54 protein-coding genes and 1 pseudogene (1 of these 55 running past the window's edge) are annotated in these 57671 nt (G+C 35.3%); 37 read left to right on the forward strand and 18 right to left on the reverse strand.

Annotation, left to right across the window (positions count from 1 at the left end; genetic code table 11):
• A pseudogene (locus BAU23_RS24030) lies at positions 1-275 on the reverse strand (cell wall anchor protein); the annotation flags it as partial.
• Positions 276-482: 207 nt separating this feature from the next.
• On the opposite strand from BAU23_RS24030, the gene BAU23_RS24035 reads away from it, so the two are divergent.
• The 7 genes from BAU23_RS24035 to BAU23_RS24065 all read left to right on the forward strand — a co-directional run bounded on the left by BAU23_RS24035 (position 483) and on the right by BAU23_RS24065 (position 7061).
• Positions 483-1361, forward strand: a complete 879-nt coding sequence (locus BAU23_RS24035) for an ROK family protein (protein WP_000666122.1) — start codon at positions 483-485, stop codon at positions 1359-1361.
• Positions 1362-1489: 128 nt separating this feature from the next.
• On the forward strand, positions 1490-2086 hold the full coding sequence (locus BAU23_RS24040; protein ID WP_001121596.1) for a TerD family protein: 597 nt from the start codon (positions 1490-1492) through the stop codon (positions 2084-2086).
• Positions 2087-2109: 23 nt separating this feature from the next.
• Positions 2110-2694, forward strand: a complete 585-nt coding sequence (locus BAU23_RS24045) for a TerD family protein (protein ID WP_000146733.1) — start codon at positions 2110-2112, stop codon at positions 2692-2694.
• Positions 2695-2774: 80 nt separating this feature from the next.
• Positions 2775-3353 carry a TerD family protein gene (locus BAU23_RS24050; protein WP_000236636.1) on the forward strand — a complete coding sequence of 193 codons (579 nt, stop codon included), beginning with the start codon at positions 2775-2777 and terminating at the stop codon, positions 3351-3353.
• A gap of 73 nt (positions 3354-3426) precedes the next feature.
• Positions 3427-4218: a TerC family protein gene (locus tag BAU23_RS24055; RefSeq protein ID WP_000025693.1), complete on the forward strand. Its 792-nt coding sequence runs from the start codon at positions 3427-3429 to the stop codon at positions 4216-4218.
• Between the two features lie 110 nt (positions 4219-4328).
• Entirely contained in the window at positions 4329-5960 is a 1632-nt protein-coding gene (locus BAU23_RS24060) for a YceG family protein (RefSeq protein ID WP_000492837.1), read from the forward strand.
• Positions 5961-5978: 18 nt separating this feature from the next.
• Positions 5979-7061 carry a toxic anion resistance protein gene (locus tag BAU23_RS24065; RefSeq protein ID WP_001064419.1) on the forward strand — a complete coding sequence of 361 codons (1083 nt, stop codon included), beginning with the start codon at positions 5979-5981 and terminating at the stop codon, positions 7059-7061.
• Between the two features lie 35 nt (positions 7062-7096).
• Here BAU23_RS24065 and BAU23_RS24070 read toward each other — a convergent pair whose 3' ends face one another.
• Both BAU23_RS24070 and BAU23_RS24075 read right to left on the reverse strand, forming a co-directional pair.
• On the reverse strand, positions 7097-9763 hold the full coding sequence (locus BAU23_RS24070) for a cation-translocating P-type ATPase (RefSeq protein ID WP_071735280.1): 2667 nt from the start codon (positions 9761-9763) through the stop codon (positions 7097-7099).
• A gap of 192 nt (positions 9764-9955) precedes the next feature.
• On the reverse strand, positions 9956-10180 hold the full coding sequence (locus BAU23_RS24075; protein ID WP_000366197.1) for a DUF1128 domain-containing protein: 225 nt from the start codon (positions 10178-10180) through the stop codon (positions 9956-9958).
• Positions 10181-10354: 174 nt separating this feature from the next.
• Here BAU23_RS24075 and BAU23_RS24080 point away from each other — a divergent pair, with 174 nt between their 5' ends.
• The 3 genes from BAU23_RS24080 to BAU23_RS24090 are packed head-to-tail and all read left to right on the forward strand — an operon-like array spanning position 10355 to position 12264.
• Entirely contained in the window at positions 10355-10819 is a 465-nt protein-coding gene (locus BAU23_RS24080) for a low molecular weight protein-tyrosine-phosphatase (protein WP_071735282.1), read from the forward strand.
• A gap of 53 nt (positions 10820-10872) precedes the next feature.
• Positions 10873-11388 carry a DUF4075 domain-containing protein gene (locus tag BAU23_RS24085; protein ID WP_001085400.1) on the forward strand — a complete coding sequence of 172 codons (516 nt, stop codon included), beginning with the start codon at positions 10873-10875 and terminating at the stop codon, positions 11386-11388.
• 6 nt (positions 11389-11394) lie between these two features.
• Positions 11395-12264, forward strand: coding sequence for a YihY/virulence factor BrkB family protein (locus BAU23_RS24090; RefSeq protein ID WP_001224543.1), 870 nt, complete (start codon positions 11395-11397; stop codon positions 12262-12264).
• 184 nt (positions 12265-12448) lie between these two features.
• Here the strand turns inward: BAU23_RS24090 and BAU23_RS24095 are convergent, their stop codons facing one another.
• A complete protein-coding gene (locus BAU23_RS24095) occupies positions 12449-14374 on the reverse strand; it encodes a heavy metal translocating P-type ATPase (RefSeq protein ID WP_000990897.1) in 1926 nt (641 codons plus the stop codon).
• 426 nt (positions 14375-14800) lie between these two features.
• On the opposite strand from BAU23_RS24095, the gene BAU23_RS24100 reads away from it, so the two are divergent.
• The 3 genes from BAU23_RS24100 to lepB all read left to right on the forward strand — a co-directional run bounded on the left by BAU23_RS24100 (position 14801) and on the right by lepB (position 17367).
• Positions 14801-15751: a DMT family transporter gene (locus BAU23_RS24100; protein WP_071735283.1), complete on the forward strand. Its 951-nt coding sequence runs from the start codon at positions 14801-14803 to the stop codon at positions 15749-15751.
• Between the two features lie 123 nt (positions 15752-15874).
• Complete coding sequence (locus BAU23_RS24105) at positions 15875-16555, forward strand: lysoplasmalogenase (protein WP_001102003.1); 681 nt, start codon at positions 15875-15877, stop codon at positions 16553-16555.
• Positions 16556-16830: 275 nt separating this feature from the next.
• Positions 16831-17367 (forward strand): signal peptidase I, encoded by a 537-nt coding sequence (gene lepB / locus BAU23_RS24110; RefSeq protein ID WP_000983287.1) that lies wholly within the window; start codon positions 16831-16833, stop codon positions 17365-17367.
• A gap of 211 nt (positions 17368-17578) precedes the next feature.
• Here the strand turns inward: lepB and BAU23_RS24115 are convergent, their stop codons facing one another.
• Positions 17579-20335 carry a hypothetical protein gene (locus tag BAU23_RS24115; RefSeq protein ID WP_016128281.1) on the reverse strand — a complete coding sequence of 919 codons (2757 nt, stop codon included), beginning with the start codon at positions 20333-20335 and terminating at the stop codon, positions 17579-17581.
• A 477-nt stretch (positions 20336-20812) separates the two neighbouring features.
• Here BAU23_RS24115 and BAU23_RS24120 point away from each other — a divergent pair, with 477 nt between their 5' ends.
• Entirely contained in the window at positions 20813-21406 is a 594-nt protein-coding gene (locus BAU23_RS24120; RefSeq protein ID WP_000434851.1) for a DedA family protein, read from the forward strand.
• Positions 21407-21419: 13 nt separating this feature from the next.
• On the opposite strand, the gene BAU23_RS24125 is transcribed toward BAU23_RS24120, so the two are convergent.
• From BAU23_RS24125 to BAU23_RS24135, 3 genes are all read right to left on the reverse strand, one after another.
• On the reverse strand, positions 21420-21848 hold the full coding sequence (locus BAU23_RS24125; RefSeq protein ID WP_000100300.1) for an EamA family transporter: 429 nt from the start codon (positions 21846-21848) through the stop codon (positions 21420-21422).
• 105 nt (positions 21849-21953) lie between these two features.
• Positions 21954-22100 (reverse strand): BH0509 family protein, encoded by a 147-nt coding sequence (locus BAU23_RS24130; protein ID WP_000817786.1) that lies wholly within the window; start codon positions 22098-22100, stop codon positions 21954-21956.
• 153 nt (positions 22101-22253) lie between these two features.
• On the reverse strand, positions 22254-22670 hold the full coding sequence (locus BAU23_RS24135) for a pyridoxamine 5'-phosphate oxidase family protein (protein WP_000550216.1): 417 nt from the start codon (positions 22668-22670) through the stop codon (positions 22254-22256).
• A 178-nt stretch (positions 22671-22848) separates the two neighbouring features.
• Between BAU23_RS24135 and cax the strand changes: the two genes are divergently transcribed.
• Both cax and BAU23_RS24145 read left to right on the forward strand, forming a co-directional pair.
• Positions 22849-23904 (forward strand): calcium/proton exchanger, encoded by a 1056-nt coding sequence (gene cax / locus BAU23_RS24140; protein WP_002094747.1) that lies wholly within the window; start codon positions 22849-22851, stop codon positions 23902-23904.
• An 81-nt stretch (positions 23905-23985) separates the two neighbouring features.
• Positions 23986-24783, forward strand: coding sequence for a YfkD famly protein (locus BAU23_RS24145; RefSeq protein ID WP_002094746.1), 798 nt, complete (start codon positions 23986-23988; stop codon positions 24781-24783).
• Between the two features lie 36 nt (positions 24784-24819).
• Here the strand turns inward: BAU23_RS24145 and yfkAB are convergent, their stop codons facing one another.
• Positions 24820-25947, reverse strand: coding sequence for a radical SAM/CxCxxxxC motif protein YfkAB (yfkAB, locus tag BAU23_RS24150; protein WP_000156001.1), 1128 nt, complete (start codon positions 25945-25947; stop codon positions 24820-24822).
• A gap of 213 nt (positions 25948-26160) precedes the next feature.
• On the opposite strand from yfkAB, the gene BAU23_RS24155 reads away from it, so the two are divergent.
• The 6 genes from BAU23_RS24155 to truA all read left to right on the forward strand — a co-directional run bounded on the left by BAU23_RS24155 (position 26161) and on the right by truA (position 32087).
• Positions 26161-26343: an SE1561 family protein gene (locus tag BAU23_RS24155; RefSeq protein ID WP_000513558.1), complete on the forward strand. Its 183-nt coding sequence runs from the start codon at positions 26161-26163 to the stop codon at positions 26341-26343.
• Positions 26344-26547: 204 nt separating this feature from the next.
• Positions 26548-28071 carry a class I fumarate hydratase gene (fumA, locus tag BAU23_RS24160; protein ID WP_000413543.1) on the forward strand — a complete coding sequence of 508 codons (1524 nt, stop codon included), beginning with the start codon at positions 26548-26550 and terminating at the stop codon, positions 28069-28071.
• A gap of 126 nt (positions 28072-28197) precedes the next feature.
• Positions 28198-28980 carry a delta-lactam-biosynthetic de-N-acetylase gene (pdaA, locus tag BAU23_RS24165; RefSeq protein ID WP_000875963.1) on the forward strand — a complete coding sequence of 261 codons (783 nt, stop codon included), beginning with the start codon at positions 28198-28200 and terminating at the stop codon, positions 28978-28980.
• Between the two features lie 59 nt (positions 28981-29039).
• Complete coding sequence (locus tag BAU23_RS24170; protein ID WP_000269429.1) at positions 29040-29903, forward strand: DNA-3-methyladenine glycosylase family protein; 864 nt, start codon at positions 29040-29042, stop codon at positions 29901-29903.
• A gap of 10 nt (positions 29904-29913) precedes the next feature.
• Positions 29914-31293, forward strand: a complete 1380-nt coding sequence (gene rlmD / locus BAU23_RS24175) for a 23S rRNA (uracil(1939)-C(5))-methyltransferase RlmD (RefSeq protein WP_000615190.1) — start codon at positions 29914-29916, stop codon at positions 31291-31293.
• 56 nt (positions 31294-31349) lie between these two features.
• Positions 31350-32087 carry a tRNA pseudouridine(38-40) synthase TruA gene (gene truA / locus BAU23_RS24180; protein ID WP_016128283.1) on the forward strand — a complete coding sequence of 246 codons (738 nt, stop codon included), beginning with the start codon at positions 31350-31352 and terminating at the stop codon, positions 32085-32087.
• 52 nt (positions 32088-32139) lie between these two features.
• Here the strand turns inward: truA and BAU23_RS24185 are convergent, their stop codons facing one another.
• Together BAU23_RS24185 and BAU23_RS24190 are read right to left on the reverse strand one after the other, a co-directional pair.
• Positions 32140-32343 carry a hypothetical protein gene (locus BAU23_RS24185; RefSeq protein WP_000063867.1) on the reverse strand — a complete coding sequence of 68 codons (204 nt, stop codon included), beginning with the start codon at positions 32341-32343 and terminating at the stop codon, positions 32140-32142.
• 80 nt (positions 32344-32423) lie between these two features.
• On the reverse strand, positions 32424-33827 hold the full coding sequence (locus tag BAU23_RS24190) for a sigma-54 interaction domain-containing protein (RefSeq protein ID WP_071735285.1): 1404 nt from the start codon (positions 33825-33827) through the stop codon (positions 32424-32426).
• Positions 33828-34128: 301 nt separating this feature from the next.
• Between BAU23_RS24190 and BAU23_RS24195 the strand changes: the two genes are divergently transcribed.
• From BAU23_RS24195 to BAU23_RS24205, 3 genes are all read left to right on the forward strand, one after another.
• Entirely contained in the window at positions 34129-34383 is a 255-nt protein-coding gene (locus BAU23_RS24195) for a biotin/lipoyl attachment domain-containing protein (protein ID WP_000859494.1), read from the forward strand.
• Between the two features lie 105 nt (positions 34384-34488).
• On the forward strand, positions 34489-35910 hold the full coding sequence (locus tag BAU23_RS24200; RefSeq protein ID WP_000969263.1) for an amino acid permease: 1422 nt from the start codon (positions 34489-34491) through the stop codon (positions 35908-35910).
• Positions 35911-36018: 108 nt separating this feature from the next.
• The gene (locus BAU23_RS24205; protein WP_001071199.1) at positions 36019-37293 is read left to right on the forward strand and encodes an acetylornithine deacetylase; all 1275 of its coding nucleotides are present in this window, start codon (positions 36019-36021) and stop codon (positions 37291-37293) included.
• A gap of 102 nt (positions 37294-37395) precedes the next feature.
• On the opposite strand, the gene BAU23_RS24210 is transcribed toward BAU23_RS24205, so the two are convergent.
• Positions 37396-38049 (reverse strand): helix-turn-helix domain-containing protein, encoded by a 654-nt coding sequence (locus BAU23_RS24210; protein WP_001123729.1) that lies wholly within the window; start codon positions 38047-38049, stop codon positions 37396-37398.
• Positions 38050-38179: 130 nt separating this feature from the next.
• Between BAU23_RS24210 and ytaF the strand changes: the two genes are divergently transcribed.
• On the forward strand, positions 38180-38791 hold the full coding sequence (gene ytaF / locus BAU23_RS24215) for a sporulation membrane protein YtaF (protein WP_071735287.1): 612 nt from the start codon (positions 38180-38182) through the stop codon (positions 38789-38791).
• A 159-nt stretch (positions 38792-38950) separates the two neighbouring features.
• On the opposite strand, the gene BAU23_RS24220 is transcribed toward ytaF, so the two are convergent.
• Positions 38951-39292 (reverse strand): DUF3969 family protein, encoded by a 342-nt coding sequence (locus BAU23_RS24220; protein ID WP_000766602.1) that lies wholly within the window; start codon positions 39290-39292, stop codon positions 38951-38953.
• A gap of 176 nt (positions 39293-39468) precedes the next feature.
• Positions 39469-40398, reverse strand: coding sequence for a glutaminase A (gene glsA / locus BAU23_RS24225; RefSeq protein WP_001149848.1), 930 nt, complete (start codon positions 40396-40398; stop codon positions 39469-39471).
• A 324-nt stretch (positions 40399-40722) separates the two neighbouring features.
• Here glsA and nagE point away from each other — a divergent pair, with 324 nt between their 5' ends.
• From nagE to BAU23_RS24280, 11 genes are all read left to right on the forward strand, one after another.
• On the forward strand, positions 40723-42216 hold the full coding sequence (nagE, locus tag BAU23_RS24230) for an N-acetylglucosamine-specific PTS transporter subunit IIBC (protein WP_000938875.1): 1494 nt from the start codon (positions 40723-40725) through the stop codon (positions 42214-42216).
• A 264-nt stretch (positions 42217-42480) separates the two neighbouring features.
• On the forward strand, positions 42481-43731 hold the full coding sequence (locus tag BAU23_RS24235; protein ID WP_071735288.1) for a serine hydrolase domain-containing protein: 1251 nt from the start codon (positions 42481-42483) through the stop codon (positions 43729-43731).
• A gap of 193 nt (positions 43732-43924) precedes the next feature.
• On the forward strand, positions 43925-44326 hold the full coding sequence (locus tag BAU23_RS24240) for an LSm family protein (protein ID WP_000335535.1): 402 nt from the start codon (positions 43925-43927) through the stop codon (positions 44324-44326).
• A 16-nt stretch (positions 44327-44342) separates the two neighbouring features.
• Positions 44343-44537 carry an LSm family protein gene (locus BAU23_RS24245; RefSeq protein ID WP_000899472.1) on the forward strand — a complete coding sequence of 65 codons (195 nt, stop codon included), beginning with the start codon at positions 44343-44345 and terminating at the stop codon, positions 44535-44537.
• On the forward strand, positions 44488-46098 hold the full coding sequence (locus tag BAU23_RS24250) for a glycosyltransferase family 2 protein (RefSeq protein WP_116733318.1): 1611 nt from the start codon (positions 44488-44490) through the stop codon (positions 46096-46098). The genes BAU23_RS24245 and BAU23_RS24250 overlap by 50 nt, the downstream gene beginning before the upstream one ends.
• Positions 46088-47332 (forward strand): nucleotide sugar dehydrogenase, encoded by a 1245-nt coding sequence (locus BAU23_RS24255; protein WP_016128290.1) that lies wholly within the window; start codon positions 46088-46090, stop codon positions 47330-47332. The genes BAU23_RS24250 and BAU23_RS24255 overlap by 11 nt, the downstream gene beginning before the upstream one ends.
• Positions 47329-48294 (forward strand): NAD-dependent epimerase/dehydratase family protein, encoded by a 966-nt coding sequence (locus tag BAU23_RS24260; protein WP_000037039.1) that lies wholly within the window; start codon positions 47329-47331, stop codon positions 48292-48294. Before BAU23_RS24255 ends, BAU23_RS24260 begins: the two co-directional genes overlap by 4 nt.
• Entirely contained in the window at positions 48287-49834 is a 1548-nt protein-coding gene (locus BAU23_RS24265; protein ID WP_001130019.1) for a glycosyltransferase family 2 protein, read from the forward strand. The genes BAU23_RS24260 and BAU23_RS24265 overlap by 8 nt, the downstream gene beginning before the upstream one ends.
• Before the next feature lie 339 nt (positions 49835-50173).
• A complete protein-coding gene (gene pflB / locus BAU23_RS24270; protein WP_000195494.1) occupies positions 50174-52423 on the forward strand; it encodes a formate C-acetyltransferase in 2250 nt (749 codons plus the stop codon).
• Positions 52424-52492: 69 nt separating this feature from the next.
• Positions 52493-53224: a pyruvate formate-lyase-activating protein gene (gene pflA / locus BAU23_RS24275; RefSeq protein ID WP_000238490.1), complete on the forward strand. Its 732-nt coding sequence runs from the start codon at positions 52493-52495 to the stop codon at positions 53222-53224.
• 462 nt (positions 53225-53686) lie between these two features.
• On the forward strand, positions 53687-54853 hold the full coding sequence (locus tag BAU23_RS24280; protein ID WP_016128292.1) for a diglucosyl diacylglycerol synthase: 1167 nt from the start codon (positions 53687-53689) through the stop codon (positions 54851-54853).
• Positions 54854-55227: 374 nt separating this feature from the next.
• Here the strand turns inward: BAU23_RS24280 and BAU23_RS24285 are convergent, their stop codons facing one another.
• From BAU23_RS24285 to BAU23_RS24300, 4 genes are all read right to left on the reverse strand, one after another.
• Positions 55228-55347 (reverse strand): YfhE family protein, encoded by a 120-nt coding sequence (locus BAU23_RS24285; protein ID WP_000358484.1) that lies wholly within the window; start codon positions 55345-55347, stop codon positions 55228-55230.
• Positions 55348-55457: 110 nt separating this feature from the next.
• Positions 55458-56015, reverse strand: a complete 558-nt coding sequence (locus tag BAU23_RS24290; protein WP_000914737.1) for a GNAT family N-acetyltransferase — start codon at positions 56013-56015, stop codon at positions 55458-55460.
• A 241-nt stretch (positions 56016-56256) separates the two neighbouring features.
• Positions 56257-57387, reverse strand: a complete 1131-nt coding sequence (locus BAU23_RS24295) for an amidohydrolase (protein WP_000698286.1) — start codon at positions 57385-57387, stop codon at positions 56257-56259.
• Between the two features lie 120 nt (positions 57388-57507).
• Positions 57508-57671, reverse strand: the final stretch of a protein-coding gene (locus BAU23_RS24300; RefSeq protein ID WP_000684399.1) for a TIGR01777 family oxidoreductase. The gene runs 742 nt beyond the window's last position; the window shows 164 of its 906 coding nt (coding positions 743-906); its start codon lies off the right edge, out of view — the gene reads right to left on this strand; its stop codon occupies positions 57508-57510.

The following is a 57671-nucleotide window of genomic DNA, read 5'->3' on the forward strand; positions in this document are numbered from 1 at the left end:
CCAGAACCACTGCCGCCAGAACCGTTGCCACCAGAACCGTTGCCACCAGAACCACTGCCGCCAGAACCGTTGCCGTCAGAACCACTATCGTCCTGAGAACCATTGTTTCCTGGAGGTTTATTATTATCTTTTGAATTACCTTCTGCTAAATTATCGTTATTTTGTACAATAGCGTTTGTTATTGGGTGGAAGTTTTCCGTTGCAGCATTACCAATATTTAAGCCGCTAAAAAAGGATAAAGAAAGTGTAGATGCTAAAATGAATATTTTTGTCATTGTTTTCCTCCTGAAGAAAAAATTATTATTCCATCTAAAACACATCCCTTTGTAATATTTCATAGGAAAAAGAGTTTTATGCAAAAAAAACTATATATAGAAAAAGGTGGTGTATTTCTAAAGGGAGAAAAGAGTTAATGTAAATTCCCTACAAATAGTAGATTGATGGAGAATTTACACTCATAACAGTAGAGGAAGTGGCAACGGATGAAAGAATATATTGCATTTGATATTGGTGGTACGCAAATTAAATATGGAATTGTTTCAGAAATAGGGGTAGTACTAATGCATAAAAAGGTCCCAACAGAAATTCACTTGGGCGGGGAACAAATTGTTCAAAAGCTTATATATGTATCAAAAAAAATAATGACTGAACATACTATTTCCGGAATTGGTATTAGTACAGCGGGAATTGTTGATATTAATAAAGGAGTTATAACGGGAGGTGTGGAGCATATTCCGCATTATGCTGATATTCCTATTGTTGAGAGATTACAAGAAATATTAAAAGTTCCTGTATCTATTGAAAATGATGTTAATTGTGCAGCCTTTGGCGAGAAATGGAAGGGGATTGGGAGGGGAGAAAGTGATTTTATTATGCTCACACTTGGAACGGGGATTGGTGGAGCAATTGTTATAAATGGGGAGTTATACCGTGGACATTCGTTTGGTGCTGGAGAATGGGGAAATATGTTAATAGAAGGGAAAACTTTTGAGGAGGTTGCCTCAATTTCGGGATTAATTCATCTTGTACGAAGATATAAAGGTGAAGAAGAGTGGGATGGTAAAACAATTTTTGAATTATATGATAAGGGTGATAGTGGTGTTACTCAAGCCGTGAAGATTTTCTTTAAACATTTGGCGATTGGAATTAGTAACCTTGCTTATATTTTTAATCCGAAAATGATTATAATTGGTGGGGGAATTACTGAAAGAGGAGATGATTTCTTAGATGAAGTGAAGGAAGAGATAGGAACATACTTAAATCAAGAGATTTATAGTAATTGTGAGATTAAACTTGCGCAAAGCGGCAATTGTGCAGGAATGATTGGTTCTATTTACCACTTCTTACATCATCATAAGTAAATTATATGGATGTTTTCATATAATTAAGAATTTATCCTTTTTCTCACTAGATAAATAATGCTACAATATAAGAGAAGAATACAATATTTTCCGATTCGGAAAATGCTTTGTAGAAAGGAAGAAACTTCATGCCTATTATTTTAGAAAAAGGACAAAAGATCGATTTAACGAAAGGACAACCGAGAGTAGCAAAACTGCAGGTTGGCTTGGGCTGGGATCCAATTGGGCAATCAGGTGGTTTTCTGTCTTCTTTATTTGGAAGTAAACCGAATGTAGATTGTGATGCATCTGTTGTTATGTTAGAAGGAGATCGCTTTTTAAACAAAAATGATCTAGTTTATTTTGGCAACAAACTTTCTACTTGTGGTAGTATCATTCATTCAGGAGATAATTTAACAGGTGAAGGTGCTGGTGATGACGAAACAATTTTCGTAGAATTACATAAAGTTCCGAGCCGTATTAATCGTTTAGTATTCGTTGTAAATATCTATGACTGTGTAAATCGTCGTCAAGATTTTGGGATGATTCGCAATGCATATATTCGTATTCAAAACCCACAAACAGGTGAAGAATTAGCGCGTTATAACTTGTCAGATAATTACGCTGGCAAAATGACTTTAATTGCAGGGGAAATGTATCGAGACGGAAACGAATGGAAGTTTTCAGCAGTTGGAGAAGGAACACAAGATAAAAACTTAAGTGAGATTGTATCACGTTACCAATAAAATAAACCAAGGAGGAATTGTATATGGCATCAATTTCATTGAAAAAAGGACAAAAGGTAGACTTAACAAAAACAAATCCAGGTCTTTCGAAAGTTCTTGTAGGACTTGGTTGGGACACGAATCGTTATGACGGACAAAGCGATTTCGATTTAGATGTTAGTATTTTCTTAGTAGGTGCTAACGGTAAAGTTTCAGGAGCAGAGGATTTCGTTTTCTATAATAATCCCAAAGGTGCGAATGGTGCTGTAGAGCATTTAGGAGATAACCGTACAGGTGAAGGTGAAGGCGACGATGAAACAATTAAAATAGACTTAAAAAATGTTCCTGCACATATCGAACGTATTTGCTTCACAATCACAATTTATGATGGAGAAGGCCGTAGCCAAAACTTCGGACAAGTTTCTAACTCTTTCGTACGCATTATGGATGAAGAAAAGAATGCAGAATTAATTCGTTACGATTTAGGAGAAGATTTCTCTATTGAAACTGCAGTAGTAGTAAGTGAATTATACCGTCACGCAGGTGAGTGGAAATTCAATGCAATCGGAAGTGGATTCCAAGGTGGATTAGGTTCTCTATGTAATAACTTTGGTTTAGATGTAGAGTAATAGATTTATATATCCATCAGTGAAATGTATATTTACTGATGGATATATTTCTTGATATTAAAATATAGAGGTGAATATGCATGGTTATTCAATTACAAAAAGGACAGAAAATTGATTTAGCTAAAACAAGCCCAGGTTTATCAAGAGCAGTAATTGGTCTTGGATGGGATATTAAATCTTATGATGGTGGATCTGATTTCGATTTAGATGCATCTGCCTTTTTATTAGATGCGAACGGGAAATGTACGAAGGAAACTGATTTTATTTTCTATAATAATTTACAGTCTCCTTGTGAGTCAGTTTTACATACAGGAGATAACCGTACAGGTGCAGGTGACGGTGATGATGAGCAACTTGTTGTAGATTTGAAAAAGGTTCCAGCAGATGTTCATAAAATTGCTATTACAGTTACAATTTATGATGGTGAAGGCCGTAATCAAAACTTTGGACAGGTTGCAAATGCATTCGTTCGTTTAGCAAATGAAGAAACAAACGAAGAAGTTCTTCGTTTTGATTTAGGGGAAGATTTCTCCATTGAAACAGCAGTTGTCTTTTGTGAATTATACCGTCATAATGGACAGTGGAAGTTTAATGCAGTAGGAAGCGGTTTCCAAGGTGGCTTAGGTGCGCTTGTAAGAGCGTATGGCTTGGATGCATAAGAAGGGAAACGACATTCGTTTCCTTTTTTTGACCTTTCTATAAATCTAGCAAAGAATAGGGGATAAAGGTAAGATGAGTATTTTGCAAGGAATCCTTGATACGTATGCTCAGTTTTTTGACTTGGACATGTGGATTAAAGTGTTGCAGGATCCAGTATCTTGGGGATTAATCGGTACACTTGTTGTACTTGAAGGGTTATTATCTGCTGATAACGCACTTGTATTAGCGGTAATGGTAAAACACCTTCCAGAAGAAAAGCGTAAAAAAGCATTATTCTATGGCCTTATTGGAGCTTATGTATTCCGTTTTATTGCAATTGGAATCGGAATGTTCTTAATTAAATTAGCATGGGTAAAAGTGTTAGGTGCACTTTACTTAGCTTGGCTTTCAATTAAATACTTCATTGATAAGCGAAAAGGTAATGCAGAAGAAGAGGAAGCTCATGGTATGAACCAAAATAGTATTCTCTTCAGAATGTTTGGTGTCTTCTGGGGGACCGTTGCGATGGTTGAATTAATGGATATCGCATTCTCTGTAGATAGCGTACTTGCTGCATTTGGTGTATCGAATGAAGTTTGGATTTTACTATTAGGCGGAATGCTCGGTATTTTAATGATGCGTGGTATCGCTGGCGTATTCTTAAAATTGTTAGAACGTATTCCAGAACTGGAAACGACAGCATATATTTTAATCTTAATTATTGCAGCAAAAATGCTACTGTCTGTCATTCATATTGAAGTAAGCCATACGCTGTTCTTTATTATTTTAGTTGTAGCGTTTGGAGCAACATTTATACTTCACTACATGAAGAATTCTGGACAAGCTAAAGAAGAAGTTGCAGCTACTAAAAATGAACATAAATAATTGAAATGGGTTTGCTCGTTATACGAGCGCCCATTTTTTATAATTAAAAATAGTTTATAATAGAAGAGAGACTTTATAAAAAACGTAAATGTTTTTGGAGGTGAACTGTTGTGTTCTCACGTTTTACACTTCAACCATGTGCATTAAAAGAAGAATCAGATTTAAAGCAATTTGAAGCGCTTTTAGAAAAACGCCCACAATATGAACTGACAGAGAATGAGATGAAATTTAGTTATATAGCAACTCGTATTCTTGGTGTTCCCAATGATGTAGATGAATATTTTAATGAGTTATTTGATTATAGTGAAGCAAAAGGGATCGAGGTTTTGCATGAACAAAATTTAAATAAGGTGATTGATCCCGAAAAACTGCGCCATATTCAAGAAGTTTTTGCATTACATCAAGAAGCACCGAATGGACTTACAGTAAATAGACTTGTAGCCCATTTGTCTGGAAAACAACTATTACCGCAAGTAGACAATCCTGATTTACAGCATTATATACATACGACGTTTATTTCGGTATTAAAATTGTATGAAAAACAACATAATCAATCTTTAAAAACAGAAGGGTTCCGTCGTTTCTTAATTGACATGATTAAATTAAGTGAAAATTACGTAGCGAAGTGGTTCTCTACGATTAATTATAAGAAACAAATGCCGCGTATCGTTTGGTACGGTGATGCGACAGAGAGTCGTATATATTTCTTATACTTTCTTATTATGCTCGGCTGCGATGTGCTTTATTATCACCCAGAAGGAAAAGATGGATTTGAGAGTATAGATGAGGAAGGAAAGACCTTTGTCGTATCTCATTCAGGCCGTATTTCATTGGAACCATTTCCTGATCGGCGTCGTGAACGCGTCGCAACCGTAGCTTATCAAGCTTCAAAAGAAATCGAGCAAGTACTTCACCACGATAATTCACTGCTGTACAAGCCATGGCAATTCCGTTCATATACACCTGTAGCACGTACATTAAAAACAACATACGATGAACTCTTTTTAATTACGAAAGAAAAGGCATTTGTACGCCCAACCTTCTTTGTTGAAAATAAGCATATTTATATCCCTTCTTTATTTGCAAAAATATCAGGTGTGTCAAAGAATGATAAAGAATATTTTCAACGATTAAAGGCTGTTACATCATTTGATAACAGTTTATTAATTAATACATTTCCGTTTACGAAAGAACAAAAAGCGAATTTCCAATATCATTATCGAGATGCATTGGACCGCGGAGGGAAGTTACATCCGGATTTAATTATGAATAGTCATTGGTGGCCGCATAAACGTTTACCAGAAGGTTTACAACATGGTATTGCAGAGGCAATCATTCATACGTGCGAAAGTGAAATGTGTAAACCAATTGCGAAAGAGACGAAACAAGATGTAGCACTGTATGTTTTCGCACAGCTTTCTCAAATCCCACCGAATATTTTAGAGCAACTTGAGAAATTTGATTATTCGCAAGAAGTACCGAAAATTGTTATATTTAATAATGAGAAGAGCGGAGAATTAAGCCGTTCTGATGCTGTTTTATTATTGTTTTTAAATCAAATTGGAGTAGATGTATTCCACTTCAATCCAACGGGGAGAAACGATATTGAACCGTATATTGAAGTAGGAGCATTTGATTCACATTGGCTTGAAGAAGTTAATTTCGATCTTGAGTTTCATGGTTCATCAGCCTATAAAAATTTATCACAAACAATAAAAGGACTATTTCGTCCATTTTTATAAGGAAAGGGAGAATACCATATGAATAACCCAGTCGTACTAGATTCGAAAACAGAATTGAATGAGCAAACGGCACAAGATGTTCGTTTACAACTTAGACAAGATGCGGAAGTGCAACGTATTTATAATGCGGTAGATATTAAAGATCAATTAGAATTAATCGAGCTTGGAAAAGAACCATCTATGGAAATTTCACGTTTCGCTGATCAAATTTTACATACAATGTCTTTATCAAAAATAGAAGACTCTGGTGAATTATTAAAACAGCTTGGTAAAATTATGGACAGATTTGATAGCAAAGACTTTGCGGAAGAGAAAAGTGGCTTCTTCTCACGCATGTTCAAAAAAGCAGATAAAATGATTGAACAAATCTTTAGTAAGTATCAGACAATGGGTCGCGAAATGGATAAAGTATACGTAGAAATTACGAAGTATCAAGATGAAATGAAAAAATCAATTGGTACATTAGATGGCCTGTATGAGCAAAACTTAAAGTATTATTTAGATTTAGAAAAATACGTAGTAGCAGGGGAAATGTTATTAGAGCGTTTAAATACAGAGTTAGTTCCGATGTACGAAGAGCGCGTACGTAATAATGATCAGTTAGCAGGTATTGAATTAGAATCGCTTAAAAACTCTGTTGAAATTTTAGAACAACGTATTGATGACTTAGAAAAAGCACGTATGGTTGCTCTATTAACAGCGCCACAAATTCGTATGGTTCAACGTGGTAACAACAAATTAATCGGTAAAATCAATACAGCATTTATTACAACGATTCCTATCTTTAAAAATGGTATTATTCAAGCGGTAAATGCAAAACGTCAAAAGCTGGTTGCAGATTCTATGGCTGAACTTGATCGTCGTACGAATGAATTGCTTAAGAAAAATGCACAAAATATCGCGACTCAAAGTGTGGAAGTAGCGAGGTTATCAGGTTCTTCTAGTATTAAGATGGAAACACTTGAGGAGACTTGGAACATTATTTCAAGAGGTATGCAAGAAACACAACAAATTGAAGAACAAAATAAACGTGAGCGTGAAGAAAGCCGTAAGCGTATGGCTACATTAACAGAGAACATCAAAAAAGAATTACAAGGCTAAATGAAAAGGCAATGAGGAATATTCCTCATTGCCTTTTAGTTTCTCTTAACTAATTTAATGATTTCATTCACAACAAGCGGAATGATACTTAATAAGAGAACAAATCCCCAATCGCGTAATGTTAATGCATGCACACCAAATATATTGGCAAGAGGAGGGATGGAGATAATACAAACTTGCATAAGAACACCGATAAGAAGTGAGAAGACTAAATATTTATTTGTAAATATCCCAATTGAAAAAATCGATTTCGTTCTTGAACGTAAGTTAAATGAATGAACGAGTTGAGAAAAACTAAGAACGACAAATGCCATCGTTTGAGCATGTAATAGAGCGTCTTCATCAATTTGCTCTGGGAAGAGAGGAAATAAATTTGTATCTCCTGTATAGAGCTTTGCCCCAACGATAAAGGCTGTTAAAGTGAGAAGTCCAATTACAACCCCATTGAAAATAAGAAAAGGAACGCTACCGCTAAATAAGCTTTCTTTCGCATGTCGTGGTTTTTCCTTCATCACATCTGGATCTTCAGGATCAACACCGAGTGACAGTGCAGGCAGTGTATCTGTAATTAAATTTACCCACAAAATGTGAATAGGTCGTAGTGGTGTTGCCCAGCCAAGTAAAATAGCTAAAAATAAAGCGATAATTTCTCCGAAGTTACAAGAGAGTAGGAAGAGAATCGATTTTTTTATATTACGATAAATATTTCTACCTTCTTCAACGGCTTTAACGATAGATGAGAAGTTATCGTCTGTTAAAACGACATCTGCTGCGCCTTTTGCGACATCTGTTCCGGTAATGCCCATTGCTACTCCAACATCTGCTTGTTTTAAAGATGGAGCATCATTTACACCGTCTCCAGTCATGGAAACAATATTTCCTTTAGCGCGTAATGCTTTTACGATCTTTACTTTATGCTCTGGAGAGACTCTGGCGAATACATTTAAGTGATTAATTTTATTTGCTAGTTCTGTATCTGGGATGTTATCTAATTCAGTTCCAATCATAATTTCAGATATTTCTTTGGCAATACCAAGTTCTTTGGCAATTGCAAAGGCGGTATCTTTATGGTCACCAGTAATCATAACTGTGCGAATACCGGCTTTTTTACATTCTGTAATGGAATCTTTTACTTCTGTACGTGGTGGATCAATCATACCGACAAGACCTATAAAGATGAGATTTTCTTCGAGATGATTTATATCCACATAGCTTGAATTGTATTGTTTAAATGCGAATGAAAGTACTCTTAAAGCTTCTTGAGACATTGACTGGGCAGCATCTAATATTTGATTTTTATCAGAATCTGTTAGGACCTCGATTTTGTTATTTATAAAGATATGGGTGCAGTGAGGTAAAAGTTTATCGATAGCACCTTTCGTCATACTATAGTATTTTTCATCGTACGTGTGTACAGTTGACATCATTTTACGATCAGAATCGAAAGGTAGTTCGTTAACGCGTTCATGTATCTTTTCTAAATGATCCTTTTGCATGTTAAAAGTGTTTCCAGCAACGAGAAGCGCAATTTCAGTAGGGTCTCCGGTTTGTGAGTCATTATTGTAAGACGCATCATTACATAGCACCATATTTTCTAACAATAGACGTTGCGCATCATTATTTACATTTAAATTTTCTAAGTGATCGTATGTGTTATCACTATAAAAGTGAGTAACAGTCATTTTATTTTGAGTTAATGTACCCGTTTTATCTGAACAAATAATTGTGACAGAACCGAGGGCTTCAACAGCTGGTAGTTTACGAATGATAACATTTTGTTTAATCATACGCTGAACACCAATTGCAAGAACGATGGAAACGATAGCTGGCAAACCTTCTGGAATGGCTGCAACAGCTAAACTAATCGCAGTCATGAACATTTCTAATGTATCTCGTCCTTGTAAAAAACCGATGAGAAACATAGTAGCACAAATAGCTACAGCGACAAAACCTAAATATTTTCCTACTTGTGCTAAGCTTTTTTGAAGTGGTGTCATATCATCGTCTGCTTCATGTAAAAGGGTAGCGATTTTACCAATCTGTGAGTTCATTCCAGTTTCAACAGCGACACCAACTCCGCGTCCGTATGTTACTAGCGTCGACATAAAGGCCATGTTTTTTTGATCGCCTAATGGCACTTGTTCATCACTTTGCATAGAAGGGTGGTAGATTGCATCTTTATCAACAGGGACAGATTCACCAGTTAGAGCAGATTCTTCAACCTTTAAATTAGCAGTCTCGATAAGCCGTAAATCACATGGGATATATCGTCCGGCATCAAGCATAACGATATCACCTGGAACGACGTGTTCAGATGGGATTTCTTTAAGTTCGCCGTCTCGTTTTACGATAGCTTTAGGTGTCGCCATTTTCTTTAGTGCTTCTAAAGCTTGCTCGGCCTTTGATTCTTGAATGACACCGATAACTGCATTTAAAATCACAACGAGCGCGATAATACTTGCATCGGCCCATTCACCTACAAAGGCGGAAATAAGGGCAGCAATAATAAGGACATATACGAGGACGTCGTTAATTTGGGTGAAAATGCGTTGCCATAAAGTACGTTTTTGTTTTGTAGCTAATTCATTAGAACCATATTGCTTTAAACGTTCATTTACGATTTCATCTGTTAAACCGTGTTGTTCATTTGTTTCTAGGTCGATTAATGTTTGATTTTTCGTCTTACTGTACCAATTGCTCATAAGTAAGCACCTCCAGTAAAAACAGTTAGCAATGGTAGTGTTGCTATTATTTGTGAGTAGTATGTATGGAGAAAAAATCTAAGGTGAGGTTCTACTTTCATTGTACAGTATTTTAAAATGTGATGAGGAAAAGCGTAGAGTTGTCATGAATTTGTTGAAATTAAAAAGAGCCTCTATTTAGGAGGCTCTTTGTTATTTTTTAATTAATGTACCTAACTCTTCTGTAATAGCTTGCATTTCACTAATGCTAAATGTTTCACGTTTCATAACATGCTCATAAATATCACGTAAGTCTTCGTACATTTCTTCGTTAAAGCTAGCTGCTCTCATTGCTCCAGCATTAACCATGCGTAGTTTTTCTTTAATAGCTTCTACCATATATTCAACGTTTTCTTCTGATTTTACGGATAAATCCACCGAAGTGTCCCCCTTTAAAATAACATAAGGCTATCTTAACATTTTTTATCATTTTCGTTAATGAAACTTTTCAATCCTATTAAATTAGTAGGGATTTCCTTTATAATTAATAATTGGTTGTTTATACTATAAGTATATATTAAGAAATGCACCAAGAAGGGAAGAAACAAAAATATGGTCCAAGTATTGTTTGTTTGTCTTGGGAACATTTGCCGTTCTCCAATGGCAGAAGCGATTTTTCGAGATCTTGTCGTAAAAGAGGGACTCGAAGAGAAAATTGTCATTGATTCTGCAGGAACTGGAGATTGGCATATTGGTCATCCACCACATAAGGGAACACAAAAAAATTTAAAAGAAAATGAAGTCGCTTTTGAAGGAATTAAAGCAAGGAAAGTAGAAAAAGAAGACTTAACAAAGTTTGATTATATTATTGCCATGGACAACAAGAATATAGCAGATTTAAAAAGTTTAGGTAAAACTGGAGGCTATATTGGTATGCTGTCCGATTTTGTTCCAGACGGTGGCTGGACAGACGTTCCTGACCCTTACTTTACAGGGAACTTCCAAGAAGTGTATGACCTTGTAACAGAAGGGTGTGCAAAGCTATTAGCTTTCATTCGAAATGAACAAGGAATATGAGGAAGCTTAGAAAGTAATACTTTCTAACATAAGAAATGAAAGGGTGAAGGAATATGGCAAAGAAAAATAATATTGCTCGAAACATTGCGATTGGTGTAGCTGCAGGTGTAGCTGTATCTATGTTAAAGAAAGAAAACCGTGAAAAAGTAAAAAATACAGCGGGAAAAGCAAAAACAAAGATGATTGAAATCGGTGAAAATGCGAAGATAAAAGAAAAAGTGCAAACTGTTACAGATAAAGGACGCGAACTTGCTGATTTTAATGTAGTGAAAGCGAAAGTAGCAGAAATTAAAAAATTAACGCCGTCTGTTGTAGAGACGTTAAAAGAAACGAAAGAAATTTTTAGTAAGAAAAAAGTTGAGCCAGTAGAAAAACCAGAAACGATCGAAATTCAAGCTGTATCTCCGAAAGTAGATGAGCTTAAAGCGGAAGAAGAGCCAGTGGTAGCTGAAGATGGTGGTATGAAAGAAGCGCGTGAATTATTTATGAAAGACTCAAATGCAGAGGAAAAAAAAACTGAAGCATACATTGAGCTAAAGCAAAATAAAGAAGAGAAGAAAAGCGTTTAAAAATATATGAGAAAATTTATAGAAAAAGTAAGAAGACATCGTACTTTTTCGTTCGGAAAAGATTTATATGACCGGACGATGCGCGATGATGTAGCGGGCTTGGCAGCACAGCTCGCTTATTTCTTCTTGCTTGCGATTTTCCCTGGGCTTGTTTTCTTAATTACGCTTCTTGGCTTTATTGACCTTCAAACAGAAAGTGTGCTCAATTTATTAGAACCGTACGTACCAGAAGATGCGATGAATTTAATTGAAGTAAACGTAGATAAAGTTGTAAACGAGCAAAATGGTGGTTTATTATCATTTGGTTTACTATCGATGCTATGGTTTGCTTCAAACGGGGTGAATGCGGTTATGAATGCTTTTAACCGTGCTTATGATGTAACAGAAACCCGTTCCTTTATTAAAACAAGAGCTTTATCTATCGTGTTTACGTTAGCAATAATTTTTATGATTGTGTTTGCACTAATCGTTCCGGTATTTGGACAAGTGATTGGGGCAGCTGTGTTTAAAGCAATTGGTTTATCGGATAGTTTTTCTTACGTTTGGAGTATTACGCGTTTAGTAGCGAGTTTCTTCGTTTTGTTCGCTTTATTTAGCTTTTTATATACGTTTGCTCCTGATCGGAAATTAAAGCGAAGAGAAGTCATATCGGGGGCTTTATTTGCTACTGTAGGATGGATTGTGGTATCGTACTCATTTGCCTATTATGTAGATAAATTTGCAAATTACGCTAATACATATGGTGGTCTCGGTGGTATCATTATTTTAATGTTATGGTTTTACTTAACTGGGTGGGTAATTTTACTTGGCGGTGAAATTAATGGTTTACTCCATCATTATAGAACGGGTGACAATAATTCCCGTAATGAAAAATGAGCTCTTGTTCCATAATAAAAGGGAACAGGGGGGATATTTCATGAGTAACAATAAAAAGAACCACAATAATAAAAGTAACAATAAACAAAAGAGCAGTTCGCATCCAAAGCATAAAACGAGCAGCAGTGCGAACGGTCACAATAGCTACCATTAAAAAAAGCGGGTCCTTTATGAGGGACCCGTTTTATTTGTTTCCTTTTAATAATCGCAAACCATTTAAAATGACAAGAATCGTACTTCCTTCATGTCCAATAACACCGAATGGAAGAGCCAAAAATTGCAAGAAGTTAGAACAAATCAGCATTGCAATTACAGCTAGCGAAAAGATTACATTTTGCTTCACAATACGGTTCATTCGTTTTGATAAACGGATGGCTTGAGAGAGACGAGATAATTCGTTCTTCATGAGAACAACGTCTGCAGTCTCTAATGCCACGTCTGTTCCTTCACCCATTGCAACACCAATACTAGCAGTAGCGAGTGCAGGTGCATCGTTTATACCATCTCCAACCATGGCGACTATGCCGTACTTTTCTTTTAACTGCTTTATCGTTTCAACTTTCGTTTCTGGTAAACATGATGCGTAATATTCTTTTATATTACTTTCATGGGCAATTGCTTTTGCTGTTTCTTCATTATCACCAGTAATCATGATTGCTTCTACACCAATGCTTTGTAAATCATGAATAGCAGCTATTGTTTCTTGACGAAGGGTATCTTTTAAAGCGATTAGTCCAAGAATACCATCCTCATCACTTATATAAACGACAGTTTTTCCCTCTTTTTCAAGTGAGGCAGAAATGCCATTATGAAATGTTTTTGTTTCTTCTCCGATAAAATCAGCTTTACCAATTTTATAAGCGTTGTTTTCTAATATTCCTTTTAATCCAAAACCAGTTACATCTTCAACGTTTTCTGGTTTTTTTATCGTAATGTCGTAAGCATGTTTTGCATATTTAACAATCGCTTCTGCTAAAGGATGTGTAGAGTGACTTTCAATCGCTGCTGTAATAGAAAGTACTTCACTTTCTGCTATGCCTTCTCGAACATATACATCTGTTACAGTAGGTTTTCCTTGTGTTAATGTTCCTGTTTTATCAAAGGCAATCGCCTTTACTGAAGCTAGACGTTCTAAATGAATACCACCTTTAAAGAGAATACCATTTCTCGCTCCGTTTGAAATTGCTGATAAAGTTGCTGGTGTAATGGCTGCAACTAGCGCACAAGGAGAAGCGACTACAAGTAAGATCATAGCGCGATAAAACGTTTCATTCCAACTCCAATCAAGTAAGAAATGAGGAACGAACATCATAAGCGTAACAACGAGTAGTACACCTTTTACGTATGTTCCTTCAAACCTTTCGATGAATAGTTGTGATGGTGATTTTTCGCTTTGTGCACTTTGAACGAGGCGAATAATCTTTTGGAATAATGTTTGATCGCTTGGCTTCGTAATTTTAACTTCGATAGCACCACGTAAATTTACAGTGCCGGCAAATACTTCATCACCGAATTTTTTCTCATTCGGAATAGGTTCTCCTGTAATAGCTGCTTCATCAATATTTGTTTCACCATTATGAATTGTGCCATCAGCAGGAACACGCTCACCTGGCTTAATTAAAATAATATCGTTAATTTGTAATTGTCCAACAGGAATACGTTCCTCAGTTCCGTTTGAAATACGTAATGCTTCTTCCGGTTGTAGATCAAGAAGCGCTGAAATTTCTTTTTGGCTTTTACTTAATGTATAAGATTCCATTGCTCCGCTTAATGCAAAGATGAAGATTAAAATAGCACCTTCTGCCCAGTAACCGATAACTGCGGCACCGATAGCTGCAAAAATCATGAGCATTTCAACATTTAGCTCTTTCTCTTCAATTGTGTCTTCAATACCTTCTTTTGCTTTTGCAAATCCTCCAATTACATAGGCAAGGATATAGAAAGTAATACCTGCGCTTATTGCCTCGTTTTTTGTGAATAACCAGCCAGCTAAAATGAAAATACCAGATGCGATTGCAAATATAAGTTCATAATGTTTCTTTAATGTATCCCATAAAGAGGGATGAGAAATATCTTTTTGTGCTTGTAATGTTTTTACTTCTGCGTTCATTACTACTCGCTCCTTTCGAATTCTTATTGAGAAAAAGAATCAAAATCGAAACCCCTATAAAACGACGAAAGCTGCCATCCATAATGGATAGCAGCATTTCTGTTGAATCTGATTTTAATAGTTATTATGTTGTAATTATTCTATAGTATAGCATATGTTTTTCTTAGATGATATGTTTTTGTTTTAGTATAAAGTAAAACTTTAATTAGTGGGGGTTTTGTTCATCACCCACTGATTATTAGCCCCTACCAATCGGGCTTTTACGGGCAGCAGGGCTCCCACCTAACTTCTTTGCCCCAGCCGAATTTGGAGGTGGAAGTTTTACTGCCTGGCGAATAGCGGGATAAACTGAAAACTTGTGTTTTTGCATTTCCTTTGGTATATATGAATATTGTTCATAAAAAGATCGGAAAGGAAGACATCAAGTTGAAGACAGAGAAATTTTTTACCAATCCGATTGGCGTGTTTATTGCTGCAATAGTAGCAACCTTTTTATGGGGAAGCGCATTTCCCTTTATTAAATTAAGCTATGTTGAACTTGGAATTCAGCCACAAGAAGTCGGAGAACAAATATTATTTGCGGGTTATCGCTTTTTCTTATCTGGTGCAATGCTCTTATTATTTTTTAAAGCGTTAGGAAAAGATATGCAATTCAAAAAAGGAACAGGGAAGCAGTTAGTTCAAATTGGTTTGTTCCAAACTTTTCTTCAATATATATGTTTTTATATTGGAATGAGTTACAGTTCAGGAATTGAAGGAGCGATTATTTCAGGAACATCATCATTCTTTCAAATTTTATTCGCGCACTTTTTATATAAAGATGATGCTCTCAATATGAGAAAAATAATTGGAGTATCTATCGGTTTTTGTGGTGTGATTTTGGTGAATGTACCGAGTGATGGAAGCTTATCATTCCACTTTGGAATAGGTAGCTTATTACTTCTTGGGGCAGCAATGATGTATTCGTATGGAAATATACTAGCAAAAGAAGGAAGTAAAACATTAGATGTTGGGTACATGACAGCATACCAAATGATTTTTGGATCAATTGGATTACTATGTATAGGTGCATTTCAAGTTGGAGTAATACCATTTACATTTAGCCTACATGCAATACTTATGCTTATATATTTATCGTTCTTATCGGCAGCGGGATTTTGTATATGGAATACAATTATGAAGTATAACAAAGTAGGAAAAGTTTCGATGTATATGTTCTTTATACCAGTGTTTGGTGTTTTACTATCCAGTCTAATTTTAGGGGAAGCAATTCATTCCTTTGTACTATTTGGTTTAGCATGTGTTGCAGCGGGAATTATTGTAGTAAATCGCGCTCCGGCTAAACAGAAAATTGAGCAAGAAAAACAGGTAGCATAGAGAACAGAAAAACGATTAAAATGGAAGAACAGCAATGTTCTTCTTTTTTTACATAGAAAAAGGAAAACGTGCCATATGTAACGAAAAAAAGATAGAAAAAGCATTTATTGAGGAGAACATATTATGAATGTACTTTACATTGTGTTAGTCGGACAAATTATTCTTTTTTTAACGGGAGCAATTTATGCGATAGGACAGACGAAAAAAACGAGAAATAATATGCCGTTGCCGTTAGCGGTTCGTCTTATTCTGAGTTTTTCTTTAACTGGTAGTGCAATTTGGATATGGTTACAAGATCCGTCGGTAGAATATAGTACATGGGTTGCACTTGGTATGACTTTATCAACTATAGGAGATTTATTTATGGCAGGATTGATTCCAATTGGTCATCGATTAATTGGAGGAATGGTTACTTTCGCTCTTGCACATTGTTTCTATGTGAAAGCATTTTTACAAACAGGTATTTCATGGAATGGTTTTTGGATTGGTTTACTCGTATACGGACTCTTTCTAATTATAGGATGGTTCTTTTTTATCCGGAATGAAAAACAGGATAAATTGTTTACGATAGGGGCTCTAATTTACGGCTTGTGGGTCGGAGGAATGGCTTGTTTTGCATTCGCCTTATATTACGAGAATACAGGAATATGGTGGGTGCCAGCACTTGGTGGTTTATTGTTCGTGATTTCTGATTTTATTATCGGTGTTACAGATATCGGGGGGCGCAAACTGAAGTATGAACCACTTTGGATTTGGTTTACATATGTCGCAGCGCAGATGTGTATTGTATATGTAGGATTATAAAAAGATACTCTCAAAAATAGTAGATAGGCTATTTTGAGAGTATCTTTTTTTATTGCTATGCTACTATATTTGTTTGTTTTATTTATGCAGCGTATTATATTTAGTAAGCAGGAATTCCATAGAGAAATGCCTATCTAGTAATATATAAGAATAGTAAATGTATGAGGATTATTATTTTTATATTTGTAATATTACAATTTTATAATTCAGAATTTTGTGGAAATTAATCAGTCGGAGTATTTATAATAAAAATAAAAAGATGATGAGATGGTGGAATGATGCAAAAGAAAAAACGTTTGCGTGAGTTCTTTGAAATAATTGCAATAGCATGTTTATTAGTGTTTTTGGCAAAAATCTTTTTGTTTTTTCCTACGACTGTAAAAGGAGCATCGATGAGGCCGACGTTACAAGATGGAGATAAAGTAATCATTAATAAACTTGCCAAGAGATTTGAAAGTTATGAGAGAGAGGATATTATTGTCGTGAAGACAGATAATTTCTACGTGAAGAGAGTTATTGGATTGCCAGGAGATGTAATTGAAATGAAGAATGATCAATTATATGTTAATCATCAAGTGAAAAACGAAGAGTATTTAAATAATAATAAAAAACAGGCAGAAAAATTACTTATCAATTTAACAGAAGACTTTGGACCGATTACAATTCCTAAAAATAAAATTTTTGTGATGGGAGATAATCGTTTAGTTAGTAGGGATAGTAGGAACGGCTTAGGACTCATTGATAGAACAGAAGTATTAGGAAAGCTCATGGCGATATATTACCCATTTGAACATGTGAAAATTGTAAATTAAAAATAAGAAAAACCAAGCGAATTAGTTGCTTGGTTTTTCTTATTTAAACAGTTGGTGTTGTATTTATCCCGCATTAACGGGCAGTAAAACTCCCACCTCAAAATTCAGGTGGAGCAAAGAAGCTAGGTGGGAGATCAACTGCCCGTAAACGCCCGATTGGTGAAGGCTAATAATCAGTGGGGATGAACAAAAACCCCCACTGATTAAAGTTTCACTTTATTGTTTCTTGTGAAGCGATAGTTTCAATATTTAACATGAATTTTTTTTGTAATAATTGCAATTTAAATAGTGTTAAAGGATCATGATAAGTTTCTGGGTTGGTTCTTAGCTTTGTTAATGTTTGCTCATCTTCTTGTATTTCAAGTTGAGCCGCTTCTACAGTTTGTTTCAATATGCTAAGAGGTTCTTTAAAGAACATCATGATATCACGTTCTAGCGCACCTTCAAACACTTCAAATTGAAGGAAGAATTGTTTGGAAATCATCTGAGCAACTTCTGTATAATCTTCTGTTTCAATATATTGTTTATATTTATTTGATAGCATAGACTGGTTTTTTTGCATATTACCGAATAATTTCCCTGCACTTTTCAAGAAAAATTGTGTTGGTGTAAAGCGTAATAAAATATTGATGTTAGCCACTGTAATTCTGTTCGTCATTCTTGCAACATCTCTATCCCAGTCATCTAGTAATTTGAAATCGCACGGAAGTTTAATACGCTCTTCCTCATAGAGTTTATTAAAAGTATCGCCCATTTCATCTAAATAAGCCTGAGCTTGGATGAATTCATTATGAGCAGTTTCAATCCATTCTTGAATAGACCCAGTAAACTTAGGAAGAAGCACTTGCTGTACATGCTTTTGAATTCTTTCATTCATTGCTACATTTAGTTCTTCATGGACTAATTTGAAATCACTATCTTCTTGAACAAGATCAGAGCAACTCTGCAACAATTCAGGGATTTGAGAATGTATATCCTGCGTAATCTCTTCTTTTGTTAAAAGATAAGATTCTGTAATAGAACGAATTTTATCTTTTTGGATAGCAGTAAGATTATTAATAAAACCATCAAGTTTTACTAAAATATGCTTATTCCAGCGGACTGATTTCACTAACGTATTTTCTAATTCCACACGTTCATTTAAAAGGAATGCAATTGTTTTTTGGATAAACCATAATAATTTTTCAATGCGTTCTTTTTCCACGTTACGCTGAGTAAGGTTAGAAAGAATAGAGTCAGTTACATTACCTAGCTGTTCACTACTCTCTTGGGAAGGAGAGTAAGGGAAAAATTGTGCTTCTGGGAAATGTACGAGTATTTTCTTCTTAATGTTGTTCGTGATGTTTTCACTAGTATTTGCATCAATTGTTTGTAAGATGAATTGAATCTGTAAATTTGGTACTTGCTCACGAATATATAGTAATGTATCGAGCTCGTCATTATGTAATGGTGAAGCTGAATTTAGTACATAGATGAGACTATCTGCTGCCTGTAAGTATTCGAAATGAGAGCTGTTTTTGTCAAGTTGTCCATGCATAGTAGGTGTGACAAGGAATGAAAACTTATTTTTTCGTAAAAATCTACTTGGTAATTTAACTTCAATACATTTGTTTTCTAGTTCTAACTGAGAAGGTACCGCTAGTATGTTATGAAGCTCGTCAAAGTTTGGTATATTTCGTATATCTAGCTCTGTAAGCTCAGTTATTGCAGTTTGACTATCATCTTTAAATGTAATTGCAGTTGTTATAGTCTCATTTAATATATTTTCGCCTAGTATAGAGTTAATAAAGGCTGATTTATCATAATCGCTAGCTCCTGCTACTAGAAGTTGTGCAACGTTTAAATCGTATAACTCACGAACAAGTAGTGTGAATTGATGACCTAAATCTACATCATTCTTCTCAGCCCATACAGCAATCGTTTCAAATAATGCTGATACGTCTGCCATATCAACATTTGAATGAGCTGATGTATTTGAAAGTAAGGCACCTGCGCTTTTTACAAGTAATGATTCTAGAGTTGTCGGTGAAACTTCATTCCATGCTAATACTGCTGCGGAGACAAGTAAAGAATCTTCCGTTTTCGTTAAACTAAACCAATTTGTTAATAAATCTGGTACAAGTCCTTGTAATTCGTGCATGAAATGTTGTCCAGTAATCAATTCGAAGTAAGTCTCTTGATAGCGAGTAGAAATTTCATTCCAATCGTCATTAGCATCTACTTCAATATGTAAGAATAAGTGATTTATTGTTTGAATCCAAGGTAGATGGAATGATTCATTTTCATAGCTGTTCCAAAGTGAAATAACAAGCTCTTTAAATTGAACTTGATCGATAGCATATAAGGCTTTTAAAGATTCATAGAAATACTCAGGTTTTATTTTGTTAGTAAAGCCTCTGTTTACATAATTGATTAAAGTATCAAACCAGTGTAATGATTTTGTTCGAATTCCTTCTTGAACCGCTAGTTCAATAGCATTATTCCAATCTTCTTGTTTTTCATAGAACGATCGAGCGATTGCAGTAATATTTGGATAGTCCGGTTGAAACGCAACAGCGTCACTAATCGTCTTAAATGCTAGACCTAAACGATTTTGCTCGATATAAAGAGAAAGAAGTTGTAGGGAAACTTCCATCGTAAGAGTTGTATCTTCTGTTTGGATAGATTTATAAATTTCTTCTGCTTTTGGTAAGAAATCTAATTCGAAATAAGCATCTGCAATATTCTTCATGGCCCAGAGAGCAAGTTCATTATTTACTTTCTCCCATTTGAATATAGCGGCTTCAAAGTCTTTAGTTTGAAAATAAACTTCACCTTGTGCGAAGCGAATATTAGATATATTGGAGAATTCATTTTTTGATTCATTTATATATGCTTCACCGAGTACTTCCGTTACCGGGATGGAAGAGTCTTCTGTTAAAAATGTTTTATAGTAAATCTTTTGGATAAATTGTTTTTCAATGGTCATGTTCGTTCCCCCTGTATAATTTAGAAAAATGATGGTGTATGTAAAAGGGTGCATGTTACTCAAATAGGTAGAAGTTGCATTATATAGACCAAACTATGTTTTTGCTAGATATATCATTTTTCCTGAGAGTTAAACCGTTGCAAAAAGTAACTTTCCTTTATTGTAACAAAAAAATAAGCCTATGAATTTTTATTTTTTAATCTGGCTATTTATAGGCAGGAAGACTCCTACTCCAAAAATTAGCGAATGCAAGGAAGTTAAGTGGCAACCCAGCTGCCCGTAAAATCCCGATTGGTACAGGTTAATAATCGGTGGGGAGGGACAAAAAAACTACGGATTCAATCTCTGTTAAAGGAACGGAATAGAAGTAGAGTTCATTATAAAAACAATGTATAGTGAATATGTATACCATGTTTGGCTTGAAGATAGAACGGGCACAATATGGAATAACGATCGTGCATAGGATGTGTCTTCCGAATGGAGCAACATATTGGCGAGTTAATCGCACATTATGGGTATTTTGGAATTATTATAGCTTTAGCTGGCGGGATTGTTGGGTTACCTATACCGGATGAGTTTTTATTGACTTTTATAGGCTATAACATTTCAAAAGGAGTTATGTCAGGAACAGCTGCTTTTTTAAGTGGAATGGCAGGTGCAATGCTTGGAATTACATTAAGTTACATATTAGGATTAAAACTTGGGCTCCCTGTTTTAAAAAAATATGGCCCGAAAATTAGAATTAAGGAACACCATATTGAAAAAACACATATTTTATTTGAAAAATACGGTCCATTTCTTTTAATGATTGGATACTTTATACCAGGAGTACGTCATTTAACAGCATATTTTGCTGGAGTTTCAAATTTAACATTGTGGCGATTTTGTTTGTATGCCTACGGTGGTGCGCTCATTTGGATAAGTGTTTTTATTGGCTTAGGTTGGAAACTGGGAGAGAAGTGGCGCTTTGTTGAATATAGTTTACATCATTATGGAATATGGATTTTATTAGTTTCGGCAATTGTAGCATTGATTGTGTGGATTTATATAAGGAAAAGAAAAAACCGCTAATAATAGCGGTTTTTTAGCTGAAAGCAATAAATAATACACCAGCTGTAATAAATAATACACCAATACCAGTCATAAAGTTTAACTTTTCACCTAATATAATCATCGCGAGAATAATGGAAAATACTACACTTAATTTATCGATAGGTGCTACTTGTGAGACTTTGCCTGTTTTTAATGCAAGAAAATAAAATAGCCATGACGAAGCACCAGCGATTCCACTTAATGTGATAAATAGCAGTGCTTTTTTATTTAGGAGGACATCACCGATATTTTGAAATTTACCTTGTATAATAATAACCCCTACCATAAATAATGCCATAATAATAGAACGAATCGTTGTTGCAACGTTGGCATCGATTCCATCTAAGCCGATTTTTCCAAAAATAGATACGAGGGCAGCAGCAATTGCTGATAATAGTGCGAATAATAGCCATGAGCTCATAGTAAAATTCCTCCAATCTTACATTATTATACATGAAAATCATTCTCATGTATAAAAACGAAATAATCCCCACCTTATATTTTTAATAAGGTGGGGATTATTATACTACTCTGCAATTTCCTCATATAAAAAGTACGTTACATTATAAATATGCTCTACTTCATCATCAGTCATAAATAATAATTCGTCACGTTCAATCCCTTTTTTCTTTTCGATAAACTCAATCATGTTTTTTCGTTCTTCTCTTTTCATCAATTTTATTTCTCCCCTCAATCTGTTTTAATACAGTTTATTTAAGTTACTGCTATTATATAACAGAATCTTTAGAAAGTTCCACCTATTTTATTATTTTTTTTAGAAGAACTTTTCGACAAAACAAGCCCACTTAAAGGGCTTGTTTTCATTTTAAAGTCGTAAAAACTCGGGCTCGGTCGTACCGGCACTATCGATGTAATAAATTGTGTCAGGATTGATTTTAATTAGTACATAATTAGGATCTTCCGCACCGAGTAACCAGCGTTTTAAGCTATTAGTCCAAAATTTGTTTTTTAATGTTTGATCTTCTTCGATGGAAGCCATACCTTCAACTTCAATGTAATCTTCATCTAATTTCTTTCCCTCTCGTCCGAGCAGTACATGTACATTTGGATTTTTTTCGATATCTGCTATTTTTTTTGAATTTCGATCTGTTGCAACGTATAGTACAAAATCTTCATGGAAAAACATCATAAAAGCGCTATGCGGCTTCTCATTACGTACAGTAGATAACACACCTGTTCTTTGTCCTTGAATAATAGTTGCGATTTTTTCTTTTAAGTGCATGGTTTTAACCTCTTTTCATAATTTGTAATTGTTTCGTCTAAACAAAACAATTTAAATATCTTTCATACTGTTTTCTTCAACCCGATTTTTTAAACGTAATTGTGATGAAATCAGACAAGTTAGGAGAAGAATAATATTAATGATGAGGAGAAATACATACGATGGAAGGATGGAAAGCATGTTTAATAAAATATTTCTTATAGTAGCGCTTATAGGTGTACCACTTTCTGTACTCGGAAAAACAATGCATTGGCCTCAAACAATTATGTTTGCTGTATATTGCATTACGATTATCGCATTAGCGGGGTTTATGGGGAGAGCAACAGAAAGTTTAGCAATCGTTTCTGGGCCCCGGATAGGTGGCTTATTGAATGCAACTTTCGGTAATGCTGTTGAACTTATCATTTCAATTTTTGCACTTCAGGCAGGATTAACAGAAGTTGTTTTAGCTTCCTTAACTGGTTCTGTACTTGGAAACTTATTACTGGTAGGAGGGTTATCTTTCTTTATAGGTGGCCTTAAGTATAAAAGGCAAAGCTTCAATGTTTATGATGCAAGGCATAATTCAGCTTTATTAATATTTGCTGTTGTTGTAGCCTTTGTTATTCCAGAGATTTTTTCAATGAAGATGGATGCTGGAAAGACGTATCAATTAAGTATTGGTGTTTCTATTATCATGATTATTATGTACCTTGCTGCATTGTTATTTAAGTTAGTTACGCACCGTGGTGTATATCAACATAAAAGTGATGAAGTAGCGCATGAGGAAGAGCCAGAGTGGTCCAAAGGTAAAGCGTTACTCATTTTAGCGATAGCAACACTTGCAGTTGCTTATGTGTCAGAGGCTCTCGTACATACTTTTGAAACGGTCGCAAAGTCGTTTGGCTGGTCGGAGTTATTTATCGGGGTTATTATCGTTGCAATTGTTGGTAATGCAGCAGAACATGCATCTGCGATTATTATGGCGTATAAAAATAAAGTGAATATCGCAGTAGAAATTGCAGTAGGTTCTACATTACAAATCGCGATGTTTGTTGCTCCTGTATTAGTACTACTATCTATGTTCTTTGCACAAAGGATGCCTTTAGTATTTACAATACCAGAACTTGTGTCCATGATTACAGCCGTTTTCTTAACGATTGCGATTTCAAATGATGGGGATACAAACTGGTTTGAAGGAGGCACTTTATTAGCGGCGTATGTCATTATGGGAATTGGTTTTTATTTATTATGAAAAATAGGCATAACAATTGTGCCCAGAGAAAACAATAAACAAAGTAGTATATATACCTTTATGTAGGAAGGAGCCAGGCAGGTGAAACGAGTATACAGCATATGTCTTTCAACCATGGTCTCGTTTATTTTATTATTTCCTAACAGTAGTTTTGCAAAGACAACGGTAGAAGTAAAAATGCCTTCATCTGTTTTAAATATTTCAAAAGATAATACATTTCCAAATGACGCACAAGATTTGCCGCGTTTACAGCCAAGTAAGTTTGCGCAAGAACTATTGAAAACAGCAAATATCAAAATTGAAAACCCTGATTTAATTCGAATGTTCAATGAAACAACAATTTCGAATGCACCACTTGCAGTAGGATACCGAGCGAAAATTTATTTAGGTCAATGGGCATTAAATTATGAATCAATAGATACATCGATTAACTGGGAATATAAGCAAGTGAATCGAAATGTATATGACAATCGCGGGGGGGATCGCTTATATCCACTTCGCTACAAACAAGAAACCCAAAAGACAATCGAAGGTGATTTAACAGCAGATATGAAAGATGCTGCAGATGTGAAAAAAATGATGCTTTTAAAAGCGCTTGAAAAAGTACAATTGCCACTTTCATTTAAAACGACCATTGGTTATGGTACAGGACATGAGCGTGTATATAATATTAGTCCGAGTCAACTTGGATATTTATACGCTTATACACCAGCGGTAAATGAAAAAGGAAAAGTAACATTTGGCGAAGTCTACCTTGTGTTAAAAGGGAATCAAAAAAGGCTTGTCGTGAAAAATATTACATCTCAAGGAATTGGAGCGGCTATTCCAATTCATGATCATTTGTTTTTTAAATTTATTTCTTCATCGCATTCGCAATAACATGAAAAACGTCAGCTTATAAGCTGACGTTTCTATTTATAATGTAATATTTGCTGTTTTTGATAAGAAATCTTCTGTCGGATAGTAGCTGTTTTTTACAAGAACATTTGGTCCAAGACATTTTACTGCAGGACAGTGACAGCTTAATGATTTTGCTGTTTTTGAAGCGCTCCATTTTTCATACGCTTCTTGTAATGTGTTTGATTGTATGTTTCCTAGAAGTGGAACATCACCAAAGTCCGTCACAATAATATTTCCATCGAAAATATTTACGTTTAAACGAGAACGGCCATCCGGGTCATTACGAACTGTTACATTTTTGCTTTCTTGTAATTTTTTAAATGTAGCGATGTCTCGCTCATCATCACTGCAAGCATAGAAAGGTAATGTTCCGAATAACATCCATACATTTTCATCGCGAATTTCTAGTAAATGCTCAATTGCATCACGAATTTCAGCTTTCGTTAAAATTTCTAAATTGCTCGCGAAGTCACTTGGATACATCGGATGAACCTCATGACGCTTACATCCCATTTCTTCGACAATTTGACGATGAATATGTTCCATATGTGGTAGAGTTCTTTTGTTTAACATTGTTTCTGCTGATACGAGTACACCTGCATTTGATAGAGCTTTACTATTTGTAATCATTCTTTCGAATAATTTTGCGCGTTGTTCATAAGTAGGTTTACGCTCCATCATTGCAAATCCGCCTTCAACGAAGTCATCAATTGTTCCCCAGTTATGTGAAATATGCAATACATCTAAGTAGGGAATAATTTGTTCGTAACGTGCTAAATCTATAGTTAAGTTTGAGTTGATTTGAGTGCGAACGCCTCGTTCATGGGCATATTTTAAGAGTGGTGTTACATAATTGTCGACGGATTTTTTTGAAAGCATAGGTTCTCCGCCTGTAATACTTAAAGAACGTAAATGAGGAATCTCATCTAATCGTTTTAATAAAAGCTCCATCGGAAGCGGATTTGGATCTTTCGGCTGTAATGTGTAACCAACAGCGCAATGCTCGCAACGCATATTGCATAACGTTGTCGTTGTAAACTCAACGTTTGTTAATAGTAGTTTGCCGTACTCTTCAAGGTCCATATACGCTTCCCATGGATCGTAAGAAGGAGTAATCGGCTTCATTATTTGTGATATCGTCATATGAAATACTCCTTTGACTATTGAAATAACAATTTGTCCATTCTCTATAATAGAAGAATATGTGCTTTTTATAAAGTGAAACTTTTTTGTGGAAAAAGAGAGAGGGCTTACATTAGAATGAATTACTGTTACAAAATCGATGAAATTACATGCCCATAGCAATCATTTTTGCGGTATAATAAAAGCAACTCGAATTAAAAGGAGAGTGCCTTCATGGGAAAAGCAATTCAAGATAAAGATACACAATTAGTATATTTAAAAGAGCGTTTAAATATGTTCATTGAAGTAATTGATACAATTGAACCTGAAGAAGTAGAGTTAGAAGATGTAGATCGTCTTCTTGCGATGTTGGATGAATTAGAATTAAAATGTGAGCAATTTAAAAAAGACGAATAATATATTAAAAAGGCTGCCAATACAAAATTGGTAGCCTTTTTCTGTACGGATAATAGAAGGAATATAGAAAAAAAGGTATAATCAAGTTGTGAAAAATTTCATTTATACTTTAATAGCGTGATAAATAAAAAGCTGAAGAGCATAACAATGGAATTTTCATCTCATAACGTTTTGGTAGCGTTCACAATTGAGGGGGAAGTAACAATGGAAAAGCTTCAAGAAAGCATGTATCAACTAGTTGTTGAAACGTCAACGAACTTACCGAAAGATGTTCGTCGTGCGATTCAACAAGCGAAAGAGCGAGAAAACGCAGGAACTCGTTCAGCGATGGCACTTGGCACAATTACGAATAACATTAAAATGGCAGATGATAATATCTCGCCGATTTGCCAAGATACAGGGATGCCAACGTTTAAAATTTATACACCAGTTGGTGTGAATCAATTAAAACTGAAGGAAGCTATCTATAGTGCGCTTGAGCGGGCGACAAGAGATGGTAAACTTCGTCCTAACTCTGTTGATTCTCTTTTTGGGGATAATAGTGGAAATAATTTAGGACCAGGAACACCAGTTATTAAGTTTGAGCAATGGGAAAAAGATTACATTGATGCACGTTTAATTTTAAAGGGCGGTGGATGTGAGAATAAAAATATTCAATATAGCTTACCGTGTGAATTAGAAGGGCTTGGACGTGCAGGTCGTGATTTAGAAGGAATTCGTAAATGCCTTCTTCATGCTGTATATCAAGCGCAAGGCCAAGGATGTAGTGCAGGTGTAATTGGTGTTGGTATCGGGGGAGACCGAACATCAGGTTACGAATTAGCAAAAAATCAATTATTCCGTACATTAGATGATGTTAATCCAGTACCAGAGTTACAAAAACTTGAAGAGTACGTATTAGAAAATGCGAATAAACTTGGCATTGGTACGATGGGATTCGGCGGAGAAACAACTTTACTTGGGTGTAAAATTGGCGTATATAATCGCTTGCCAGCTAGCTTCTATGTATCTGTTGCGTATAATTGCTGGGCATATCGCCGTCTTGGTGTAAAAATCCATCCTGAAACAGGAGAAATTATGGATTGGTTATACCAAGAAGGTGAAGATACACTTCAGCAAGAGGCTACACAAGAACAATCAGAGCAGCGCGAAATCGTATTACAAGCTCCAATTACAGAAGAGCAAATTCGTGAACTTCGTGTTGGGGATGTTGTTACAATTAACGGCATGATGTATACAGGACGTGATGCAATTCATAAACATTTAATGGATAACGATTGTCCAGTAGATTTAAATGGACAAATTATTTATCACTGTGGTCCAGTTGTAGTGAAAGATGAAAATGATAATTGGCAAATTAAAGCGGCAGGTCCAACGACAAGTATCCGTGAAGAGCCATATCAAGGCGATATTATGAAAAAGTTCGGTATTCGTGCTGTAATTGGTAAGGGTGGTATGGGTGCTAAAACATTAGCTGCTTTAGAAGAACACGGTGGTGTGTACTTAAATGCAATTGGTGGTGCAGCACAATATTATGCTGAATGTATTAAAGAAGTGAAAGATGTTGATTTCTTACAATTCGGTATCCCGGAAGCAATGTGGCATTTACGTATCAATGGTTTTAAAGCAGTTGTAACGATGGATTCTCATGGGAAAAGCCTACATGCTGATGTAGATAAAACATCACTTGAAAAATTGGCGAGCTTTAAAGAACCTGTATTTAAGTAAAGAGAAATACACCTCGAATCATTCGAGGTGTATTTTTTTGGTATATATAGAAAAACATGTTCAGCATGAAAGAAAGAGTGAAAACAGAAACTACAGGTACGATTATATATGGAAAGGAGACTATTTATGAAATATAAATGGTTATATATAGGTCTCATTTTTTCAATTATGATGGCACTTGTTCCAGTTTCAACATTTGCTTATACGAATACACCACATAACTGGGGGATCCCACGCCCTAAAAATGAAACGGTGCCAGATGCAGGGAAATTATATACAGAATTACTACAAAAAAATGGTGGATTTTACTTAGGTGATACGAAGAAAAAAGACATTTATTTAACATTCGATAATGGATACGAGAATGGATATACAGGAAAGATTTTAGATGTACTGAAGGAGAAAAAAGTACCCGCAACTTTCTTTGTGACGGGGCACTATATAAAAACACAAAAAGATTTATTATTAAGAATGAAAAATGAAGGACATATTATTGGTAATCATTCTTGGAGTCACCCTGATTTTACAGCAGTAAACGATGCAAAACTTCGTGAAGAATTAACAAGTGTAACGGAAGAAATTAAAAAAGTGACAGGACAAAAAGAAGTGAAATATGTACGTCCTCCGCGAGGCGTGTTTAGTGAGCGAACGCTAGCTCTTACGAAAGAAATGGGATACTATAATGTGTTTTGGTCGCTTGCATTTCTTGATTGGAAAGTAGATCAGCAAAGAGGTTGGCAATACGCTCATAATAATGTAATGACTATGATTCATCCAGGATCTGTTTTGTTACTTCATGCGATATCAAAAGATAATGCGGAAGCACTTGCGAAAATCATTGATGATTTGCGCGATAAAGGGTATCATTTTAAAAGCCTAGATGATTTAGTAAACAGCAATCAACCGTAAGCATGTATGCTTGCGGTTTTCTCATGCTATAATGATGTGTAAAAAGGATGGGGAAACGTATGTGGAGCGAACATGTTACGTTAGAATATCCGTACCATTTTGAGGAAGTGCTGAAGCGTTTATCTTTCGACCCGTTAAACGTCATTCAATTAGACGAGAAAGTAATTTATATCCCGCTTTTTATAGACGAAGAACAGATTGTTGTTCGTTTGCAAGGGATTGGTACTGTTCAAAATCCACAATTTTGGATCTCTAGTCAGGCAGGAGATCAAGAAAAAGTAATGAAACGAATGAAATCTATTTTTCACTGGAATGAACCGTTTCAAAATATACAAAATCATTTTTTAAACACATCATTACGTCCACTATTTGAAACATATGCTTATACTCCAATTATTTTAGAATTCGATTATTTCGCTTGTCTTCTTCGCTGTATTATTCATCAACAAATAAATTTGAAATTTGCTACTGTGCTAACAGATCAATTTGTAAAAAGATATGGGACAGAGAAGAACGGCGTTTTCTTTTTCCCAACACCAGAAAGAGTAGCGAACATTTCAATAGAAGAATTGAGAGAGCAGAAGTTTAGTCAGCGAAAAGCCGAATATATAGTAGGATTAGCAAAGCATATCGTAGGCGGAAAATTAGATTTAGCAAGGATAGAAAATGAAACAGAAGAAGAAGTATCGGCACAATTGTTACCAATAAGGGGTATTGGAGCATGGACAGTGCAAAACTTTTTAATGTTTGGGCTTGGACGAAAAAATATGTTTCCAAAAGCAGACATTGGAATTCAGCGCGCAGTGCAAGGTGTATTTCAATTAGATGATAAACCTGATGATGCATTTTTAGAAAAAGTGAAACAAGAGTGTGAACCATACTGCAGTTATGCAGCGTTATATTTATGGAAAAGTATAGAGTAGAGGTGTAATAATGATACAAAAGCAACATGAGAGTAAGTTGGAAGTTGGTCAAACGTTCCCTGTGACAATTAAACGTCTTGGGATTAACGGAGAAGGCGTTGGTTATTTTAAGAGACAAGTTGTTTTCATTCCCGGGGCATTACCAGGAGAAGAAGTTGTTGCTGAAGCAACGAAAATTCAGCGTGGCTTCGCTGAAGCGAAAGTGAAAAAAGTTCGTAAATCATCACCACATCGTGTGAAAGCACCATGTTCAGTATATGAGGAGTGTGGTGGCTGTCAGTTACAACATTTAGATTATAAAGAACAATTAAATCAAAAGCGTGATATCGTTGTACAAGCATTCGAGAAGTACATGAATAACAGTCTAGAAGAGAAAATTCGTCCAACGCTTGGCATGGAAAATCCATGGCATTATCGTAATAAAAGTCAATTACAAGTGGGACGTAAAGATGAAAAGGTTATTACAGGGCTATATAAACAAAACTCACATCAGTTAATTGATATTTCTCATTGTATGATTCAACATAAGGCAACGAATGAAGCGACAAAAGTTGTAAGACGTATATTAGAAAAGTTAAATGTTTCTATTTACAATGAGAAAAAACAAAAAGGTTTAGTACGTACAATTGTGACACGTACTGCAGTTCAAACAGGTGAAGTACAAGTCACACTTATTACAACAAAAGAAGAATTGCCAAATAAAGAACAATTTATTGCAGAAGTACAAAAACAGATGCCAGCGGTTAAATCAATTATGCAAAACGTAAACTGGCGTAAAACATCTGTTATTTTTGGTGACAAAACGTTTAAATTAGCTGGAAAAGAAGTAATTCAAGAAACACTTGGTGATTTATCATTTGAATTATCAGCACGTGCATTCTTCCAATTGAATCCAGAGCAAACGGTTGTTTTATACGATGAAGCGAAAAAAGCAGCTGCTTTAACAGGAAATGAGAAAATTGTAGATGCGTATTGTGGTGTTGGTACAATTGGTCTTTGGCTTGCGAATGATGCAGCAGAAGTACGTGGTATGGATGTAATTCCAGAAGCGATTGAAGATGCAAAGAAAAATGCAAAACGCCACGGATTTACAAACACAAAATATGAAGCAGGTAAAGCAGAACAATGGTTACCAAAGTGGGTAAAAGAAGGATGGCGTCCAGATGTAATTGTTGTCGATCCACCGCGTACAGGTTGCGATGATAAATTACTGGAAACGATTTTAAAAGTGAAACCGAAACAAGTTGTTTACGTGTCTTGTAACCCGTCATCGCTAGCACGTGATGTAAATGCATTAATGCAGAGTTATGAAGTGGAATATGTACAACCAGTTGATATGTTCCCACATACAGCTCATGTAGAAAATGTAGTGAAGCTTGTTAGAAAGTAAAGTTTATTAATATTCCCTCATGGTATGAGGGAATATTTTCTATGAAGGAGAATAAAATGAACAATTATAAATTAACGATTCAGTACGATGGTGCACGTTTTAAAGGATGGCAACGTCTCGGTAATAACGATAATACGATTCAAGGAAAAATCGAAAGTGTCATATCTGAAATGGTCGGAAAAGAAATTGAGATTATCGGTTGTAGTAGAACAGACGCTGGGGTACATGCTTTGAATCAAGTTGCTAACTTTCAAAGTGATGAGAAGTTAGTGGAACATAAAGTGAAAAAATATTTAAATCAATATTTACCCAATGATATTAGCATTACGAATGTAGAAGAAGTACAAGATCGCTTCCATGCTCGTTACAATTCTAAAGCAAAAACATATCTTTATAAAATTTGGAATGAAGAGCATACAAATCCATTTATGCGTAAATACAGCATGCACGTGAATAAAAAATTAAATGTGAAAAGCATGAAAGAAGCTGCGAAACATTTAGTTGGTTCACATGACTTTACTGCTTTTTCAAATGCGAAATCAAAGAAAAAGTCTATGGTTCGAGAAGTATATACACTTGAAGTGATGGAAGAGGCTGGATTTGTACAAATTAGAGTAAGTGGTAACGGATTCCTTCATAACATGGTACGAAAAATTGTTGGGGCATTAATTGAAGTTGGATTAGGACAACTAGATGCTGAAGCAATTCCAAACATTTTAGAGGGAAAACAGCGCAATCAAATTAATTGCCTTGCTGAGGCGAGTGGTTTGTATTTGGAGAATGTTGAGTTTTAATAATAAGTAAAAAAATCGAGCTGATAAGGCTCGATTTTTTTGCACTCTGAAATTAAGAAGATTTCTCTTTCTTCATACGTAGCTTCAAATTCCAAAAAGCAGCAAGCATAACAGCCGCAAAGGAGCCGCTAATTGTTCCTAAGAGCTTTGCATAAGGAAAGCTGCTCATATCAGCATTAATGAATAACATCATACATAGAACGGCAGGAAGAAGGTATAAGTATTGTAATAACTTTAATTTTTTATCATTACTCATATATATCGCCCCTTTCTAGCGTGTTATATGTTTATTATAACAAAGTTTTCCATTTCTTTACACTTAGTAGTATGTTCATTTTATATGTGCAAATGCAGTTTTTTTATTCGATATTGTAAGTTTTGTCTACTCAATCCTAAAAACTTTGCCGCTTGTGAGATATTACCATGATTCTCTTTAAGGATTTGATTGATGTAGTTCTTTTCCATTTCTTCTATTGTGCGCTTTAAAGTTTTAGGTGTATCAGCATCCTGACTAGTTAGGGAAGGTTTTATATGGAATTCTTTTTTTATTCGTTCGCGAAAGCGAGTGGGAAGATGAAACGCTGTAATGATATTTTCATCTTCTATTAAATTCATTGAACCTTCTATTATATGTTCCAATTCTCGTACATTTCCGGGCCAATCGTGTACATAAAAGAATTCTCTTACATGTACATCTACATCGGTTACGCCGAGCCCGAATTGAATATTGTACTTTTCAATAAAGTGCTGAACAAGAGCTGAAATATCTTCTTTTCTTTCACGTAAAGGTGGAAGACATAAAGTAACGACGCTTAATCGGTAATATAAGTCTTCTCTTAAGCGATTGTGCGTAATAGCTTCAAGAGGATCTTCATTAATAGTTGCTATAATACGAACATCAATTTCTTTTTCTTGTGTGCCCCCGATTCTTCGTATTGTTTTTTCCTGTATAGCTCGTAATAACTTCGCTTGAAGTGATGGACTTAATGAGTTGATCTCATCTAATAACAAAGTTCCTCCGTTTGCTTCTTCAAATAAACCAGCTTTATCGATAGCTCCTGTAAATGCACCTCGGTTCGTCCCAAATAATAAGCTTTCCATGAGTGTATCAGGTATAGCGGCACAGTTTTGCGAAATAAATGGTTTTGTTGAACGCTGACTTTCATTATGGATACTTTGTGCAAATAGTTCTTTACCGGTCCCTGTTTCTCCTATGAGAAGTATGGATGAGGAGGTACGAATTACCCGCTTTGCTTCTGTAATGACCGATTGAATAGCACTAGAATCACCGATTATGTGATCAAAGGTAAACTTGTTATTTTGTTTTCGAGAAGGACTCATTCTTATCGGTTGTTTTAAGTGACTAATCTCTTTTGAAATTTCAATAGCGCCTTTAATTTTTCCATTTTCTATTATAGGGAAAGTATCGTTAATCGTCGTAATTTCTTGCCCTTTATTGTTAAAATACGTTTGTTTTATATTTTTTTTGGTTTTTCCAAATTTTAATGCCTCTATAAGAGTACTATTTTTATTTTCTTCAAATGCAAATACCTCTAAAGGACTTTTATATAGCACATCTAAGCGGTCCATTGATTCAATTTCCATCATTTTGCGGTTATAGATAATCGTTTTACTTTCCTCATTAATAATATGAATCCCGATATCGAGTTCATTGAGTAAAGCTTCATATAGCGCATTCATTTCAGTAATTTGTTTAAAATTAATTTCTTCTGTATGCATGTATTATCTTCTCCTCGTTTTACCCTATGAAGACTGACTTTTTATAATTTTATTAAAATTCTCATAAAATCGCAAAATTTTTTTGCTATTTTCTTTTAAAACTTTTCAAACGATAGAAAAATTTTGCGGTTATGTAGATTTTTTTGTGCGAAATCTTAATTTTTATATAGATATTGAGGTTGGTACGTATCTTGCATAAATAATAATTGAAATCTTTAAATTGAAGGAGTGGGTGAATTAGAACTTTTCATAGGGTATGCGACATTTCAGTGCAAATTAATTAAGAGGAGGAATTTATTAAGTGAAGACGGTTATAGAAGGCGTGTATAGTCCTTGTTACGGAAAAGTAGAGAAATTATTTGTTACTGAAAGTTCTTACGTATATGAGTGGGAAAAATTAGCGTTAATTGAAACGATAGATAAGCAGAAAGTAGAAATTAAGGTAGGAATCAGTGGTTATATCGAATCTTTAGAAGTGGTAGAAGGACAAGCTATCGCTGATCAAAAACTATTAATAACAGTAAGGGATGATCTATTAATAACAGGTAGTGATTAATAGAAGTAATATGTATTTTGCACTTTTTAATAATTATTTTTACTATGAAGAATTTTAAAAACGCTTACATTAAATGGGTTTGCAAAGTGAAAAGGGGGGAGTTATATGATGGATCAAAACCAAGGATTAAAAAGAGAATTGAAAAGTCGGCACATATTTATGATTGCACTCGGAGGTGTTATTGGTACTGGGCTTTTTTTAGGATCCAGTTATACAATTCATGAAGCTGGACCTGGAGGAGCGATTGTAGCGTATCTTGTCGGTGGATTTGTTATGTATTTAACGATGCTCTGTCTTGGAGAATTAGCGGTTGCGATGCCTGATGCAGGATCGTATCAAACATATGCTACAAAACATATTTCACCTGCAGCGGGTTATGTAGTGGGATGGATGTCGTGGCTAAACTGGACGGCTACGATAGGCATTGAATTAATTGCAGTTAGTATATTAATGAAACGTTGGTTTCCAGATGTATCATCATGGATTTGGTGTGTAGTGTTTGCCGTATTGCTCTTTGTTATTAATGCGTTATCTTCAAGAAGTTTTGCGGAGGTTGAATTCTGGTTTGCAAGTATTAAAGTAATTACAATTATTGCATTTATCATTTTAGGCGGGGCAGCAATGTTTGGTTTTCTAGATATGAAAGGAAATGAACCAGCACCGATGTTTTCTAGCTTTACTGATTATGGTGGATTGTTCCCAAATGGATTATCAGCAATTTTAATTACGATGATTGCAGTTAATTTTTCCTTCCAAGGAACAGAACTAGTTGGTATTGCAGCTGGTGAGAGTGAAAATCCAGAGAAAACGATCCCGAAGGCAATTAATAATACAGTTTGGCGCATACTTGTTTTCTTTGTACTATCTATTTTTATTCTTGCGGGACTATTTCCTTGGCAGCAAGCAGGCGTGATAGAAAGTCCATTCGTAGTTGTATTTGATAAAATTGGTATTCCTTATGCGGCTGATATTATAAATTTCGTTATTATTACAGCGGTACTATCAGTTGCGAATTCAGGATTATATGCAACTTCTCGTATGCTATGGTCGATGTCTAATCAAGGAATGATTAGCCCGATTTTTAGTAAGTTATCTAAAAACGGTGTTCCTATTTATGCATTGATTGTAAGTACGATTGTAGGTTGTCTTTCATTACTATCAGGTATTTATGCGGAAGATACAGTTTATTTATGGCTTCTTTCAATTGCAGGGTTTGGAGCGATATTAGTTTGGGCATCGATCGCTCTATCTAATCTATTAGCTAGAAGGACATACGTGAAGCAGGGCGGGGATATTAAAGACTTGAAATTTAAAACGCCATTGTATCCATTCGTACCACTGCTTGCTTTAGTATTAAATTTAACAGTAATTGTAGCTATGGCTTTTATTCCAGAACAAAGAATGGCATTGTATTGTGGTATTCCATTTATGATAGTTTGTTTACTGTTTTATCGTGCGACAAAAAATAAGGAAAGCAAAATAGAACATGTTGAAAAAGTAAACACAACAGAAGCAGAAAGTTTATAAATACATTAGAAACTAATGCTAAAAAAAGAGACTGTAAAATTGTAAACAGTCTCTTTTTTTGTGACAATATAGCTGGAAACATACTACGTATGCAAAGGGGAATTAGCAATGAATCAAGAAGTTTCACAGCTATTAGAACAGATTGATTTACGAAAAGATGAATTACTAGAGCTTACAAAGACCTTAATTCGTTTTGAAACACCAGCACCGCCGGCGAGAAACACAAATGAGGCGCAAGAATTTATTGCAGATTTTCTAAGAAAACGAAATTTTAGTGTTGATAAATGGGATGTATATCCGAATGACCCGAACGTTGTTGGGGTGAAAAAAGGGACGGAAAGTGAGTTATATAAAAGTCTTATTATTAATGGCCATATGGATGTAGCTGAAGTATCAGTAGATGAGGCGTGGGAAACAAATCCGTTTGAGCCGTTTATAAAAGATGGTTGGTTAGTTGGGAGAGGCGCGGCAGATATGAAAGGTGGACTAGCTGGAGCCTTATTTGCAATTCAGCTTTTAGAAGAAGCGGGAATTGAATTGCCAGGTGACTTAATGTTTCAATCGGTAATTGGGGAAGAAGTTGGAGAGGCAGGTACACTTCAATGTTGTAAAAGAGGTTATGATGCTGATTTTGCAGTCGTAGTGGATACGAGTAATTTACATATGCAAGGGCAGGGCGGCGTAATTACTGGATGGATTACAGTGAAAAGCCCACAAACGTTTCATGATGCAACACGTAGACAGATGATTCATGCTGGAGGACGTTTATTTGGAGCGAGTGCTATTGAGAAAATGATGAAAATTGTTCAAAGTTTACAGGAGTTAGAGCGTCATTGGGCAGTAATGAAAACGTATGAAGGATATCCATCAGGGACGACAACAATTAATCCTGCTGTCATTGAAGGAGGGCGTCATGCAGCATTTATTGCGGATGAGTGCCGGTTATGGATAACAGTACACTTTTATCCCAATGAAACGCATGAACAAATAATAGAAGAAATAGAAGAGTATTTAGGAAAAGTGGCAGCAGCAGATCCATGGTTAAGCGAGAACCCACTACAATTTAAGTGGGGCGGAGAGTCAATGATTGTTGATCGAGGTGAAATTTTCCCTTCATTAGAAGTAGATAGCGAACACGTTGCTGTAAAAACTCTTAGTTCAGTACATGAATCTATTCTATCTAAAAATGCAATTTTAGATATGTCTGCAACGGTAACTGATGGTGGTTGGTTTAGTGAGTTTCACATTCCAGCGATTATTTATGGACCAGGTACACTAGAAGAAGCGCATTCTGTAAATGAGAAAGTTGAAGTTAAACAGTTAATTGAATTTACAAAAGTGATAACGGCGTTCATATATGAATGGTGTCATAGGAAAAAATAGATTGGTATATTGGAATCGTACGGGTATGTATACTTGTACGATTTTTTAGTGCACTACTTCAGAGTTGAACATAAACAACAACTGAAATAGTTTTTTGCTTTTCTATGTTTTGCGTCTTATTTCAATCAATTTCTCTTTCGCTAATTCAACGGCAATTGCATCATCTAAATAGCCAATTGGAAAGAGGTAATCAGGGATAATATCTGTCGATAAAATGAAATAAAGTAATGCGCCTCCCAGTACTGCACGTTCTTCTTTTGAAATAGTTTCATTGCAAAATTGTTGATACATATCTGTTAATTGTTCAATGAAAGGACCAGCACTATCAATTTGTTCTAACTTGCTTGCGAAACTTTCATGAATACGCTTTTCACCTTCTGTTGTTTGAGCATAGCGCTCATAATTTTCAAGTTCTTGTTTTACGCGAGTTGTTGTGTAATCGAAATCGAATAAGTTTGAGGATTGTAAAGTTTGCTGAATTGTATCAAGAGATGTGTACATATCCGTCTTTTCTTTATTTATGTGCGGAGAATTAGGATACATTTCATCAAATAACAATTGAGGTGGAACTTGAAGGCATTCTGCAAATTTTTGTAGATGTTTTTGTTTTGGCGGTTGTTTGCCATTCATAATTCTTGAGATTGTTGCGGGATCAATATTTGTAAGCATTCCTAGTTGGCGCATTGATAAGGCACGTTCTTTTAAAAGTTTTTTTATTAATGTACTAAGCCGCTCATTTGAATTTTCTTTAGGCATAGTGAAGGCACTCCTTTTTTATTGTTGAAAAAATGTTGAGCATTTATTACAAGTATATGAAATAGACAGGCACAGTTGCTCAACATTTTCATAATATGCATGGAAAAGTGAGAAAAAGGGGTGAATGTTGATGAGTACGGCAAGTTTATTTTCAATTCTTTTAATTGGAATTGCGTCCAATTTAGATAATGCAGGTGTTGGGATTGCGTATGGCATTCGTAAAATTCGAATTTCGTGGTTTAACAATTTTATCATCGCATTTTTTGGATTTTTATTTACTTTATTAGCTGGATTTTTTGGGAATTGGATCGCACTATTTATTTCGGAGTTTACAGCAAACCTTATTGGGGCAATTGTTTTAGGGATAATCGGAGTGTTTATTTTATGTCAGCCTTTCTTGAGTAAAAAAGAAACCATAGAATCTAAAGATGGTAGTGTACTTATGGGGATTTTACGTAATCCAGAAAAAGCAGATTTTGATGGATCTAAAACAATTAGTTTTTCTGAAGCTATCATTTTAGGGGTGGCATTATCTATTAATAATATTGCAGGTGGCTTTGATGCTGGAGTAACAAATTTAAACCTATGGCTTACGGCATGTATTTCGGGAGTGTTTAGTTTTATTTGTATTAGTGGCTTTGCGTATGTAGGAAAACGATTTTTAGCTGAACACTTAGGGAAATGGGCTACAGTTATTGCAGGCGTGTTATTAATTCTTATAGGGATAGATCAGTTATTGTAAAAATACAATGTTCGAGCATTTCCTCGGAAATACTCGAATGAATCGCATATATCGACATCGGATATTTTCTTCTTTAAATATAAAGTAGCTATCATATAAAAGTACATTATGTATAAATATTTGTTAATAAACATTAAAAGCACCTACATAGGTGCTTTCTTAACGTATATCTTCAATTAATTGTTCCGATTCTTCATGCATACTGTACTCACTTAATACTTGGATACAAAGCCACTTTAATTCTTCGATAGTATGCTCAAGTTCTTCAGGAAGGACATGATGAATATCTTCAAGTCCCATTCCGAAATGAATAAGCTCTAGTACTTGATCATCGATGTTCCGATCCATTAATAATTCAAGCACTTCTAAATTGAATATGTATCGGTGAGCTTCATCGAGTGAAACAACTTTTAACTTCAAGCTTTCTACAATACTCAATATAAAAAGAAGAATTGTTTTTTCAAGAACAGGTTGTTTTTCCATTTGAAATATCAGTTTCATCTTTTACACCTCCACATATAGCGTTAGGTTGTACTATATTATTCAGGAGGGGGGAGCAAATATGCATAATAAGGCGAAACTTTCATTATTGTTTTTGTTTTGTTATTAATGATTGGTGAAACTAAATTTTTCGTGAAATAAAAAATCCTGCTAGTATAGCAGGATAACTTCCGAAATTAAAATATACTCCAGCCTTCTTGGGCAGAAAGTAATTCAAGAATTTTAAAACCAGCGATACTATTTCCGTTTGCATCTAAAGCGGGTCCGAAAATGCCGATTCCCATTTCGCCTTTTACGCAGCCGAAAATACCGCCTGCTACACCACTTTTTGCAGGGATTCCAACGCGAATTGCAAATTCACCAGATTCATTATACATCCCGCAAGTAACCATAAATGTTTTACAAATTTTTGTAATATGTTTAGGGATAATTTGTTTTTTCTTGTATGGATCGTAGCCATCCATTGCAAAAATTAAACCAATACGTGCTAAATCGATACAGTTTACTTCAACTGCACATTGACGAGTGTATAAATCCATAAGTTCTTCAATGTCACAATCGATAATGCCGTTTTGTTTCATATAGTAACAAAGTGAACGGTTTAAGTAAGCAGTCTCTAATTCTGAATTGGCAACTTTAGAAGAATAGTTAATTGTAGGATTATCTGTTATTTCACGTACAAAATGAAGAATACGCTCCATTTTTTCTTCGTTATTTTTTCCTGCTAACATGCTTGTAATAGCTAGTGCACCTGCATTAATCATTGGATTAAGAGGTTTGGAAGGACTTGTTGTTTCTAACTTAATAATAGAATTAAAAGGGTCACCAGTTGGCTCCATTCCAACTTTAGAAAATACATATTCTTCACCACGATCTAAAAGTGCAATTGCAAGTGTAATTACTTTGGAAATACTTTGAAGAGTAAATAGTGTTTGTGAGTTGCCAGCATGGATATATTCTGTTTCTTTATGGAAAATGGCAATCCCTAAATCATCTGGATTTGCATTTCCTAGTTCGGGGATATAAGTAGCAAGCTTTCCTTTTTTCGTATATGGTTTTACTTGTTCTAACAACTGTTGTAAGTTGTTTGTTTCAATGCACTGCATAGTACCAACGCTCCTATTTCGAATTAACTAAGTTTACTTTTCCCGATATGCTCGGAAATAAATAATAACATGAAAAAGTGGAATGATAAAACGAAAGTTACATGTTATATCGTGGGTCTTTCGTTTTAAGTATTTTGTATTAAAAAAGGAGAATTTTCCTTTTATATAACAGTTTGGAAATAGGAGATTTATCCATAAAAAATTCAAAAATAAAAACTACACATCTATACAACTATATGTTATTATGGTTATGTAAATAGAAAGCGTTTTCTAAGGCGTACTTATAATGATAACGATTTCATAAATTTGATAGGGGGAATTAAAATGTTGCAGTTTCTACAACGTATTGGTAAAGCGTTAATGCTTCCAATCGCCGTACTACCAGCAGCAGGATTATTGCTTCGTTTAGGACAAGAAGACGTATTTAACATTCCTGTTATGGCACAGGCCGGTGCAGCAATTTTTGATAATTTAGCACTTATTTTTGCAATTGGTGTTGCAATCGGTTTGTCTATTGATGGTAGTGGAGCAGCAGGACTTGCTGGGGCAATCGGATATCTTGTTTTACAAAATACAACGAACGCTCTAAGTAAGGCATATTCAGCAGCAGAGCTGAATGATAAATTAAAAAGTGTTCAGGATTTAGTTGGTTCAGCAGATCCAACTAAATTAGCAGATACAATGACAAAAGTTTCAAAAGCAGCGGCGTTAACGCCAAAAATAAATATGGCCATACTCGGTGGTATTATTGCTGGGGTTGTTGCTGGGTTACTATATAACAAATTCCATAAGATTAAATTACCAGAATGGTTAGGTTTCTTTGCAGGAAAACGTTTTGTACCAATCATTACTTCTATTGTAATGCTTCTTTTAGGATTAGTATTCGGTCAAATTTGGCCAACGATTCAAAGTGGTATTGATTCAGTAGCACACGGCATCGTGAACTTAGGTTCAGTTGGTGCTGGTTTATTCGGATTATTAAACCGTTTATTAATTCCAATCGGTTTACACCACGTAATGAACACATACTTCTGGTTTGTACTTGGTGACTTTACAAACGCAGCTGGTGATATCGTTCATGGTGATATTGCACGCTTCTTTGCAAAAGATCCATCAGCAGGTATGTTTATGACTGGCTTCTTCCCAATCATGATGTTCGGTTTACCAGCAGCGTGTTTCGCAATGATTGCGGCTGCTAAACCAGAGAAGCGTAAAATGGTTACAGGTATGTTAGGTGGTCTAGCATTAACTTCATTCTTAACTGGTATTACAGAGCCAATTGAATTCTCATTCATGTTCTTATCACCAGTATTATATGGTATTCATGCTGTACTAACAGGTCTGTCTCTATTCATTACAACAACACTTGGCATTCACGATGGTTTCTCATTTAGTGCCGGGGCAATCGATTACTTCTTAAACTTCGGTATTGCAACAAAACCATTGTTACTAGCAGGAATCGGTTTAATTTACGCAGCAATTTACTTTGTAGTATTCTACTTCTTAATTAAGAAGTTCGACTTAAAAACTCCTGGTCGTGAAGATGAAGAGGAACTAGCTGAAGGTGAAGAAGCTCCAGTTGCAGGTTCAATTGGTGAAACTTACGTAGCAGCTTTAGGTGGAAAAGAAAACTTAACAGTTATTGATAACTGTGCAACACGTCTACGCTTACAAGTGAAAGATGCAGGTTTGGTAAATGAACCAGCATTAAAACGAGCAGGTGCAAAAGGCGTTATGAAATTAAGTAACACAAGTGTACAAGTTATCGTAGGTACAAACGTTGAGTCTGTTGCCGATGATATGAAAAAACACGTATAAATAGTTAGATAAGAGGATATCCAAAAAGATTGATAACAACAGTCTTTTCCAGGATATCCTCTTTTATTATGTTGAAATTTTAAAGGGAATCTTACTTTTGTAAATTTTCTTTTTCTTTTTTATACATATAGGTTGGTAATATGTTCAGCGCGTGATAAAGTAGGGATGACATAGAATGGAGTGTCTATAATCTACTGAAATGATTTGGAAAAAGTCTTGTGTAGATGAATTAAATTATCGGTAAATAAGGGGAAAAGGGTAATCATGGATCAGGAAAAAAATACTGTTAATGGGAAAGTACGTCGTCCGGTTGTATACATAAAAAGAACAATCATTCTCGTCCTACTATTTTCACTTGTATATTTCATGTATACAAAAATTGTTGCGCATAATAAAAAAGAGGAAACTTTAAAAGCAGCAGCAGAAATGAAGAAGCAAGAAGAGATAAAAAAGCAAGAAGAAATGAAAAGACAAGAAGCTGAAAAACAAAGAAAACAAAAAGAACAGGAAGAACAGATAAAGCAGGCGCAAGTTATAGAGAAACCTGCTGAAGGGCCGCCTCAAGAAATTAATGAAAACGCTCAATTGGATCAATATTTACAAAACGCAGGATTTAGTGGGACAGCTGTTATTGTGAAGAACGGAAAAGTTCTTTTGAATAAAGGATACGGTATGGCGAACAAAGAGAAGCAAGTACCGAATAATTCAGAAACGACCTTTTATATTGGCTCTATTTCAAAGGCATTTGTAGCGACTGCTATTATGCAATTAAAAGATCAAAATAAATTACAAGTAGAGGATACGATTGCAAAGTATATTCCAGATTTTCCTCAAGGTAATAGCATTCAACTAAAACATTTATTAACACATACATCAGGGATTCCGGAATATGAGCAGGGAACAGAGGATATTTCTCATGAGGAACTGATAAAGCGGATAGGCAATCAAAAGCGTATTGCAGGCCCAGGAGAGAAATGGAAGTATTCAGATTCGAACTACTCTATACTTGCCTACATTGCCGAGAAGGTAAGTGGACAACCATTAGAAGAATATATTAAACAACATATTTTTGCTACTGCTGGTATGAAGCATTCTGGTTTTGGTAAAGCGTTAGAACAAACAAGATTCCCATCAACGGGTTATAAAATAGTAAATAATAATATGACAACACCTAACATTCCGAGCATGTCACAATTATATGGTTGTGGTGATATATATACGAGCGCGCATGATTTATATTTATTTAATGAAGCGCTATTCTCTGGAAAATTAATATCAAAAGAGAGTTATAATCAAATGTTTACTGCCGTCAAAAAAGATTACGGATTTGGCTGGTATGTAGACCCAGGCAGTTATTCAAATCATGGTGTAATGCCAGGTTGGAATTGCTTAAATGGATTTAGTAAAAATGGCAGTGTATATGTTGTTTTATTATCTAACATTCAAAACAATATTAAATCATTTGGCAAAGTGAATAACGACATTTATACGATGTTACGAAATATTGAAGTGTAAAAGACTATCCCTTTTGGATAGTCTTTTTTGTATTGAGAAAATATATCCACGATTATTCATTAATGTAATACAAAAATAATGAATATGTTCTAGAAAATGTATGTCTTACCTATCACAAAAAAAACTGTTTTGTATACATTAAGATGTATGGATGTTATTTTTTATACTTTAAAAATAATAGGAGGAGAAGCGTATGTGTCTGTTCAGAAAATATTGGCATAAATTATCCAGACTGTTTAATAGACAATTAGGTTATTTTTTAGATGACAAGTTATTGCCTGCTGTGGAACGACTTTTATTTTCGCAAAACTTCGCAAGGTTTATTCAAAGAAATTCTAAGCAAGCTACGGAAGATTTTATAGAATCAAGTCAATTCCAATCTATTATTTGTAACATTTTAAAAGAATGTAATACATCACCATTTAAAGAAATTGCAAAGCAGTATTTAGGTAAAAACGTCGAAATTACTGTGACAGTTGGACAGTTAACGGGTGTTATTGTAGCAGTTGGTGACGATTTCTTAACGCTGCAAGAAGGAATAGGAACTGAAGTTTTATTACCATTTACAAGTATTATATCAATTAAAGAAGTGTAAGAAAGGAGACTTATATATGTTATTTACTGATGAATTGCGTAACCATGTTGGTGAGTTAGTGCAAGTTGTGACAGCTGTAGAAATTGTTGCAGGCATTCTTTTATCTGTGACGGATGGAGCAGTAAGTGTTCGTACTTCTCCTTCTTATGGACCACCGGAAGATGTACTTGTACGTATCCCTATTATTTCTTATGTTCGCTTGGAAGGGTAAGAGTGATGCAAGTATGAAAGTATCAGTTGTTATTCCAGTGCATAATGAAGCAAGTACTTTATCACAAGTCTTAGTAGAAGTGGAGAAGCTCGAGCCTTATGAAATTATCGTAGTAGATAATGGATCGACAGATGAGACAAAAGAGATAGCCTTCCAACATCATTGCCGCGTGATTTATTATAAACATTCTCTTGGCAATGATGTTGGAAGGGCAATTGGAGCTAGAAAAGCAAAAGGTGACATCGTATTATTTTTAGATGGTGATATTGTTATTGATAATGTAGAGCTACAACGTTTCGTGAAAGGAATCCAGCAGGGGCATCAAATTGTTGTGAATAATTTAACATGGTCTGTGTATTTAAAGGTGAGACCACATTATACGACAGTTGGAAAATGTATGTTGAATCGTTATTTGAATAAAAAAGAGCTTGTTGTCGGATCTTTAATCGCAATTCCACATGCGATGAGTAGAGAAATTATCGAGAGGTTTGGGTGGTGGAATTTAGCGGATCCAGCATTATTTCAAGCGATGGCGATGTCTAGAGGAGTAGATATTGTTGATATGGCTTCGGTCGATGTAATTCACACAAACAAAGTTCGTCCTGTGCATACTGGTACATCACCTGGTTCTCCTTATCCGAAAGCGACTAGTCGTATTATGGGTGATCATTTACGTGCTTTGCAATATGTAATCGAAACATATGGTAAACGTGGCGGTTTTTCGGAGGGAAATAGGGATAGAGAGTTTATAGGGAAGTATAAACCAGTTTTATTACAAAAGGAAAAGGCGAAATATAGTGCGATTATACCAGTGTCAGAAGAAAAAATGACTATCAGATCTGTTATACAAGAAGTGAAAAAAGCAGGTGTAGATGAAATTATAGTTGTTGCGAATGGAGCAGATGGTGAGACGATTAAACAAGCAAAGTTAGAGAATGTTATTGTAGTTGAATTCACGAAGGCGCTTGGCCATAATGTAGCACGAGCGATAGGGGCTATGCATGCTACGGCAGATATTTGTTTATTTGTTGATGGTGATTTTGCTATTCCGGCAAAAAAACTAATTCCATTTTTGCATGCTATTGAAGACGGGAATGATGTGGCGTTAAATGATTTGCAATGTTTGTTAGATATGTTTCACCCGGCAGATCCAATTAGTATGGGGAAATATTTTGTGAATTTGGTAGCAAAACGACCAGATTTATGGAACAACTCGTTAACGGCAGTACCACATGCTATGCGTAAAAAGGTAATAGAGAAAATTGGGTATGATTCTCTTATCATTCCACCATTAGCTCAAATGAAAGCTATTTTAGAAGAATGCTCCATTACAGCAGTGGAATTTGTAGATGTTATAAAAACAAATCGAGTACGCCCAGAGCAACATGGTTTTGTAAATGGACGTATCCCAGCATTTGACCGTATTTTTGGTGATCAGCTTGAGGCGATTGCGTATTTATTACAATATACGGACGAACGCGGAGGATTTACAGATGGAGAGCGGGATAGAGATATAATTCAACAATTGAGAAAGGAAGAAGAAAATATAGATGGATGCTAGTAGTAAAGTAACTATTATTGGATTAGGATATGTTGGCCTTCCTTTGGCTGTCCTTTTTGCAGAAAGAGGACATGCTGTACTTGGATTAGATAAAGATACTAGGAAGATAGAATTAATAACCAAAGGAGAAAGTTATATTCCTGATGTTTCTTCCAAGGTATTACAAAATTTATTGAACGAAAGAAAATTAATAGTAAATACACCAGATAAAGGTGTTACGGAGTTCCAAAATAGTGAGTATGTTATTGTGACTGTGCCAACGCCGATTAATGAGAATAAAGAACCCGATTTAAGTGCCCTCGTTTCATCCTCTTATTATATACAACTACACCTTCAAAAAGGACAAACCTTCATTTTTGAAAGCTCCACATATCCAGGTACACTGGAGGAAGTTATTATTCCTATTATTTCTCAAACAGGTAAAAAGGTAGGAGAAGATTATTATATTGGGTATTCTCCAGAGCGAATTGATCCAGCGAATAGCCAGTATTCAGTTGAAACAATTCCAAAAGTTATTAGTGGACAAACCGAGCAGTGTAAACAAAAAGTACAAGATTTATATAGCACTATATTTGATGTAGTCGTTCCAGTTAGCTCTCCGAAAGTAGCAGAGATGTGTAAGCTATTTGAAAATATTCAGCGCTTAGTTAATATTTCATTAGTAAATGAGTTAAATATACTTTGTGAAAGTTTGAATATTAATTTTTATGAGGTGCTTGAAGCTGCATCTACAAAACCGTTTGGATTTACTCCGTATTGGCCAGGACCAGGAATAGGGGGACATTGTATCCCGGTAGATCCTTTGTATTTTCAATGGAGAATAAGAAAGGCTGGAGCAATTAGTCAATTAATTGAGGCAGCACATGTAATTAATGAAGAAATGCCAGAGAAAATAATCGGGAAAGTGAAAGGTGTGGTGCAATCACCAGCAACGGTTTTAATTGTAGGGATTGCATATAAGAAAGATGTAAATGATTTGAGAGAATCACCAGCGTTGCCGATTATTCAATTATTAATAAAAGAAGGATACAAGATAGAATATCATGATCCGTATATTTCTACAGCGAAAATTGGGGATACACTATATCAATCCGTCTCATTAGATGAACAAAGAATTAAACAAGCGGATTGTATTTTAATTGTAACGGATCACTCTAATATCGATTGGAATCTATTTAAAGGAATTGAGCGATTAATAGATACACGTGGAATTATAAAGAAGGTGAGTGTATGAGTAAGAAATGTTTAATTACAGGTGGAGCAGGATTCATTGGGTCGCATCTAGCTGAAGAATTGGTGAAAAGAGGTTATGAAGTCACGATTGTGGATAACTTCTATAAAGGGAAAATTAAATATCATGATGAGTTAATGAAAGAAATTCGGGTTATTCCAATAAGTGTTTTAGATAAAAATTCTATTTATGAATTAGTAAATCAACATGATGTAGTATTTCATTTAGCGGCAATATTAGGTGTTAAAACGACAATGGAAAAAAGTGTAGAGCTTATTGAAACAAATTTTGATGGGACGAGAAACATTTTGCAAGCAGCGTTAAAAGGGAAGAAGAAAGTAGTATTTGCATCTACTTCTGAAGTATATGGAAAGGGAGAGCCGCCATTCTCTGAAGAAGGAGATCGTTTATACGGGGCAACTTCTAAAATACGCTGGAGTTATGCAGTTTGTAAAACGTTAGAAGAGACATTATGTTTAGGGTACGCATTAGAAGGTTTACCGGTAACGATTGTTCGTTATTTTAATATTTATGGCCCAAGAGCGAAAGACGGTCCGTATGCAGGAGTAATACCACGATTTATCCGTGCGGCTTTGCAGGGGGATGATATTCTCGTGTATGGAGATGGAAAGCAGACACGTTGCTTTACGTATGTAAGTGATGCGGTTGAGGCAACAATTCGTGCAATGGGTGAGAATGTAAATGGTGAAATTATTAATATAGGTTCTGAGAATGAAAAAAATATTAAAGAAGTAGCAGAAGTAATCAAAAAACTAACGGATTCTTCTTCGAAAATTGTACAGGTTCCTTTTGAAGAAGTATACCCACATGGTTTTGAGGAAATTCCAAATAGAAGACCAGACGTAACAAAATTAAGAGAACTTGTTCAATTTCAAGCGACAGTAACGTGGGAACAAGGATTGAAAGAAACTATTAAATGGTTTCGTGAAGAAAGCAATGGCTAAGTCATTATCGGTTATTATTCCCGTATGTAATGAAGTAGATACGATTTCAGACGTGATTCAATCGGTAAAACCGCTAAATCCAGTAGAGATTATTGTAGTAGCAAATGGTTGTAATGATGGCACAGAAGCGATTGCTGAGAGCCTAGGATGTACAGTAATCCAGTATAAAGAGTCACTTGGTAACGACGTTGGACGTGCAGTTGGTGCGAAACATGCGATAGGTGATGTATTACTGTTTGTAGATGGTGATTTTGCTATTCAAACTTCAAAACTACAACTATTCCTTAATCCGATTTTGCATGATCAGGCGGATATCGCTTTAAATAATTTGGACGCATTATTTTTAAAGAATCAAAAACCACATTCTATTACAGTATGGCGCCAAATATTAAATGCAATGTTAGAGCGCGAAGAATTAAAAATTGATTCTTTATTATCTGTACCTCATGCGTTGACGAAAGAAGTCGTTCAAAGTATTGGATATGAATGTTTTGTTAATCCTATTGTGGCTCATTTACGCTTAGCACAAAGTAAATGGAAAATTAGTCGTCATTGTGCAATTGACGTTATTACGCCGAATAAATTTCGTCCACTTGAGCATGCTGCGTATGGCACGGATCTTTCTCAATCTGAAAAACGAATGATAGGTGATCATATAGAAGCTGTAGCAGAGCGGATAGTAGGCAGCGATGAGCGCGGAGGATACTATGATGGAAATAGGAAAAGAGAGAGTGTTTATCATACTTTAAAATTTGAAGAATTTTATCAAGGATGGGGCGTTACATCTAACTTGTATAAAGGAGAGAAATTATCGGTAATTATTCCTGTACAAGATGAAGAGAAAACAATTGGGAACGTTATAGAAGAGCTTCGCAAAATTGAACCTTTTGAAATCATCGTTGTTGTAAATGGTTCGTCCGATAAAACGGCAACAATTGCAAAAGACAAGGGAGCAACAACAATTGTATATAAAGAAGCACTTGGAAACGATGTAGGGCGTTCGCTTGGAACTTATTTTGCAAAAGGAGAAATTGTGTTATTTATAGACGGCGATTTTGTTATTCCAGCTAGTGAGCTATATCCCTTTGCAAAAGCAATTGCAGATGGAACAGATGTCGCATTAAATGATTTAAATCATTATTTAGATTTGAGAGTACCACTGCATCTTGTAACTGCATTTAAATATGCATTAAATTTAGCTTGTGATCGAAAAGATTTGGGAGTAGGCTCTCTTATTGCTGTACCTAATGCGTTTAGCCGGATGTGTTTGAAATCAATTGGGTATAGATCGTTACTGTCACCTTGCGTAGCGCAAGTGAAAGCTATTCTTTCAGGATTCGAAATCGCATGTGTAAGTCGTGTTGAGGTCGATAAGATGAACCGTATTCGTCCCAGTGAACATTTTGCAAAAATAGGTCATCCTCCAGCTGTCCTTCGAATTATAGGTGATCATATAGAAGGATTCGAGCAATTAATTGTATTGGAAGGTAGTCGTGGTGGATTCGATGATGGGAATAGAAAAAGAGATGTTTTAGAGTAGTAACAAAAAAAGTGTACAACGTATGTACACTTTTTTGCTCTGTTATAAAAACTATAACAGATTAGGAGATAAGAGTATTACAGCTCTACAATGGGTATCGTTCTTATATTACAAAATAGGACTCGTATATAAGAATACCAAAAAAATACAATTAAAGAAAGGGTTAATTCTAAAGAGTTTTATATGAGGTTAACACTATGTATGTAGTAGTTTGCTCAACATTTCACAAACATGTCACAACTATTTCGTCCACTTTCGAAAAAAAGTAGTATTCTAAGTGTGTAAGCTGTTATATAAAAAATCTTAGTCCTGTACTAATCAAAAATGGAGGAGATTAGGATGACTCAAGTATTAGAAAATGTAAAAAACGCGTGGGAAAACTTTAAAGGTGAAAAATGGAAAGCAGAGATTGATGTTCGCGATTTCATTTTAAATAATGTAAACGTTTACGAGGGAGAGGACTCTTTCTTAGCGGAAGCAACTGAAGAAACGAAAAAACTTTGGGATCAAGTAATGGATTTAACAACAAAGGAACGTGAAAACGGTGGCGTTCTTGATATGGATACAAAAATTGTTTCTTCTATTACATCACATGAACCAGGATATTTAAATAAAGATATTGAAAAAGTGGTCGGTTTCCAAACTGATAAACCATTTAAACGTTCTTTACAACCGTATGGTGGTATTCGTATGGCGGAACAAGCTTGTGAAGCGTATGGATATGAAATGGATAAAGAACTTAGCAGTATTTTCAGAGACTGGCGTAAAACTCATAATCAAGGTGTATTTGATGCATACACACCAGAAATGAAAGCGGCTCGTAAGTCAGGTGTTATTACTGGTCTTCCAGATGCATATGGACGTGGACGTATTATCGGTGATTATCGCCGCGTAGCATTATATGGTATAGATCGTTTAATTGAAGCGAAAAAAGCTGATTTTAATTTAACTGGTGGTGTAATGAGCGAAGAGACAATGCGCTTACGCGAAGAATTATCTGAGCAAATGCGTGCACTTCAAGAGTTAAAACAGATGGCTGCTTCTCATGGATTCGATATTTCTAAGCCAGCTACAAATGCACAAGAGGCTTTCCAATGGTTATACTTTGCTTATCTTGCAGCAATTAAAGAGCAAAACGGGGCAGCAATGAGTCTTGGACGTACATCTACATTCCTAGATGTTTACATTGAAAGAGATTTAGCAAATGGTACTTTAACAGAAGAAGCAGCACAAGAAATTGTGGATCACTTCATTATGAAATTACGTCTTGTGAAATTCGCAAGAACACCTGATTATAATGAGCTATTCTCTGGTGATCCAACTTGGGTAACTGAATCTATCGGTGGTATGGCGTTAGACGGTCGTCCGTTAGTAACAAAAAACTCATTCCGTTTCTTGCATACATTAGATAATTTAGGACCAGCTCCAGAACCAAACTTAACAGTTCTTTGGTCTAAACAATTACCAGAGAACTTTAAAAACTACTGTGCGAAAATGTCTATTAAAACATCAGCAATTCAATATGAAAATGATGACATTATGCGTCCTGATTACGGCGATGACTACGGTATTGCTTGTTGTGTATCAGCAATGAGAATTGGTAAACAAATGCAGTTCTTCGGAGCGCGTGCAAACTTAGCGAAAGCATTACTATATGCGATTAACGGCGGTAAAGATGAAAAATCGAAAGCGCAAGTTGGTCCTGAGTATGCACCAATTGCTTCTGAAGTATTAGATTATGAAGAGGTTATGCATAAGTTTGATATGACAATGGAATGGTTAGCGGGTCTATATTTAAACACATTAAATGTTATCCACTACATGCACGATAAATATAGCTACGAACGTATTGAAATGGCGCTTCATGATACAAATGTTCTTCGTACAATGGCAACAGGTATCGCAGGATTGTCTGTAGTAGCGGACTCATTAAGTGCAATTAAATACGCAAAAGTAAAACCAATTCGTGATGAAAATGGTATTGCAGTTGACTTTGAAATTGAAGGAGATTTCCCTAAATACGGTAACAATGATGACCGTGTAGATGAGATCGCTGTAAATCTTGTGAAAGCATTTATGAATAAACTTCGTAAGCATAAAACATACAGAAATTCTGTTCATACAATGTCAATCTTAACAATTACATCTAACGTCGTATACGGTAAGAAAACTGGTAATACTCCAGATGGCCGTCGTACTGGAGAACCATTTGCACCGGGTGCAAACCCAATGCATGGACGTGATACAAAAGGTGCATTAGCGTCACTATTATCTGTAGCTAAATTACCATATGAAGATGCACAAGATGGTATTTCTAATACATTCTCTATCATTCCAAAAGCACTTGGTAAAGAAGATGATGTACAAGTACGCAACTTAGTATCTATGCTTGATGGATATGCAATAAAAGAAGGACATCACTTAAATATTAACGTATTTAATCGTGAAACATTAATGGATGCAATGGAGCATCCTGAAAAATATCCACAATTAACAATTCGTGTATCTGGTTACGCTGTTAACTTTATTAAATTAACTCGTGAACAACAAATTGATGTAATTAACCGTACAATGCATGAAAGCATGTAAGTGAAAAAAGTGTCCCTTCGCTTTTAATATATAGCGGAGGGAGGCTGTTTCAATAAAGGAGGAAGTAACATGGTAAAAGGAAGAATACATTCTGTAGAGTCTTGTGGTACTGTTGATGGCCCAGGGATTCGTTATGTCATATTTACACAAGGGTGTTTATTACGTTGTCAATATTGTCATAATGCTGATACGTGGGAAATCGGTAAAGGTAAAGAAATAACAGTTGAAGAAGTGATGCAGGATGTGACATGTTACCTTCCATTTATTGAAGCTTCTGGAGGCGGTATAACGGTTAGCGGTGGAGAGCCACTATTACAGCTAGACTTCTTAACCCAGTTGTTTAAAAAATGTAAAGAAGCTGGTATCCATACAACGATCGATTCTTCTGGCGGTTGTTATTCTGAAGAGCCAGAATTCCAAAATAAGCTAGATATTTTAATGGACTATACAGATTTAGTTTTATTGGATTTGAAGCATATTGATTCAAAGAAACATCGTAAATTAACAGGGAAACCAAATGAACACATTTTACAATTTGCTCGTTATTTATCGGATAAAAAGAAACCAATTTGGGTAAGACATGTATTGGTCCCTGGTGTTACCGATGGTGAAGAGGATCTGCAAAAATTATCAAGCTTTATTCAAAGTCTATCGAATGTTAAGAAAGTGGAAGTGTTACCATACCATAAACTCGGTGTTTATAAATGGGAGGCACTTGGACATAAGTATCCACTTGCGGATGTGAATCCACCGACAGAAGAAAATGTTGAGCATGCGAAACATATTTTAAAAGCAGTCTAATCCAAATATTGGATTAGACTTTTTGTTTCTTTATCCCTCTATTTGTGGACAGTAAACGCCCACTGATTATTAGCCTTCACTTTATAATAAAATCTAGAGTATATATTCAGAACAGAGTATACTGAAGAAAGAATATCCATATTTTTGTAAAGAATAAGCGGAGAAATTTACATAATTGTAAAGGGAAATCAAAATAGTAAAAAGAATTAAGAAGTAAAAGAGTGAGTATCATGGAATATAGAACATTTGTAAGTTATTGCGAAAGCTCTTATAGGAAAGTATAATGTAAAGATATGAGCACAGATAGGATTAAGGGGTCAATCTTATATGCTTTGCATATCCACGACAGGTACATAGCTAACAGGGGAATATTGGAATCCGAGTATGTAATGTTTAAGGAAAATGTTTTTCCTATTGTCGTATATGCAATATGGAGAAACAAAAAGCTAGGAGTGGATTTGTTTGATAAAAAACCCCAAGGTTTTAATATTAACTGCACATTACGGTAACGGTCATGTGCAAGTAGCGAAAACATTAGAACAAACCTTTCGCCAAAAAGGAATCAAAGATGTAATTGTATGCGACTTGTTTGGAGAATCACATCCAGTTATAACCGATATTACAAAATATTTATATTTAAAAAGCTATACGATAGGAAAAGAATTATATCGTTTGTTTTATTATGGTGTAGAGAAAATTTATGATAAAAAAATAGCATCGTGGTATGCGAATTTTGGAAGGAAGCGTTTGAAGTCGCTATTAGAGGTAGAGAAACCGGATATTGTTATTAATACCTTTCCAATCATCGCTGTACCAGAATTGAAAAAGCAAATAGGTATTTCTATTCCTGTTTATAACGTATTAACAGATTTTTGCGTTCATAAAATATGGATCCATCGAGAAGTAGATCGTTATTTTGTAGCAACCGATCATGTGAAAAAAGTGATGGTTGATATTGGTGTGCCTGCAGAGCAAATTGTTGAAACCGGGATTCCGATTCGTAGTAGTTTTGAGCTAAAGATAAATCCAGAAATTATATATAATAAATATCAGTTATGTAAGGATAAAAAGATTTTACTAATTGTAGCAGGTGCTCATGGTGTGCTAGGAAGTGTAAAAGAACTATGCCAGTCATTTATGTCAGTACCAAACTTACAAGTAGTTGTCGTTTGTGGGAAAAATGAAGCTTTAAAGCAGGAATTATTGGGGCTGCAGGAGCAAAGTTCTGATGCTTTAAAAGTATTTGGTTATGTTGAAAACATTGATGAGTTATTCCGTGTTACTTCTTGTATGATTACGAAGCCAGGTGGCATTACATTAAGCGAAGCAGCAGCATTACAAGTACCTGTCATTTTATATAAGCCTGTCCCAGGACAAGAAAATGAAAATGCGTTGTATTTTGAAAGAAAAGGTGCTGCAGTTGTAATCCGTGATGATAGTGAAGTTTTTGCAAAAACAGAGACGTTATTGCAAGATGATATAAAGCTTCTCCAAATGAAAGAAGCGATGAAAAGTATTTATCGTCCTGAACCAGCTGGTCATATTGTGGATGCAATTTTGGCAGAAAATCATGCAGAGCCGAGTCGTATACCTATTAAATCACCAGCTCTTGCCGAATCTTTTACTTAATATGAAACCCCTCTTTTAAACTTTTAAAGAGGGTTTTTTTATTATTGTAACAAAAGTAAGCGTGAATTATTAACTTATCCACAAAGGATTGCGCTTTCATTAGACAGTAAAATCGGAATATTAACAACTATATCCACATAATCCACAATTTTTAGAAAATTATCCACAATTCGCGCGTTTGGTGTTCATTTAAATGAATGAATTCGCAAAAGGTTTTTGGAATTTATGCACAATTCTATGGGTTTTGTGGATAAAGTTGTCCACAAAAAAGGTTCCTTATTTATAAGGAACCTTTTTTGCCAATCCATTGGAAAATCTTATGCAATGAAACTGAATAATTAGGGGGGAAAACCTTCTAATTATTCAGTTTCACTTTAAATACTTTTTGAGCGATATCCCGCTGCACGATCTGCTTTTCGAAATTCTCGTTGATAAAGAACTTCTTGTGTACTAGATAATGTGTTTTTTGCTTTGTCACGTTTCTTTTTATCCATTACAAATCACCTCGTGTCTTAAAGTCACTATCTATCGTTTCCAAAGACATGGGGTGATATACATATATGTCAAACTAGTATTGAATAATTATCATTTCAAAAAATTTAGACTATGCTTCTTTTAATTGATGAGCATCTTGGAATGTTGTATCTCGCATTGTAGCAAGTGTATATTGATCTTTTGGAATTTCATATAGGTTATATACTTCTTCATTTGCGTTAATTTCATCATAAACGGCTTTTCTTGTTTCATTTGCTAGATTTACATATTGTAGTTTTTCGGCAGCTTTAATAGAACGAATATTTATTTTGCGAATACGCATAAAAATTGTTTCAATATCTAATTCATAGAAAAGTTCACTAAAAAATGAATCTTTCGCCAATTTATTATAGCCTTTGCCATGGTACGGTTTTCCAAGCCATGTTCCAAGAAATCCGGCTTTTTCTTGCACATCAAATAAAGTAATTGTTCCGATAGGGTTACCCCATTCATCTAAAATTGTGCGTGAAATTAATTCCCCACGCTCTTCAGCTTCAATCGTTTGTTTCGTTAAAAATAAATATTCCTCATAAGAATAAGCCTTTTGACGCACAAAAGGGAAGACAGCTGGATCCACCATTAATTCGTATAGAACGTGGCTGTCGTGTAAGTCGCGTTTTTTCAACACACTAACTCCTCCTCACACGAGGGTAGCATGACGAAAAAGCACCCCACCCTCGAAATTTTTATATCAATCTTTAAAAAATTTCGGGGTGGGAATCGAACCCACTAGAACCAGTTTATAACGCTGGTGGCGCACCATTTGCCTTCCCCATTCATCAATTTGAAAATGATAATCACGACACAAATTGATTATGGTTTCATTCAGTTTATAATCGTATAATACTTTATCTAGTCAAAAAAATAAACTAGTTTTTTTTATTTTTTTTGTAAATTATTTTCCCATCAATCATAGTTAGTACAGGCTTGGCTAAATAATGGAAAGGATGATGTGTCCATAGCACGAGATCTGCGTCTTTTCCAACCTCAATGCTTCCAATTCTATCCTCTAAACGTAAATTTCGCGCTGGAAATATAGTGATTCCTTCCAATGCAGTTTTCTCGTCTAATCCTTCCCTTACTGCGACAGCAGCACAAACATTTAAATATTGAATGGGGGTATAGGGATGATCTGTTGTTATAGAAACTTCCACTCCATTTTTTGATAATATATGGTAAGTATCCCATGTTTTGTTTTTTAGTTCGATTTTAGAACGGCGTGTAAGAGTGGGGCCAACTGAAACCTTCAAATTGTGTTTCGAAAGCTCTTCAACAATAAAGTGTCCTTCTGTACAATGTTCAAGACGTAAATCAAGATTGAATTCTGTTGCAAAGCGTAGAGCAGAAGTAATATCATCTGCGCGGTGAGCGTGGATACGTACTGGTATTTCCCGGCGAAGTGCTTTTAAAATGGGAAGCATTCGAAAATCAGCTTCATGTCCATAGTGTTGTGCTTCGTAGAATGATTCTCGAAGTAAACCCATAATACCCATACGTGTAATTGATTCTTTTGTTCCGTTACTATGAACTTTTTTAGGGTTTTCTCCAAAGGCAATTTTTAAACCAGCAGGTTCTTGAATAATCATATGATCAATACAAGTTCCAGCAGTTTTTATTACACAAGTAGTACCCCCGATAATATTTTGACTCCCAGGCATAACATGAACAGTTGTAATACCATTTTGTACAGCATCTTGAAATGCAATATCAAAAGGATGGATTCCGTCTAAAGAACGGATATGTGGTGTTGAAACTTCAGAGGTTTCATTTGCATCATTTCCAGCCCAACCAGTGCCTTCATCATAGAGACCAAGGTGAGTATGGACATCAATAAATCCAGGTAAGAGATGAAGAGCTCGCGCATCTATAACGGTCATATCTTGAGTAGGCTGAATAGCAGGTTTGACCTCAGCAATTCGTTCGCCTATAACGAGTACATCACCTTGGAACTTTGGAGATGTAATAGGGTACACAATGGCTTGTTTGAGCAATATTTTCATAGGTACCTCATTTCTGTTACTTTACAATGTTAATGGAATTTCAGAAAAAGTAACTGAAAGGTTATTTGTGTAGTAATGCTCTGGATCCTAGACCCCTTGTAAAACTGTGTTTTAGAAGTACTACATTGTATGCGAAAGTATATTTTGTAATGCATGGTTTACTGTCGGAAATGTGTATTGGTACCCATGTTCAATTGCTTTAATAGGTAATACATGTTGCCCTTCCAGTACAAGTATACTCATCTCACCCAATAAAGCGTGAAGCATAAATGAAGGGACAGGTA

This window comes from Bacillus nitratireducens, assembly GCF_001884135.1.
Classification (GTDB): Bacteria; Bacillota; Bacilli; order Bacillales; family Bacillaceae_G; genus Bacillus_A; species Bacillus_A nitratireducens.

Excerpts from the sequence above, each read along its gene's own strand:
- BAU23_RS24265 (WP_001130019.1), top strand. The coding sequence starts at position 48,287 with ATGGCTAAGTCATTATCGGTTATTATTCCCGTATGTAATGAAGTAGAT.
- BAU23_RS24190 (WP_071735285.1), bottom strand. The coding sequence starts at position 33,827 with ATGCATACAGAAGAAATTAATTTTAAACAAATTACTGAAATGAATGCG.
- BAU23_RS24125 (WP_000100300.1), bottom strand. The coding sequence starts at position 21,848 with ATGAGCTCATGGCTATTATTCGCACTATTATCAGCAATTGCTGCTGCC.
- BAU23_RS24070 (WP_071735280.1), bottom strand. The coding sequence starts at position 9,763 with ATGAGCAATTGGTACAGTAAGACGAAAAATCAAACATTAATCGACCTA.
- BAU23_RS24085 (WP_001085400.1), top strand. The coding sequence starts at position 10,873 with ATGGCAAAGAAAAATAATATTGCTCGAAACATTGCGATTGGTGTAGCT.
- BAU23_RS24090 (WP_001224543.1), top strand. The coding sequence starts at position 11,395 with ATGAGAAAATTTATAGAAAAAGTAAGAAGACATCGTACTTTTTCGTTC.
- BAU23_RS24295 (WP_000698286.1), bottom strand. The coding sequence starts at position 57,387 with ATGAAAATATTGCTCAAACAAGCCATTGTGTACCCTATTACATCTCCA.
- yfkAB (WP_000156001.1), bottom strand. The coding sequence starts at position 25,947 with ATGACGATATCACAAATAATGAAGCCGATTACTCCTTCTTACGATCCA.
- BAU23_RS24115 (WP_016128281.1), bottom strand. The coding sequence starts at position 20,335 with ATGACCATTGAAAAACAATTTATCCAAAAGATTTACTATAAAACATTT.
- BAU23_RS24055 (WP_000025693.1), top strand. The coding sequence starts at position 3,427 with ATGAGTATTTTGCAAGGAATCCTTGATACGTATGCTCAGTTTTTTGAC.
- ytaF (WP_071735287.1), top strand. The coding sequence starts at position 38,180 with ATGAGTACGGCAAGTTTATTTTCAATTCTTTTAATTGGAATTGCGTCC.
- BAU23_RS24240 (WP_000335535.1), top strand. The coding sequence starts at position 43,925 with ATGTGTCTGTTCAGAAAATATTGGCATAAATTATCCAGACTGTTTAAT.
- BAU23_RS24220 (WP_000766602.1), bottom strand. The coding sequence starts at position 39,292 with ATGAAACTGATATTTCAAATGGAAAAACAACCTGTTCTTGAAAAAACA.
- BAU23_RS24065 (WP_001064419.1), top strand. The coding sequence starts at position 5,979 with ATGAATAACCCAGTCGTACTAGATTCGAAAACAGAATTGAATGAGCAA.
- BAU23_RS24155 (WP_000513558.1), top strand. The coding sequence starts at position 26,161 with ATGGGAAAAGCAATTCAAGATAAAGATACACAATTAGTATATTTAAAA.
- pdaA (WP_000875963.1), top strand. The coding sequence starts at position 28,198 with ATGAAATATAAATGGTTATATATAGGTCTCATTTTTTCAATTATGATG.
- BAU23_RS24105 (WP_001102003.1), top strand. The coding sequence starts at position 15,875 with ATGAATGTACTTTACATTGTGTTAGTCGGACAAATTATTCTTTTTTTA.
- BAU23_RS24040 (WP_001121596.1), top strand. The coding sequence starts at position 1,490 with ATGCCTATTATTTTAGAAAAAGGACAAAAGATCGATTTAACGAAAGGA.
- cax (WP_002094747.1), top strand. The coding sequence starts at position 22,849 with ATGTTTAATAAAATATTTCTTATAGTAGCGCTTATAGGTGTACCACTT.
- BAU23_RS24250 (WP_116733318.1), top strand. The coding sequence starts at position 44,488 with ATGTACTTGTACGTATCCCTATTATTTCTTATGTTCGCTTGGAAGGGT.
- pflA (WP_000238490.1), top strand. The coding sequence starts at position 52,493 with ATGGTAAAAGGAAGAATACATTCTGTAGAGTCTTGTGGTACTGTTGAT.
- BAU23_RS24045 (WP_000146733.1), top strand. The coding sequence starts at position 2,110 with ATGGCATCAATTTCATTGAAAAAAGGACAAAAGGTAGACTTAACAAAA.
- BAU23_RS24210 (WP_001123729.1), bottom strand. The coding sequence starts at position 38,049 with ATGCCTAAAGAAAATTCAAATGAGCGGCTTAGTACATTAATAAAAAAA.
- BAU23_RS24080 (WP_071735282.1), top strand. The coding sequence starts at position 10,355 with ATGGTCCAAGTATTGTTTGTTTGTCTTGGGAACATTTGCCGTTCTCCA.
- BAU23_RS24130 (WP_000817786.1), bottom strand. The coding sequence starts at position 22,100 with ATGAAAAGAGAAGAACGAAAAAACATGATTGAGTTTATCGAAAAGAAA.
- BAU23_RS24205 (WP_001071199.1), top strand. The coding sequence starts at position 36,019 with ATGAATCAAGAAGTTTCACAGCTATTAGAACAGATTGATTTACGAAAA.
- BAU23_RS24235 (WP_071735288.1), top strand. The coding sequence starts at position 42,481 with ATGGATCAGGAAAAAAATACTGTTAATGGGAAAGTACGTCGTCCGGTT.
- BAU23_RS24285 (WP_000358484.1), bottom strand. The coding sequence starts at position 55,347 with ATGGATAAAAAGAAACGTGACAAAGCAAAAAACACATTATCTAGTACA.
- rlmD (WP_000615190.1), top strand. The coding sequence starts at position 29,914 with ATGATACAAAAGCAACATGAGAGTAAGTTGGAAGTTGGTCAAACGTTC.
- BAU23_RS24200 (WP_000969263.1), top strand. The coding sequence starts at position 34,489 with ATGATGGATCAAAACCAAGGATTAAAAAGAGAATTGAAAAGTCGGCAC.
- BAU23_RS24170 (WP_000269429.1), top strand. The coding sequence starts at position 29,040 with ATGTGGAGCGAACATGTTACGTTAGAATATCCGTACCATTTTGAGGAA.
- fumA (WP_000413543.1), top strand. The coding sequence starts at position 26,548 with ATGGAAAAGCTTCAAGAAAGCATGTATCAACTAGTTGTTGAAACGTCA.
- BAU23_RS24255 (WP_016128290.1), top strand. The coding sequence starts at position 46,088 with ATGGATGCTAGTAGTAAAGTAACTATTATTGGATTAGGATATGTTGGC.
- BAU23_RS24245 (WP_000899472.1), top strand. The coding sequence starts at position 44,343 with ATGTTATTTACTGATGAATTGCGTAACCATGTTGGTGAGTTAGTGCAA.
- BAU23_RS24135 (WP_000550216.1), bottom strand. The coding sequence starts at position 22,670 with ATGCACTTAAAAGAAAAAATCGCAACTATTATTCAAGGACAAAGAACA.
- BAU23_RS24095 (WP_000990897.1), bottom strand. The coding sequence starts at position 14,374 with ATGAACGCAGAAGTAAAAACATTACAAGCACAAAAAGATATTTCTCAT.
- BAU23_RS24035 (WP_000666122.1), top strand. The coding sequence starts at position 483 with ATGAAAGAATATATTGCATTTGATATTGGTGGTACGCAAATTAAATAT.
- lepB (WP_000983287.1), top strand. The coding sequence starts at position 16,831 with ATGATGCAAAAGAAAAAACGTTTGCGTGAGTTCTTTGAAATAATTGCA.
- BAU23_RS24185 (WP_000063867.1), bottom strand. The coding sequence starts at position 32,343 with ATGAGTAATGATAAAAAATTAAAGTTATTACAATACTTATACCTTCTT.
- truA (WP_016128283.1), top strand. The coding sequence starts at position 31,350 with ATGAACAATTATAAATTAACGATTCAGTACGATGGTGCACGTTTTAAA.
- BAU23_RS24120 (WP_000434851.1), top strand. The coding sequence starts at position 20,813 with ATGGAGCAACATATTGGCGAGTTAATCGCACATTATGGGTATTTTGGA.
- pflB (WP_000195494.1), top strand. The coding sequence starts at position 50,174 with ATGACTCAAGTATTAGAAAATGTAAAAAACGCGTGGGAAAACTTTAAA.
- nagE (WP_000938875.1), top strand. The coding sequence starts at position 40,723 with ATGTTGCAGTTTCTACAACGTATTGGTAAAGCGTTAATGCTTCCAATC.
- BAU23_RS24260 (WP_000037039.1), top strand. The coding sequence starts at position 47,329 with ATGAGTAAGAAATGTTTAATTACAGGTGGAGCAGGATTCATTGGGTCG.
- BAU23_RS24050 (WP_000236636.1), top strand. The coding sequence starts at position 2,775 with ATGGTTATTCAATTACAAAAAGGACAGAAAATTGATTTAGCTAAAACA.
- glsA (WP_001149848.1), bottom strand. The coding sequence starts at position 40,398 with ATGCAGTGCATTGAAACAAACAACTTACAACAGTTGTTAGAACAAGTA.